The organism is Hydrocarboniphaga daqingensis (genome assembly GCF_900129825.1).
Taxonomy (GTDB): Bacteria; Pseudomonadota; Gammaproteobacteria; order Nevskiales; family Nevskiaceae; genus Hydrocarboniphaga; species Hydrocarboniphaga daqingensis.
Genome location: NZ_FQWZ01000006.1, coordinates 198,610 through 255,126 on the forward strand (window position 1 = coordinate 198,610; position 56,517 = coordinate 255,126).

A 56,517-nucleotide genomic window follows, 5' to 3' on the forward strand; every position below is an offset into this window, starting at 1 on the left:
CCAGAACGAAGACTATCGCGACCCCGAAACCGGCGAGTCCTTCGACCGCGCCTCGCTGAATACCGAGCTGGAGAAGATCGAAAAGCCGGCCGGTATCGCCAATCCGAAGGACTTCCGCAACGAGATCGTCAACTTCGTGCTGCGCGCGCGTAGCCAGCACGGCGGCAAGAATCCGAAGTGGACCAGCTACGAAAAGCTGCGTGAGGTGATCGAGAAGAAGATGTTCTCGTCCACCGAAGAACTGCTGCCGGTGATCTCGTTCAACGCCAAGGCCTCGGCCGAGGACAAGAAGAAGCACGAAAGCTTTGTCACGCGGATGGTGACCAAGGGCTATACCGAAAAGCAGGTGCGACTGCTCAGCGAGTGGTATCTGCGGGTGCGCAAGTCGGCGTAGTCGTCATCACCACCGGGTCGTAGCGTCAGGAGAACACGATGTCGATCGTCATCGATCGTCGCTTGAATGATCGCAACAAGAGCGCCGTCAACCGCGAGCGTTTTCTGCGCCGCTACAAGGAGCAGATCCGCAAATCGGTCGGCGACCTGATATCGAAGCGTTCGATCACCGACATGGATCGCGGCGGCGACGTCAACATCCCGTCCAAGGACATCAGCGAGCCGACGTTCCACCATGGCAACGGCGGCGACCGCGAGATGGTGTTGCCGGGCAACCGCAAGTTCAATCGCGGTGACAAGCTCAAGCGGCCCGACGGCGGGGGTGGTGGCGGCAACGGCAGTGGCGACGGTGAAGGCGGCGGCGACGATTCCAGTGACGACTTCGTGTTTTCGCTGTCACGCGAAGAGTTCATGAATCTGTTCTTCGACGACCTGGAACTGCCGCACCTAATCCGCAATGCAATCGGCGATGTCCGCGAGTTCAAGATGCAGCGCGCCGGCTATACGCCCAGCGGCGTACCGGCCAACCTGTCGGTGACACGCTCGCTGCGCCAGGCGATGGCGCGGCGCATTGCAATCGGCGCCCCGCTGCGCCGCCAGATGCGCGAGCTGCAGGCGGCCGAGGTGCCGGCCGACGAGGAGATTGCCGAGCTACAGCGTCGGCTCGACCGGATTCCGTTCCTCGACGACTTCGATCTGCGCTACCGCCATCGCGTCAAGGTGCCGATGCCGATTTCGCGTGCGGTGATGTTCTGCTTGATGGACGTGTCGGCGTCGATGACCGAGCAGAAGAAGGATCTGGCCAAACGCTTCTTCACGCTGCTGTATCTGTTCCTGTCGCGCAAATACCAGCGGGTCGAGCTGGTGTTCATCCGCCACACCGACAACGCGCAGGAAGTCGACGAACAGGGCTTCTTCCACGACCAGCAGAGCGGCGGCACCGTCGTGCTGTCGGCGCTCAAGCTGATGCACGAGATCGCCGTAGCGCGTTATCCGTCCGACGCCTGGAACATCTACGGCGCGCAGGTTTCCGACGGCGATGCGTTCGGCGCCGACCCGGAAAAGAGCCGCGCGTTTCTGAACGAGCAGTTGCTGCCGCTGTCGCGTTACTTCGCCTACATCGAAGTACCCGACGACCCGATGCGTACCAGTCCTTTGTCCTACGCCTACCAGCGGATCGACAGCGACAAGTTCGCGATGTCGACCGTGGCCGGCAAGGGCGAGGTTTATCCGGTTCTTCGCGAGCTGTTCAAGAGAGAGGCCGCGTGAACGCACTGCAACCCACCAGCGGCCCGCTGTCGACCGGCGCCGAATGGAACTTTGAACTGCTGGAAACCTACGACCACGCGATCGCCGACATCGCATTGAATGAGTACCACCTCGACATCTATCCCAACCAGATCGAGGTGATTGCCTCCGAGCAGATGCTCGACGCCTATGCCTCGCTTGGCTTGCCGATCGGCTATCCGCACTGGAGTTACGGCAAGGAGTTCATCCGCAACGAACAGATGTATCGCAAGGGTCAGCGCGGGCTGGCCTACGAGATCGTCATCAACTCCAACCCCTGCATCGCCTATCTGATGGAGGAGAACAGCCTGCCGATGCAGGCGCTGGTGATCGCGCATGCCTGCTACGGGCATAACTCGTTCTTCAAGGGCAATTACCTGTTCAAGCAGTGGACCAACGCCGACGCGATCATCGACTACATGGTGTTTGCGCGTAACTTCGTGATGAAGTGCGAGGAGCGCTATGGTCATGGCGCAGTCGAGGACGTGCTCGATTCCTGCCATGCGCTGATGAGTCACGGTGTCGACCGCTACCGCCAGCCCACACCGCTGTCGGCCGACGAAGAACGGCTGCGCCAGCGCGAACGTGAGGACTACGCCTGGAAGCAATACGACGAGATCTGGCGCACGCTGCCCAGCCGTAACGCCGGCGCCGGCGACAAGCGCGGCAATGAACCGAACTATCCACCGGAGCCGCAGGAAAACCTGCTGTACTTCGTCGAGAAGCACGCACCCAAGCTCGAGCCCTGGCAGCGCGAGATCGTGCGCATCGTTCGCAAGATGGCGCAGTACTTTTATCCGCAGGGCCTGACCAAGGTCATGAACGAAGGCTGGGCCACGTTCTGGCACTACACCCTGCTGAATCGGCTCTACGACAAGGGCCAGGTCGACGACGGCTTCATGCTCGAAGTGCTGACGTCGCATACCAATGTCGTCACCCAGCGCGGCTTCGACCAGCGCGGCTACGGTGGCATCAATCCGTATGCGCTCGGCTTTGCGATGATGACCGACATCCGCCGTATCTGCGAAAACCCGACCGACGAAGACCGCGACTGGTTTCCGGACATCGCCGGCGGTGATTGGCTCAAGGTGCTCGACTTTGCGATGCGCAACTACAAGGACGAGTCCTTCATTGGCCAGTTCCTGTCGCCACGGCTGATTCGCGAATTCCACCTGTTCGCGATCGCCGATCACGCGCGCGACGAGCATTTGCTGGTCGACTCGATCCACAACGAGCAGGGTTATCGACGCGTGCGGCAACTGCTGTCGCAGCAGTACAACCGCGACGGCTTGGTGCCCGACATCCAGGTTACCCGCTACGACCATCGCGGCGACCGCTCGCTGACGCTGACGCACCGGCGTCATCGCGGGCGCCCACTCGACGACAGCGCCAGTGAGGTGATGAAGCATCTGGCGCGGCTGTGGGGCTTCACGGTCAGGCTGCAGACCCAGGACGACAGCGGCAAGGTCGTTGACCAGCAGGAGACCCGGGCTTGATTGGCCTGATTCAGCTCCATCGGGCCATCAATCGGGGGCATCCGAGGCTCTGACGACGCCGTCAGCTAGGTTCCGGCTCGAATATTGGTTACCGTTTGGCGTCGCGAGGCCGGGTGGGCCCGCATTCCACGTACATCAGGGAGAACCAATATGAAGATCCGTTCGATCGGCCGCGCCAGCGCGGTCGCCGCATGGCTCGTCGTCAGCATGGCCGCTGCACAGGATTCAGAGTCCAGCCTTAGCCGCCGCTGCATGACCGTCGAGCCCAACGCCACCCAGCGTCTGGACATCGACCGCAAGCTCGGTGACTTCCTGCAGGCGCGCGCGCAGCGTGGCGCCAGCCCCTATCGCGCAGCGGGCTCGGTGCTGGTTCCGGTCTATGTGCACGTGATCAACAACGGCAGCACGCTGGAGCAGGGCAACATTCCGCAGTCGCAGATCGATTCGCAGCTCAGCGTGCTGAACTCGGCCTATGCCGGCACGCCGTTCCAGTTCACGCTGGCGGCGGTCGACCGTACGACCAACGCCGACTGGTACACGATGTCGCCGGGTAGCGCGGCCGAGAAGGCGGCCAAGACGGCACTACGCAAAGGCGGCGCTGGTGCGCTGAACCTGTACACCGCCAATCCGGGCGGCGGCTTGCTTGGTTGGGCCACGTTCCCGAGCAGCTACAAGGCACAGCCTTCGCTCGACGGCGTGGTCGTGCTGTACAGCAGCGTGCCGGGTGGCGCGGCCGCGCCTTACGACGAAGGCGACACCGGCACTCACGAAGTGGGTCACTGGCTGGGTCTGTATCACACGTTCCAGGGCGGCTGCGGCCTCCAGGGCGACAGCGTCAGCGACACGCCTGCCGAACGTAGCCCTGCGTATGGCTGCCCGACCAGCCGCAACAGCTGCCCGTTCAAGGCCGGCGACGACCCCATCACCAACTTCATGGATTACGTCGACGATTCCTGCATGTTCCAGTTCACGCCGGCTCAGTCGACGCGGATGGACCAGATGCACCAGCAGTACCGCAGCTAAGCTCGCGTCCGCTGGATTAGCCAATAAAAAGCCGGCCCGAGGGCCGGCTTTTTATTGGGCGCTGGCTTATGCGTAACGCCAGCGGGTGCCTTGGGCGCTGTCTTCGATGATCACGCCCTGCGCGGCGAGTTCGTCGCGAATCCGGTCGGACTCGGCCCATTGCCGCGCCTTGCGGGCGGCGCTGCGAGCCTCCAGCTGCTGCTCGATCTGCTCGGCACTGAGCGCCGAGCCGGCCGGCTGCTGCGAGAACCAGGCGATCGGGTCCTGCTGCAGGATGCCGAGCAGCGCGCCGGCATCGAGCAGCTGTGCCTTGAGCCGTGCCTTGTCGTCGACGCTCTGCGCCTTGTTGGCGCTGCGCACCAACTCAAACAGCTCGGCCAGCGCCATCGGCGTGTTCAGGTCGTCTTCGAGCGCGGCGACGAAGGCATCGGGCGCCGTGACGCCCGTCGCCGGCACGACGTCGGCCAGATCACGCAGCGCACCGTACAGGCGATCGAGCTTCTTGCGCGCATCGCTGGCCACTTCGTCGGTCCAGTCCAGCGGCTGACGGTAATGGCCGGTCAGCAGTACCAGGCGGATCACTTCGCCCGGCAGCGTCTTGAGCAGGTCGCGCACCAGCAGCACGTTGCCCAGCGACTTGCTCATCTTTTCGTGGTTGACGTTGACGAAGCCGTTGTGCAGCCAATAACGGGCGTACGTCGCGCCGCCATGCGCGCAGACGCTCTGCGCGATCTCGTTCTCGTGATGCGGAAAGATCAGATCGTGTCCGCCACCATGGATGTCGATGCTGTCGCCGAGCACGGCTTCGGACATCGCCGAGCACTCGATATGCCAGCCCGGCCGGCCGCGGCCCCAGGGCGAAGCCCAGCCCGGCTGATCGTCACTGGACGGCTTCCACAGCACGAAGTCGCCCGCGTGACGCTTGTACGGCGCCACTTCGACGCGAGCGCCGGCCATCAGCGACTGCTCGTCACGCTTCGAAAGCCGGCCGTAGTCGGCAAAGCTCAGCGTGTGAAACAGCACATGGCCTTCGGCTGCATAAGCGTGACCGCTGCCGATCAGCCGCTCGATCATCGAAATGATCTGCGGTATGTGCTCGGTGACCTTGGGCTCGGCGTCGGTCGGCGCCACGCCCAGCGACGCCAGGTCTTCGTGATACGCAGCGGCATAGCGGCTGGTGATCACGCCGATGTCGACGCCTTCGCGCGCGGCGGCGGCGTTGATCTTGTCGTCGATGTCGGTGATGTTGCGGGCGTAGACCACGCTCGGATACCGCCGCCGCAGCACCCGCGCCAGCGTGTCGAACACCACCGGCGGGCGGTAGTTGCCGATGTGGGCGAACGAATAGACGGTCGGCCCGCAGACGTACATCGTCACCCGGTTCGGGTCCAGCGGAACAAAAGCTTCCTTCTGCCCGGTCAGCGTGTTGTGGAATTGCATGGAAGGCGGCGGTACCCGAAAGAGGGCGCAAGGATAGCCGGCAAGCCCGAACGCCGGTAGCGGCGCTATGCTGCGGCTCCGTCGCCTGCGCCGGAGCGCGCCATGCCGATCCGTGTCCTGTTGCGGGATTTGTCATCGCGCTGCGCGAGGCCGCTGAGCGGGCTGATCTGCTTGCTGCTCGCCGGCTGTGCCGGCATGCCGAGCAGTCAGCCGCTGACCCGCGCCGAACGGGATTGGGTGCTGCAAGGCGCAGGCTTGATCGAACCCCGCCGCGTTGACGACCTGCCGACACCGGCCTCGCTGCTGGCCGTCAGCGAGCCGATGCGCGCGTTTGCACAGCGCAGCGTCGCCGGCATCAGCGGCACCAGCGCGCGGCTCGACGCGCTGACCCGCGCCATGAACGGCGACGACGGCCTGGGGCTGCGCTACGACGCGCTGGCAACGCTGAGCGCCGAGCAGGCTTTCATCCAGCGTCGTGCCAACTGCCTGAGCTACACGATGCTGCTGGTCGCACTCGGCCGCGAAGTCGGTATCGATGTCCGCTTCAACGAAGTCGACGTGCCGCCGATCTGGGATCTGCGCGATGAAACCCGCGACGGCTTCCTGATGTATCGGCACATCAATGCCCGCGTCGAATCGTCGGTAACGCGCTTCTTGATCGTCGACGTCACGCCGCAGGAATACGACGGTAACTTCCCGCAGCGCGTGATCAGCGACCGTCAGGCGCTGGCCCAGTACTACAACAACCGCGCGATCGAACGTCTCGGCGACGGCAGTCCGGAGGCGGCGCTGCCCTATGCGTTGCGCGGGCTGTCGCTGGACGAGGAGCCGGCCTACCTGTGGACCAACCTCGCCCACTTGTATCTGCGCCTGGGACAGCCGGCTGCGGCCGAAGCCGCCGTGCGCCGCGGGCTGCAACTGGATCCCGCCGACAGCAGCGCCTACGGCACCGTGGCCAGCGTCTACGATGCGCTGAAGCAGCCGAGTGCGGCAGCGCGATTCCGGCGTGCCGCCGAGCGGGCACAGCAGCGGAATCCGTACTACCACTACCAGCTGGCACGGCAATCACTGGAGCGTGGCGACGACTTGCTTGCGTATCAGCAGATGCGCCGCGCGATGAAGCTCGACGCGCACGACCACCGCTTCTTCTTCCTGATGGGCGTGATCCTGGCGCGGCTCGACCAGATGGACCTGGCACGCAGCAGCATCGAAGTCGCGATCCAGCTCAGCAGCGATCCGCAGCAGCAATCGCGCTATCGCAACAAGCTGCAGCGGCTGCGACCCTTGAGCTAGCGGTCGCAGCTGACGGCGCGCTTATTCGCCGCCGTCGGTCACGGCGCCGCGATCGGCACCGCTGACCAGCCGCGCGAACTTGCCGAGCACGCCGCGGGTGTAGCGCGGCGCCGGCTGCTTCCACGCGGCGCGGCGAGTCGCCAACACATCGTCGCTGACATTGATCTGGATCAGCTGCTGATGCGCATCGATCGTGATCGAATCGCCTTCCTCGACCAGCGCGATCGGACCGCCGACATAGGCTTCGGGCGCGACATGGCCAACGACCATGCCCCAGGTGCCGCCGGAGAACCGACCGTCGGTGATGAAGCCGGTGCTCTCGCCCAAGCCGCGACCGATGATCGCCGAAGTCGGCGCCAGCATTTCCGGCATGCCGGGGCCGCCCTTGGGGCCGATGTAGCGGATCACCAGCACGTCGCCGGGACGGATCTTGTCGGCCATGATCGCGTCCATCGCTTCCTGCTCGGAATTGAACACGCGTGCCGGGCCGGTGATGCTCGGATTCTTCAGGCCCGTGATCTTGGCGACGGCGCCATTGGGCGCCAGGTTGCCCTTCAGGATCGCCAGATGGCCCTTGGCGTACAGCGGCTTGTCGAACGGACGGATCACGTCCTGATCGGCGCGCGGCTCAGCCGGCACGTTTTCCAGCTCCTGCGCCATCGTCTTGCCGGTGATGGTCATGCAGCTGCCATCGATCAAGCCGTGAACCAGCAACATCTTCAGCACCTGCGGCACGCCGCCGGCCTTGTGGAAGTCGACCGCCACGTACTGGCCTGACGGCTTGAGATTGCACAGCACCGGCGTGCGCAGACGCACGCGCTCAAAGTCTTCGAGCTTCCACTCGACGCCGGCAGCGTGGGCGATCGCCAGGAAGTGCAGCACTGCATTGGTGCTGCCGCCGGTGGCCATCACCAGCGCCACGGCGTTTTCGATGCTGGCGCGCGTGATGATGTCGCGCGGGCGCAGGTTGTTGCGGATCGCGTCGACCAGCACGCGCGCCGAATGCGCGACCGAATCGGCTTTCTCCGGGTCCGGATTGGCCATCTGCGAGCTGCCCATCAGGCTCATGCCCAAGGCTTCGAACGCGCTCGACATCGTATTGGCGGTGTACATGCCGCCACAGGCGCCGAAACTCGGGCAGGCGTTCTTTTCGATGCCTTCGAAGTCTTCCTGGCTCATGTTGCCGGCAGCGAACGCGCCGACCGCCTCGAACGAGGAAACGATGGTCAGATCCTGGCCCTTCCACTTGCCCGGCTTGATCGTGCCGCCGTAGCAGAACAAGCCCGGCACGTTCATCCGCGCCAGCGAAATCATCACGCCCGGCATGTTCTTGTCGCAGCCGCCGATTGCCAGCACGCCGTCGAGGAACTGGCTCTGGGTCGACACTTCGATCGAGTCGGCGATGACCTCGCGCGACACCAGCGAGTACTTCATGCCCTCGGTGCCCATCGAGATACCGTCGGTGACGGTCGGGAAGCCGAACGTCTGCGGCATCGCGCCGGCGGCCTTGAGCGCCGCCGAGGCCCGGTTCGCCAGCGGATCGAGGCCGGCGTTGCACGGGTTCATCGTCGAATGGCCGTTGGCGACGCCGACGATCGGCTTATCGAAATCGCCATCACCGAATCCGACGGCGCGCAGCATCGCGCGGTTGGGACTGCGGGCGACGCCGGCGGTGATCGTGTGGCTGCGGCGGTTCGGACGGGGGTCGACGGGCTCGGACATGGCAATTCCTTAGCTGATAGGCCTGCGGGACGGCGCGGAGAATACACCAAGCCCGGCGCTGATCCGCGGCAAGGGCGCGCTGCGCTTAATGCGCCAGATGCAGTCCGCACTCCCGGTGCTCGTCGACCTTGGTCGGGTCGAAATAGTCGAAGTTGTTCGGCAAGTCGTGACGCTTCAGGTATTCGTGCAGCTGACGGGCAGTCCAGCCCAGCAGCGGCGCCACCTTGATCAAGCCATCGGCGCTACGCGACACCGGCTGCATCCGCGCACGCTCGGCCGTTTCCTCGGCACGAATCCCGGTAATCCAGACCTTGGGCGCCATTTCGGCCAGCGCGCGTTCGAACGGCTCGATCTTCACTTCGCGACTGAACGCCTCATGTCGAGGATCGCCGGGCTCGGGCACCGGCCCTTCAACCGCCTCGCGGTGCGCTCGCGAGCGGCGCGGATGGACGATCTGCAGATTCAGCGCCAGTCGCAGCGCCAGGGCCTCGGCGTAGCGATAGGTTTCGGGCGTGTTGTAGCCGGTATCCATCCACAGCACCGGCATGTCCGGGCGCCGCTGCGTGACCATGTGCAGCAGCACGCCCGAAAACGGGCTGAAGCTGGTGGTCACCAACGCCGGGCCGGGCTGCGACACGGCCCATTCGATCAGACCGGCGGCGTCCTGCCCCGGATGCGGATCGGTCGCGTCGGTTATCGTCGGTTGCGCATCATCGCGTGTCACGGGGCTTCCTTTCGCCAGCCGTCAGGGCTGCGGATAATGCATACAACATGGGCACGCTCCCCTTCCGTTCAATGTCATTGCCGAAGCCGGCCGGTTTGCACCGGCCATGCTGAGCGCCCGCTGGCTGCGCTGGCACCTGCTGGCCGCCATCTTGATGAGCTTGGCCTGGGCCGGCGCACTGCTGTTGCAGCAGCAGCACCGCGAGCAGCAGGGAATCGATCAGGATCAGCAAGCACTCGATCGCGCCGAGAGCCAGCTGCTCGATCGCTTTGCCGACATGGTCAACGACCTTCGATTCGTCGCCAGCGCGCACGAACTGCACCGCGTGCTGACCGACCGCTCCGACTCCGCGGTCGACGGCGTGACCGCGCTTTTCGAGGCCTTGCTGCGCGACAAGCCCGGCTATATCAGCGCGCGCCTGTTCGACGACGAGGGACGGATGCTGGCGCGTGTCGACCGGCGTGGCGATCAACTGCGACGCCTGCCACCCGCGACCTTGGCGCGAAGCGACGGCCAAGACCTGTTCGACGCGGCCAGAGTGCTGCAGCCGCGCATGGTCTATCTGGCACGACTGGCGCTGGAAGTGGACAACGGCACGCTGGCGCTGCCGCACCGCCCGCTGCTGCGTGCGGCCGTGCCGCTGCGAATTCCCGGCCGGCCCGCGATGGTGCTGGTACTGGATCGGGATGCCGCGCCGCTGCTGGACGGCGTGGTGCGACAGATGAACTCGCCAGGGGCCCAGGCGATGATCGTCGACGACCTCGGCTACTGGCTGCATCACCCCGAAGCCAGTCAGCGCTGGGGCGCGCAACTGGGCGCTGGCACCAGCCTGGCGCGCCGATACCCGGAGACCTGGGTGGCCATTCAGGGCGCGCGCGGTGAACGTCGCGACGACAGCGGGACATGGTCGTACCGGCCACTGCGGCCAGCGCCAACCATCAGCGGCATCGCCGGTCCGATCGCGGCTCATGGACTATGGCTGCTGGTTCACCGACCCAAGCAAGTCCTGTGGCTGCCGCAACGCGTGGTCGATGATCCGAGGTTTTGGATCGTCCAATTGCTGATGCTGATCTTCAGCGGCCTGCTGGCACAGCAGCGCAGCCGACACCACCACTGGCGCCGCCAGCAGCAGCAGGCGCTGCAACAGGTCGAAGCCGGTGCGCAGGCGCAGCGCGACATGCGCGAACGGGTCTACCGGCTCGGGCTGAGCCTGCAGACCGCTACGACGCTACATCGCTTCGGCGAAGTGCTGCTTAGCGAACTGGCACGGGTGCTCCCGCTATCGGTCGGCGCGCTGTATCTGAGCGACGGGCGCTGGCTGCGCGCAATCGCCGGCTATGGCTTGCCCGATGACGTGACGCTGCGCCAGTTCAAGTCCGGCGAAGGCCTGCTCAGCGAGGCGCTGGCGAGCCAGCAACGCATCACGCTCGCCAAGCTGCCACCGGACTATCTGGAAGTGCGCAGCGCGCTGGGCCAAGCGCCGCCCAGCCAGCTGTTGCTGGTGCCGCTATGGCTGCGCGCCGACAAGCTCGGCGTGCTCGAACTCGGCTTGACCCAGCCGCTGAGCGTGATCGCCGAGCAGACGCTGCGCCAATGCCTGCCGCTGATCGCGCTGCATCTGGCCAATCTGCGCCAGCGCCCCGACACCGACGAGACGCCATCGGACAAGACGCCGACGGCGGCGGTTCAGGCTTGATGCGGCCGGCCGGTCTAGCATCGGGCTCGTGGCGCGACCGCGCCGACCCCGACCGACACGACCCACGATGCCTCTGAAACGCTGGCTGCTGCCGGCCCTGCTGCTGCCCAGCGTGGTGCTGTACTACGCGCTGGACCTGCATCACGTGCTGACGCTGGAGACGATGAAGGCGCACCAAGCGGCGATCGAAGCGTTCCGCGACGCGCATCCGGTGCTGACGGTCGGCGCCTTTCTGATGGGCTTCATCGGCATCGGCCTGCTGCCGTTGCCGGTGGCCGCGCTGCTGTCGGCGATGGCTGGCGCGCTGTACGGCACGGCGCTTGGCTTCGTCGTTGTCACGTTCACATCGACGCTCGGCGCCGCTGCCGGTTTCATGATCGCGCGCTATGGCCTGCGCGAGCCGCTGGCGCGCCGATACGCCGATCAGGCGCAGCTGATCGACGCCGGCATTGCCCGCGACGGCGCGCTGTACCTGCTGACGATGCGCTTGGTGCCCGTGCTGCCGTTCTCGCTGATCAACCTGGCGTTCGGCCTGTCGGCGATGCGGCTGCTCACGTTCACGCTGGTCAGCCAGCTCGGCATGGCGCCGTCGGCGCTGCTGTTTGCCAATGCAGGTCGCGAGCTGTCCAAGCTCGACAGTCTCGACGACTTGATGTCCCCCGGCGTCATCGCCAGCCTGACGCTGGTCGCGGCCTTGCCTTGGCTGGGCCGCGCACTGGTGACGCTGGTTCAGCGCCGCCGCTACCACGAGGAATCCCGATGATCCGCTGGCCCTTCGTTGTGTTGCTGCATCGGTACCGCCGTCTGGCGGGTGCCTTGCTGATCGGCTGGCCTGCACTGGCGCTGGCCGCCGGCGGCAGCGCCACACTGCAGACCTTCGACCCCGACGGCGAAGCGGTCACGGTGTCGATCGAGACCCTCGACGGGCAGCGGCTGCGCCTGGCCAGCCCCGACCACCCGGAGGCCTACCTGCTGATGCTGGGTTCGCGCACCTACAACGTGATGCAGTTCGGCGGCATGCCGCTGGTGATGGACGCGGCCGACATGCTGACGCAGATGGGGGCACCGATGCCGGCCGCGCCGGCACCGACCGACGACATCCGCAAGCTCGTGTCGCTGGAGCCGACCGGACAGCCCGAAACCGTCGCCGGCATCGTCGGACAACGCCAGCGGCTGCGCTATCTCGACAGCCAGAACCAGATGCGCGAAGAAGAGGTCGTGACCGCGCGTGATCCGCTGCTGCACGAGCTGAGCATGGGCATGTACCGGGCTGGCGTCGTGATGAGCGCCGCCGCAGGCGTGACTGCGCCCGACGGCAGCGATCAGTTGGCGCGGCAACTCGATGCCAAGGGCCTGGGCCTGCTGCGGATGGGGACGCGGATGCGCGTGATCGCCGTCGATCGGCGTGCGCCCCCGGTTGCCCGCTTCGAGCTACCCGCCGAGCCGATGCAAGGCTTCCCGCCGCTGCTGGAGTAGCCGTCACAAGCATCGTCACGAAAGCTTCACCCGCCTGAAATCCACGCGTCGCGGCCGGTCAGCAGACTGGCCGCATGGCCAAGGATCAAACCAAGACCCGTCGCTACCGCACGTTGTGGATCTCCGACGTGCATCTGGGCACCAGCGGCTGCAAGGCCGAGCACCTGATCGACTTTCTGCAGCACAACGACTGCGACACGCTGTACTTGGTCGGCGACATCATCGACGGCTGGAAGCTCAAGAACGGCTGGTTCTGGCCGCAAGAGCACACCAACGTGATCCGCAAAATCCTGACCAAGGCCAAACGCGGCACGCAGGTGATCTACGTCACCGGCAACCACGACGAGTTCCTTCGCAAGTTCGTCGAATACCGGATCGAGATCGGCAACATCCGCGTCGTCAACGAAGCGATCCACCGCACCGCTGATGGTCGCCGGCTGCTGGTCATGCATGGCGATCTGTTCGACGTGATCACGCGCTATCACCGCTGGCTGGCACTGGCTGGCGACTTCGCCTACGAAGCGACGATGCGCGCCAACGAGGTGATCAACCGTACGCGCGCGCTGCTCGGCATGCGCTACTGGTCGTTGTCGGCTTTCGCCAAGAAGAGCGTCAAGAACGCGGTGGCGATCATTTCGGAATACGAAGACAGCGTGGCGCGCGAGTGCAAGCGCCGCGAGCTGGACGGCGTGGTCTGCGGCCACATCCATCACGCCGAGATTCGCCAGTTGCATGACGTCACGTATCACAACTGCGGTGACTGGGTGGAATCCTGCACCGCCCTCGGCGAGACGCCCGACGGCCGCATCGAAGTGATCCGCTGGGTCGAGCTGGACCATCTGAACCAGCGCGCCAACGTCACGCCGCTGCGTCGCCGTCGCAAAACCGCATCTGCTGAAACCGAGTCGGTAGCCGAAGCCGACGTCGCCAGCGCGTAAGCCGACCGCTCGCCGCGCCACAACAGCCGGGCAAGCGCTGATTCAGCACGTCGTCAGTCGCACCGGCTAGCCTTGCCTCCACCGCAGCACGGGGATCGCCCCCGTGCACCGGGTCCCAGGAGGGGTGAATGAACCCTAGTTTCGATCGATTCTGGCGGATCGCCAGCATGGCGCTGCTCGCAGGATTCGTAGCGGCTTGCGGCGGCGGTGGTGGTGGCGGAGATGAGGATGGCAGCGGAAGCACGCCGCCCGATCTGCGTCCGGTCACCGACGTCTTTGCCAACCCAGCGACGGCCGGCGCCAATGTCGGTTGGGTCGCGCCCAACGCCGGCACGCCCACCGGCTACAGCATCAGTGCCTCCGCCGACGGCATGCCGACGATCACGCAGCAGGTCGCGGCCGGCAGCACGAGCACGTCGCTGACCGGCCTGATGCCCGATATGACGTACTCGATCCGGGTCGCCGCTCAATACGGCAGCGACTCGGTATCGAGCGCGCAGCCCGCCGTCGTGCATGTGCCGAGTCTGACGAACACGCCGGCCCAGATCGCGGCCTACGAACGAGCCGCGGCCTACTCGGCAAGCCTCGACGGCGATGCCGTGCTGGTGATGCGCGACGGCCAGGTCGTGTTCGAGCGTTACGCCGACGATTACGTATCGACCGACCCCCACGCGCTGGCCAGCGGCACCAAGAGCTTTTCGTGCGCGCTGATGCTGGCCGCCGAACAGGATGGCTTGATCAACCGCGAGCAGCGCGTTGCCGACGTGATCACCGAATGGGCCGGCGACCCGAACAAGTCGCGCACCACGGTGCGCCAGCTGCTGAGCCTGCAGGGTGGCCTGAGCACCAACCCGGACTACTCGGCGCTCGACGTACAGAATCAGGACACCTACCAGTTGGCGATCGACGATCCCGCGGCGTACGCGCCCGGCGATGCGTTCATCTACGACCCGCTTGCGTTCCAGGCGTTCGCGCTGATGTTCGAGCGACGCAGCAGCAATACCGACCCGGTCATGTACTTGCGGCGCAAGGTGTTCACGCCGATCGGACTGACCGGCGACCTGTGGCAGCGCGATGCCCAGATGCATCCGCAGATGGCCGGTGGCGCCATGATGACGGCAGCGGCCTGGGCGCGGTACGGCCAGCTGATGCTGCAGCAGGGCACCTGGGGCGGCAGCCGTCTGCTGCCGGCCAGCGGCGTCCAGGATTGCTTGCGTTACGACAACCCGGCCTATCGCGGCTATGGCATCACGTGGTGGCTCAACCGCAATGTCGGCAGCAGCTACGACCCGAGCATCGACCAGATCCCGCCCGACGGCCGGGCCGGCAGCAGCGGTCAGATCGCGCCGCGCGCGCCGGAGGACATGGTGATGGCGGCCGGCACCGGCCGGCAGCGGCTGTATCTGCTGCCGAGCCAACGCCTGGTCGTCGTGCGTTTGGCGCCGCTGGCGACGCAGTTCGACGACTGGTCCGACGACGAATTCCTGGCCCGCCTGCTCGGCAACGGCTGAGCGCACGGCGGCCGCAAGCCGTCGTCGGTGACGGCAGCGCGGCAGCAGGCTGCGCCTTGGTATGCTGCCGGCCGTTTTGATGCGATGCCCGCCATGTCCGCTGCCAGCCTGAAGTGCGAAATCATCCCTGTCACCGCGTTTCAGCAGAACTGCTCGCTGATCTGGGATGCATCGACGATGCGCGGCGCGCTGGTCGACGCCGGCGGTGACATCGAGCGCTTGCTCGAACGCGTGCGCCACCACGGCGTAACGCTGGAAAAGTTGCTGGTGACGCATGGCCATCTTGACCATGCCGGCGGCATCGCCGATCTGGTCGATCAGCTGAAGCTGCCGGTCGAAGGGCCGCATCGCGACGATCAGTTCTGGATCGACGGCATGCCCGAAGCCGGCCAGCGCTACGGCTTTCCGCCGCTGCGCAGCTTCGTACCGGACCGCTGGCTGTCGCATGGCGATACGGTCACCGTCGGCAGCCTGACGCTCGACGTGATCCACTGCCCCGGCCACACACCAGGGCACGTGGTGTTTCATCACGCAGCGTCCAAGGCGGCCTTCGTCGGCGACGTGATCTTTCAGAATTCGATCGGCCGTACCGACTTTCCGCGCGGCAACCACGGCGACCTGATCCGCTCGATCCGCGAGCGCCTGTTTCCGCTGGGCGACGACATCACGTTCGTGCCGGGCCATGGTCCGCTGTCCACGTTCGGCCGCGAACGCCAAGCCAACCCTTACGTCGCCGATCGCGTCGCCGGCTGAGCGGCCGCCTGATGCGCTTGGCGCTGCTGTCCGACATCCACGGCAATCACGTGGCACTCGACGCCGTGCTCGACGACGTCACGCGCTGCGCGCCTGTCGATGCCGTGGTCAATCTGGGCGACAGCTACTACGGCCCGTTGTGGCCGCGTGAAACCCGCCAGCGGCTCGATACGCTCGGCGCGTGGACGATACGCGGCAATCAGGATCGCGAGCTGATCGATCCACCCGCCGCCGCATGGAACGCCAATGCCACGCTGCGCTACGACGTCGAACAGCTCGGCGCCGATGCGATCGACGCGCTGCGCACGCTGCCGGCCGCTGCCTGGCTCAGCGACGAGGTCTACGCCTGCCACGGCACACCGGACAGCGACACCGAGTATCTGCTCGACGACGTGGCCGGCGGCGAGCCGCGACAGCGCTCGCCGGCCGCAATCGCCGCGCAACTGGCCGGCATCAACGCCATGCTGATCGTCTGCGGCCACAGCCACATTCCGCGCGCAGTGCCGCTCGACGACGGGCGGCTGATCGTCAATCCCGGCAGCGTCGGCCTGCCCGCCTATGACGACCGGCTGCCGCTGCCGCACCGGATGCAAACCGGCACGCCGCAAGCGCGGTGGGCGCTGGTCGAGCGCGACGCAGCAAGCAGCTGCTGGCAGGCGCAACTGCGCGCGGTCGACTACGACCACGAGCGCGCCGCAAGGCAGGCGATGTCGCAGCAGCGCCCGGATTGGGCCGCATGGCTGCGCAGCGGCAGGGCCGGCTGATGGACTACGACGTGGTGATCATCGGCGGTGGTGCCGCTGGCCTGTTCTGCGCATTCATGGCCGGGCGGCGCGGCCGGCGCGTGCTGGTCATCGAGCACGCCAACCGCGTCGGCAAAAAGATCCTGATGTCCGGCGGCGGGCGCTGCAATTTCACCAATCTCGACGTGCGTCCCGATCGCTACCTGGGCGCCAACCCGCATTTCTGCAAATCCGCGCTGGCGCGCTACAAGCCCGAAGCGTTCATCGCGCTGGTCGACGCCCACGGCATCGCCTGGCACGAAAAGGAACTCGGGCAGCTGTTCTGCGACGACTCGTCCAAGCAGATCGTGCAGATGCTGCTGACCGAATGCGCCGAGGCCGGCGTTCGCATCGAAACCTCATGCAGCGTGCAGCGCGTGCAGCCGCGCGAGCCGGGCTTTGCGCTGAACACCTCGCTGGGCCCGGTCAATGCGGCCAAGCTGGTCGTCGCCAGCGGCGGGCTGTCGATTCCGTCGATGGGAGCCACCGGCTACGGCTACGAACTGGCGCGGCAGTTCGGCCACTCGATACGGCCGACGCGCGCCGGCTTGGTGCCGCTGACGCTGTCCGGCAAGCCGCTGGAGCAATGGCAGGATCTGAGCGGCCTGTCGCTGCCGGTGGAAGCCGAATGCGAGGGCACGTCATTCCGCAACGCGATGCTGGTCACGCACCGCGGCTTGTCCGGGCCGGCCATGCTGCAGATCTCGTCGTACTGGCAGCCGGGTCAGCGGCTGCGGATCAACCTGATGCCCGACGAGGATGCGCTGGCCTGGCTGCAAGCCGCTCGTCGCGATCGGCCGCAAGCCGAGCTCAAGACGGTACTGACGCCCGCGCTGCCGAAACGCTTTGCGCAGCGCTTTTGCGAAACCCAGAACCTCGATGCCCGGCCGCTGAAGCAGTACCGCGACGCCGACCTACAAGCGATCGCGGCGGCACTGCATCAATGGCCGGTCGTGCCCAACGGCACCGAAGGCTACCGCACCGCCGAAGTCACGCTCGGCGGCGTCGATACCGACGAGCTGTCGTCGTCGACGATGGAATCCAAACGCATGCCCGGCCTGCATTTCATCGGCGAAGTCATGGACGTGACCGGCTGGCTCGGCGGCTACAACTTCCACTGGGCCTGGGCCTCGGCCAAGGCCGCTGCCGACGCCTGCTGACCGGTCGGGACAGCCTCGGCGGCGCGGCGCACAATCGCGGCTCAATCCAACGGGGGAGCCTGCGCCGATGAAAGACTTCAAGAACCGTGTCGCTGCGATCACCGGCGCCAGCTCCGGCATCGGCCGTGCATTGGCGCTCGACCTGGCCAAGCGCGGCTGTCACCTGGCGCTGGCCAGCAACAGCAATCTGAAAGCGCTGGCCGAGACCGCGGCAATGGCCACCGAACTCGGCGTGACGGTGACGTCGCAGCGCGTCGATGTCGCGCAGCGCAGCGCGGTCGAAGCCTGGGCACGCAAAGTGGTGGCTGACCATGGGCGCGTGAACCTGATCGTCAACAATGCGGGCGTCGCTCACGCCGGCACCGTGCTCGGCAGCGAAATCGCCGATTACGAATGGGTGATGGGCGTCAACTACTGGGGCGTCGTCTACGGCACCAAGGCGTTTCTGCCGCTGCTGATCGACAGCGGCGAAGGCCACGTGGTCAACGTATCGAGCGTGTTCGGGCTGTTCGCACAGCCGGCGATGAGCGCCTATAACTCCAGCAAGTTTGCAGTGCGCGGTTTCACCGAATCGCTGCGGCAGGAGCTGGATCTGGCGCGCAACGGCGTCAGCGCCACCTGCGTGCATCCCGGTGGCGTCAAGACCAACATCGCCGTCAACGGCCGCTTCTCGGCCAGCGTCAGCGACGTCACCGGCAGCAATGGCAACAAGAGCCGCGACGCGTTCGAGATGCTGCTGCGGACCACGCCCGAAACCGCGGCCAAGGCGATCGTCGCCGGCATTCGTCGCGATGCGCGGCGCGTGCTGATCGGCATCGACGCGCGCGCGGGTGACGGCATGCAGCGGCTGCTGCCGTCGCGTTACCAAGACTTGGTCACCGGCGCGATGCGCTTGATCAAGCGATAAGATGGCGTCATGCCCAGCCCGCTGATCGACACCGTCGCCACCTTGCTCGCCGGCATCGCCGCCGACGTGGTGATGCCCCGCTTCCGCCAGCTTGCCGCCAGCGACGTCAGCGAGAAATCACCGGGCGAAATCGTCACTGTCGTCGATCGCGCCGTCGAAGCCGCGCTGATTCCCGCGTTGACGGCGCTGCGCAGTGGATCGCGCGTGGTCGGCGAAGAAGGCGTGTCCGAAAACCCCGATCTGCTGCACGGGCTCGACCGCGGCGAGGTCTGGGTCGTCGATCCGATCGACGGCACCACCAACTTCGTCCACGGCCGCGAGGACTTCGGGATCATGGTGGCGCTGCTGCGCGACGGCGAGGCGCTGATGTCGTGGATTCAGTTTCCGGTCAACGGGGGGATCGCCGTCGCCGAGCACGGTAGCGGCGCGTACTGGAACGGCGCGCGTCTGCAACTGAGTGAGCGCGATGCCGCGCGGCCGCAAGCGCTGCGCGGTGTCGTCAAGACCGGCTTCATGCCCGAGCCGATGCGCAGCCGCATCGACGCCCGCGCGCAGCGCCATGTCGCCGACCGGATTCCCGGCACACAGAGCGCGTGCGGCGATTACCTGTCGTATGCGCGCGGCGAATCCGACTTAGGGCTGTACTGGCGGATGCTGCCCTGGGATCACGCGCCCGGCAGCCTGCTGCTGACCGAAGCCGGCGGCCACGTTGCCCGTCACGACGGCAGCCCGTATCAAGTTGCGATGCCGGGCACCGGCCTGCTGGTCGCGCGCAGCCACGCCGTGTGGCAGCAAGCGCAGCGCGAACTGCTGCAGCCCTAGCGGCAGCGCCCGCGCACCACGATCACGGGCGGTTGCGACCGTATTGGTCGTGGCTCGACACCCAGTCGCCGGCCAGCACCGCGCTCGACAACGACGTCTCACCGGCCAGCACGGTCGCCGCGCAAATCTCGGCAAATCGATCGGCCTTGCCGCTGCCATAGCAGCCGAGCAGCTCCAGGCATTCGCGCTGCGTCGCAAGCCCGGTGCCGCCGCCGTACGTGGCCACGATCAGCGACGGCAGCGTGACCGACCAGTAGTAATCGCCATTGGGCAGCAGTTGCGTGTAGACCAGCGAGGAATGCGATTCGGACACGTTGGCCACGTCCTGGCCAGTGGCGATGAACAACGCAGTCAAGCCATTGGCGGCGTGCGCGCCGTTGCTGGCGCTGCCGGCCATGAACGCGCCGGTCATCGACACCTGGCGCGCTTCAAACAACTGCTGCGCCGACACTTTCATGATGCGGCGCAGCGCCTCGTCGGTGAACGTGGCCTCGGCGATCACGCGGCGGCCGCGCGTCAGCAGCGTGTTCAGCTGCGAGTGCTTCTTGTCGGTGTCGATGTTGCCCGACAGCATGAAGCGCGGATGATCCGGATGCGTGTCGCGTATCCACTCGCAAGCCGCCAGCGTCGCCTTGCCGGCCATGTTCTGACCGGCGGCATCGCCGGTGTGATAGTTGAAGCGCAAGTAACGCAGGTTGCCGACGGCAAACTGCAGCACTTCGATCAGCTTGCCGAAGCGTGTCGTGGCTTCGGCCGCCGCACGAATGCCGTCGAGATGGTCTTCGATCCAGTGACCGAAGTCGCGCGACGCTCGCGCATCACTGAAGAAGAACACCGGTGAGCGCTGCATATGCTGCTCGACGACGGTCGTGCGCACGCCACCGCATTCGGCGATCAGCCGCATGCCGCGGTTGTAGCTGGCCACCAGCGTGCCTTCGGTGGTCGCCATCGGCACGTAGAAATCGCCTTGCGCATGCTCGCCGTTGATCCGCAGCGGACCGGCGACGCCGATCGGCACCTGCGCCACGCCGGCGAACAACTCGACGTTGCCGCGCAGCGACGATGGCGGCAGCGAATAGTGGCCGATATGGTCGGTACGGCTGCCAGGCCGTTGCTGCAGCAGAAAGTCGCGACGCGACTGCGCAGCGGCCTCGGTGTAATCGTCATTGCGGTCGCGCGGCACCGGCACGCGCGGCGGCGGTTGCTGGCTCATGGTCTGCTCCGGTCGAAGTCCTCAGGCGCGCACGCTAGCAACACCGCGGCTGCAAGCCGCTGGCACGCGCGCCATCATGTCGACTCCGCGCAGCCAAGCGCCCCACCCGATCCGCAAGTGTCCTGATGAGCATCCTGCGATGAGTCATGTCCACAGCTTTGCGCCGGTCATCGACGAGCAAGCCCGCGTGCTGGTGCTGGGCTCGATGCCCGGCCGCATCTCGCTGGAGATGCAGCAGTACTACGCACACCCGCGCAACGCATTTTGGACGCTGATGGAGTCGCTGTTCGGCATTGCACGCAGCCGGCCTTACGCCGAGCGCCTGCAGGCCCTGCAAGCGCAGCAGGTCGCGCTGTGGGACGTGCTGAAGCTGTGCACGCGCGAAGGCAGCCTGGACTCGGCGATCGTCGAATCGTCGATCGTCTGCAATGATTTTGCGGGGCTGTTCACGCGCTACCCGCAGGTGCGCGACGTCTTCCTCAACGGCAGCAAGGCCGCTGCCAGCTTCGAGCGTTACGTCGTGCCGACGCTCGGCGATCACCGCATCCGGCTGCACCGGATGCCATCGACGAGCCCGGCGCATGCGGCGCTGAGCGCGCAAGCCAAGCTCGCGGCCTGGCAAGTCGTGCGCAGCGTGCTGGCGGCTAGCTGAGCGCAGGCGTCACACCGGACGCCAGATGCGATAAAGCCGCCTTTCGGCGGCTTTATCGTTGCAGCGCGGCCGCCGACATCGCGGCCGATATCCAGGCTTAGAACAACGCGGCTTCCAGGCCCATGACGACGTCCGAACCGGCACGCGCCTGACGGATGTAGCCGGCCGTTTCCGGCAGCAGCTTGGCGAAGTAGAAGCGGGCCGTCGCCAGCTTGGCGGTGTAGAAACCATCGCCGCTGGACTGCTTGGCCAGCGCCACCTTGGCCATCTTCGCCCAGAAGTACGCGTAGACCATGTGGCCGACGACGCGCTGATACGGCACGGCCGCGGCGGTGGCTTCTTCGGGGTTCTTCATCGCCTTCATGCCGATTTCGCCGGTCAGCTTGGTGACCTTGTCGCCGATATCCATCAGCGGCTCGATGAATTCCTTCATCGACTCGTCACCGGCGTTTTCAGCGATGAACTGCTGCATCAGCTTGCCGAACTTCTTGAGCTTGGCGCCGCCGTCGGACAGCACCTTGCGCGCCAGCAGGTCCAGCGCCTGGATCGAGTTGGTGCCCTCGTAGATCATGTTGATGCGGGCATCGCGGACGAACTGCTCCATGCCCCATTCCTTGATGAAGCCATGACCACCGAAGCACTGCAGCGCCAGGTTGGTGGTTTCGAACGTGTTGTCCGAAACGAAGGCCTTGACGATCGGCGTCAGCAGCGCGACCAGGTCGGCCGAGTCCTTGCGGACCTTCTCGTCCGGGTGGCTCAGTTCGCGGTCGATCTGCAGCGCCAGCCAGTAGCTGAACGCACGACCCGCTTCGGTGTAAGCCTTCTGCGTCAGCAGCATGCGGCGCACGTCAGCGTGAACGATGATCGGATCGGCCGGCTTGTCCTTGTTGACCGGGCCCTTGGCGGCGCGGAACTGGGTGCGGTCCTTGGCGTAGGCCAGCGAGTTCTGCAGCGCCACCTCGGCCAGGCCGAGCGACTGCATGCCGACGCCCAGACGCGCGCCGTTCATCATCACGAACATCGCGTTCAGGCCGCGGTTCGGCTCGCCGACCAGCCAGCCGTAGGCGCCGTCGAGGTTCATCACGCAGGTGGCGTTGCCGTGGATGCCCATCTTGTGTTCGATCGAGCCGCACTTGATCGCATTGCGCTCGCCGATGCCGCCGTCGGCATTCGGGACAAACTTGGGCACGATGAACAGCGAGATGCCCTTGGTGCCTTCCGGCGCGCCCGGCAGGCGGGCCAGCACGAGGTGGATGATGTTCTCGGCCAGATCGTGCTCACCGGAGCTGATGAAGATCTTGGTGCCCGAGATCTGGTAGCGACCGTCGCCGACCGGCTCGGCCTTGGTCCGCAGCAGGCCCAGGTCAGAGCCGCAGTGCGGCTCGGTCAGGCACATCGTGCCGGTCCACTGGCCCGAGGTCAGCTTGGGCAGGTAGACCTTCTTCTGCTCCGGCGTGCCGTGGGCATGCAGCGCCTCGTAGGCGCCGTGGGTCAGGCCCGGATACATCGTCCAGGCCTGGTTGGCCGAGTTCAGCATTTCGTAGAACGCGTTGTTGACGAAATGCGGCAGGCCCTGGCCGCCGTACTCCGGGTCGGCCGACAGCGCCGGCCAGCCGGCGTCGACGTACTGTGCAAACGCTTCCTTGAAGCCCTTGGGCGCGGTCACGACGCCATCGCCGACGTAGGTGCAGCCTTCTTCGTCGCCGCTCTGGTTCAGCGGGGCGATCACCGTGGCAGCGAACTTGCCGCCTTCTTCGAGGATCGAGTTGATCGTGTCGACATCGACGTCAGCATGAGCCGGCAGGCTCTTGAGCTCCTGTTCGACATTCAGCAGTTCGTGCAGAACGAACTGGATATCGCGCATAGGGGCGGTATAGCTGGGCATGGTCAAACTCCGGAAAGAGGTTGGAGGAAAAGGGGTAATGTGATTACGGTTAGCCTATCCGATACGGATGCGTATGGGGACTGGCCGGAGGGACAGTGGACGCCTGATTTCGCCCGCCGGTCCGGCGGTCCGGCCACCACGGGACCGACCCGGTGGCGGCACCGGACCGAGGGGGGCCGTAACTACCATCGCCCTCGCCGGTCGATGCTGCCGACAATGGCTGCAATCGATATCCGAACCAAGGTGTCTTTGATGACCACGCGCAGCGTCGACGACTGGCTGAACGAATATTCGGCCTCGCATCTGAACCCGTTCAACAAGGCGATGCACTGGGTCTGCGTCCCCAGCATCGTGTTTTCGCTGTTCATGGCGCTCAAGTGCGTGCCGGTCGGCACGCCGCTGTTCAATCTCGCGACGCTGGCGCTGGCCTTGTCGCTGGGCTACTACCTGCGGCTGTCGTGGCGGCTGGCGATCGGCCTGGCGCTGGTGATGTTGCCGATGTACGGCTTGATCCTGGCGATCGAGCAAGCGGCTGGCGCGTACACGATCGCGGTGGCGACCGGCATCTTCGTCGTGGCCTGGATCGGGCAGTTCATCGGCCACCACGTCGAGGGCGCGCGGCCGTCGTTCCTGAAGGACGTGCAGTTCCTGATGATCGGCCCGATGTGGCTGATGGCTTTCGCCTACCGCAAGTGGCAGATCCCGCTGCGGGCCGGCACCGCTTGATTCGCGCCGCGATCGTCGGCGGCCGATGACGGTCAAAGTCGCCGTCGTCGGCGCCGGCAACATCGGCTGTGCGATCGGCGTGCAACTACTGCACGCCGGGCTCGACGCGACGCTGATCGCGCGCCCCCAGATCGCGGCCGACATCGCCGCCAACGGGCTGCGCCTCAGCGACTACCGCGGGCAGCAATGGCACCGGACCGGCTCGCAGGTGCCGGTCAGCACGACACTGGATGCGGCGCGCGAAGCGACGCTGGTGCTGCTTGCCGTCAAATGCGCCGACGTTCACGCCACTGCCGACGCACTGGCGCCGCAGCTGCGGCGCGATGCGCTGGTGGTCTGCCTGCAGAACGGTATCGGCAGCGCCGAGCGCGCCCGCGCACGGCTGCCGGGCCAGCCGGTGGTGTCGGCGATCGTGCCGTACAACGTCGCGCGGCTCGGGCCCGGGGCGTACCACATCGGCACCGAAGGCCAGTTGCTGTTCGAAGCCCACCCGCAGCTGCGGCCGCTGGTTGAGGCGCTGGCGAATCGCGGCATCGGCACCGAGCTGCGCGACGACTTTGTCGCGGTGCAATGGGGCAAGCTGCTGCTGAACCTCAACAACGCCGTCAACGCGCTGTCGGGCCTGCCGCTGAAGGCCGAGTTGTCGCAGCGTGATTTCCGCCGCTGCCTGGCGCTGGCGCAACGCGAAGCGCTGGCAACGCTGCAAGCGGCGGCGATCCAGCCGGCCAAGCTGACGCCGATCGCGCCGCGCTGGCTGCCGACGCTGCTGAGCGTGCCCGACGCGGTGTTTCGTGTGGCGGCGCGCAAGATGTTGGCGATCGACCCGTTGGCACGCTCGTCGATGGCCGACGATCTGCAGCGCGGCCGTGCAACCGAAGTCGATTACCTGAACGGCGCTGTCGTCGAACTCGCCCGCCGCCTCGGCCGCGAGGCGCCGGTCAACCAGCGGCTGCAGGCGCTGGTACATGCCGCCGAACAAGGCGGCTCGCATCATTGGAGCGCCGCAGCGCTGCTCGCGCAGCTCAGCGCGTCGCCGAGCCCGCACACGCCGATCGCCTAGGCGATCGGCTCCATCGCGATCTGCTGCCGCGCTTGCTGCAGCCGATCGAACAGCGGATGGGCCGCATCGAGCCGATGGCCGTCGATCGCGGCGACCGGCGTTGCCGCGTGCGTCGCATTGCACAGAAACGCGGCTGCGAACGAGCCCAGTTCATCAGCGTGCACCAGACGCTGCTGCTGCTCGACGCCCATCCGATCCAGCGCGGCGACCAGCACCTGCTGCGTCACGCCGGCCAGCATCGGCGCTTGCGGCCAGACGATGCGCTGACCGTCGAACAAGCCGATGTTCCAGGTCGGACCTTCGCTGACGGCGCCGTCGTCGCCGACGAACAGCGCATCGTCACAACCCGCCTGCTGCGCCAGGCGACGCTGCCACAGCGCGCCGAACGTGGCCTCGTGCTTGATCTGCGGCAGTTCGCGCGCATAGCGCTGCACGCACAGCCGTTGCGGCAGCGGCGCCGCCGCCGGGGCCGGCGCCGCGACGCTGATCATCACGTTGAGCGAATCGCTACGGCCCGGACGGCTGCGGTCGAAGCGCGACGCATGTACGGCGATCCGCACCGAGCTGGCGTGGATCGCATCGCGCCCCGCGTGTTCCAGCGCCTGATGCAGCCAGCGCCAGACCTGAGGCAGATTCAGCTCGGCATCGAACAACAGCCGCGTCGCCGCCTGCAGCCGCTGGCCGTGTAATGCGAGGCCGGCGACGGCCGCGTCGCGCACCTGCATCGATGTGAAATGCCCGAAGTTCGGCAACGCGGCCTGCAGCGTTTCGACGCGGGCCGGCTGCCCGTTGATCTCGATCCAGGTATCGCGGCTGATCGTCGTCGTCATCGTCGGGCAAAGCGCGGCAGCACCCAGCGGCGCTACAGCGACTCCAGCTGTTCCATGCCGGCCAGCCACTGCGCTTCGATATCGTCGAGCCGCGCGCGCAACTGGCGCTGCTCGTCGGTGAGCTTGTCGAGCTCCTTCTTGCGTGCCGCTTCGTACAGCGTGGCATCGCCCATGCGGCTGTCGATTTCGGCCAGTCGCGCCTGGGTCTTGCTCATCTGCGATTCGAGCTTGCCGACGGTGTCGCGCAGCGCCCGCTGCTGCGCCTTGGCAGCAGCGTCGAGCACCTTGGCCGGGCTCTTGTCGCCGGTGGTATTGCCGCGCTGCGACAGCCAGCGAGCGTAATCGTCGAGGTCTCCGTCAAACGGCTCGCAGCGGCCGGCGTCGACGCGCCACAGCGCGTCGCAGGTGCTCGATACCAGGTGGCGGTCGTGCGACACCAGCAACATCGCGCCCTTGAACTCCTGCAGCGCCATTTCGAGCGCCTGGCGCATGTCGAGGTCGAGATGGTTGGTCGGCTCGTCGAGCAGCAGCAGATTCGGCTGCGGATAGACCACCAGCGCCAGCGCCAGCCGCGCCTTCTCGCCGCCGGAGAACGGTTCGATCGCCTCGTAGACGCGGTCGCCCTTGAAGTTGAAGCCGCCCAGATAGTCGCGGATCGATTGCTCGGTTGCGTCCGGGTCGAGCCGGCGCAGATGCAGCATCGGCGAGGCTTGCGCGTCGAGGCTTTCGAGCTGGTGCTGGGCGAAGTAGCCGATCTTCAGATCCGGCGCGCGCTTGACCTCGCCCGACAGCGCGGCCAGGTCGCCGGCGATCAGCTTGATCAGCGTCGACTTGCCGGCGCCGTTGGGCCCGAGCAGGCCGATGCGATCGCCCGGCTCGATACCGAGCTTGACGCCACTGAGCTGCGGCTTGTCGCCGTAGCCGATCGCGACGCGGTCGAGTCGCAGCATCGGGCTCGGCAGCTTTAGCGGCGGACGGAAGCTGAAGCTGAATTCGGAATCGGCATGCGCAGCGGCGCCGATCTGGATGCGCTCGATCATCTTCAGCCGCGACTGCGCCTGACGCGCCTTGGTCGCCTGTGCGCGGAAGCGGTCAACAAAGGCCTGCAGATGCGCCAGCTGCCGCACTTGCTGCTCGCGCACCGCAGCGGCCTGGCTCATGCGCTCGGCACGCAAGCGCTCGAACTGCGAATAGCCGCCGGAATACAGCGTTGCGGTTTCGCTGTGCAGATGCAGCGTATGCGTTGTCACCGCGTCGAGAAACTCACGGTCGTGGCTGATCACGAACAGCGTGCCGTCGTAGTTGCGCAGCCATTCCTGCAGCCAGAACACCGCGTCCAGATCCAAATGGTTGGTCGGCTCGTCGAGCAGCAGCAGGTCCGATCGGCACATCAGCGCGCGCGCCAGATTCAAGCGCATGCGCCAGCCGCCGCTGAAGCTGGCGACGGTGCGCTGCTGCGCTTCGTTGCTGAACCCCAGGCCGTCGAGCAGCTTGGCCGCGCGGGACCGCGCTGCGTAGCCGCCGATCGCATTGAGCCGGTCATGCAGCTTGGCGATCCGTGCGACGTCGTGCTTGGCCTCGGCGATTTCCAGCTCGGCCTCGCAGCGGCGCAGCTCGGTGTCGCCGTCGAGCGCGAACTCGAGCGCGACGCGCTCCAGCGCCGGGGTTTCCTGCGCAACCCAGGCGATCTCGATCTGCTTGGGCAGCTGCACTTCGCCGGAGTCTGGCGACAGCTCGCCGAGCACCATCGCGAACAGGCTGGATTTGCCGGTGCCGTTGCGTCCGACCAAGCCGACGCGCCAGCCGGGGTGGACCGTGAACGAGGCGCGCTCGAGCAGTTTGCGTGCGCCGCGGCGCAGCGTGACGTTGGAGAAGGTCAGCATGGGCGCGCAGTTTAGCGGCTGGCTGGCCCGACAGTGGTCGCTGTCGAGCAGGGCAGCTGCCGGGCAGGCCGCGCCACCTACACTCGGCCGCAGGCCGCCATGGAGAGCGGTCATCACCGGTGCAGGAGCAGCCCATCGTGACGATCCGACCCATTGCCCGCGTTGCGGCGTTCATCGCCGCCACGATGTCTTTATGCAGCGCCACGATGGCCGCTGCAGCCACCACCTGCAGCGCCTTCGGCAATCCGCCCCGACCGATGTCCAGCGGACTGACGGCGATCAGCCAGAGCTTGACCCGCTGCCAGGGCGGCGCGCTGCTGACCGGCTATCAAGACGAGTACGGCACGCCACGCGCGGCCTGCTTCTGGGACAACGCGGCCGCGACGCCAGACCAACCGCTGCCGCTGGTGATCTACCTGCAAGCCTCGTTTGCGCCGCTGGATTCGCAGATCGGCAAGACCGGCCTGCTGACGGCACGGACCGGCGCCGACCTGAGCGGCGATACCGACCGCCCCGGGTTTCTGCTGCTGGCGCCGCTGCCACGCTACACCCGTCACTACTACCCGCTGCCGAACGGCTTTTCGCTGGGATTCGATGTCTGGTATCGACAGTTCGGCAGCAGCACGGCCCGCGTCGACGGCATCGACTATCCGGTCAACGTCGACTTCGCGACGATCGATCACTACATCGCGCAGACCGTCAGCAGCCGGCGTGTCGACCCTCAACGCATCTTTCTGGTTGGCTACTCCAACGGCGGCTCGACGGCGATCGCGTACGCACAACACCGCCGCAACATCGCCGCCGCCGCGCTGTATTCGGCACCCGATCCGTATGCCTTCCTCAACGACGCCTGTCCGCAGCAGCCGGTCACCGCTGCGCCGGCCAGCATCGCCGAGCTGCAAGTGACGCGCCGCGACGCGCCGATCTTCCACGTGCATCGCGACTGCGACGCCTACGGCAGCTGCCCCAATGCGCAGCGTTTGGGCGATCGCATCGCCGGTAGTGCCAGCGCCAACTGGCTCGGGCAGATCATCGACCGCGACCAACAGCCGACGTCCAGCTGCGACGCGGCCTGCGGCAGCAATGCCGACGGATCGCCGTGGAATCTGAAAGCGCGCACCACGGGCACGCGCAACCACAACCAATGGCCCGACACCTGGGACGCGCGCCTGCTGGCCTGGCTGCGCGAACACCCGCTGCCACCGGCTACGCCTTGACGCATCAGCAGGCGCGGCACCGATATCGAGGACGATTCCGCTGCTGAGCGGCGCAAGCACCGGTTATGCTCCGGCCACTGCCCGACTGGAACCCTCATGCGCGTCTCAGCCAAGCTGCTTGCCCCTTTGTTTGGCGCTGTTTTACCGGCCCTCGCCGGCTGCGCCGCGACCAGCCAGGACGTGATCGACGCCTTGGGCCAGATCGGCAACGTGGTGCAGGGAACCGGCCTGAGTCAGGGCGAAATCCTCGCCGGCCTGCGCGACGCGCTGCGCCAGGGCACGACCAGCGCGATCAACCAACTCGGCCACGACGACGGTTTCTGGCGTGATCCGCAGGTGCGCGTCCCGCTGCCGTCATTCATCGCCCGCTACGAAAGCGGCGTCCGTGCGATGGGCTTTGGCGGCACGCTCGACCAGTTTCAGCTGACGCTGAACCGCGCCGCCGAGCAGGCCATGCCACAGGCGGCGCACATCATCGGCGGCGCGATCACCCGGATGACGCTGGACGACGCCAAACGGATCCTCGACGGCCCGTCCAATGCGGCCACCGAGTACTTCCGACGCTCCGCTTCGGCCGAGCTGTATGAAAGCCTGCTGCCGATCGTCGCGGCCACCACGGAGCAAGCCGGCGTCGCGCAGCAGTACAAGAAGCTGGCGAACAAAGCGGGCCCGCTGCTGCGCTTGTCGGGTGCCAGCGAACCGGCCGATCTCGACGGCTACGTGACGCAAAAAGCGCTGGATGGCGTGTTCCTGAAGATCGCCGCCGAAGAAGCCCGCATCCGCGCCGACCCAGCGGCGCGCGGTACCGAGTTGATGCGGCGCGTGTTCGCCCGGCAGGCGCACTGACACCAAGCCGATGGCGCCGCGCGCGCCGTCGTGGCACCCGGTGGCAGCGAGTTGGCAGCCCTGGCAGCGGACGTTAGGCTCGTGTCGGGTGACGCAGGACGTCGCCGTGACGGAATGCTTATGCCCACCGCTGCGGGTTCAGTACAGGCCCTGATTTCCTACCTGGAACACGATGCGACGCCGATGATCGTGCTCGACGTCGAGTACAACATCCTCGCCGCTAATACGGCCTACCAACGGCAGTTTGCGACCCCGCGCCAGCAGGTTCAGGGGCAGAAGTGCTTCCGGGTGTCGCATCAGTACAGCGTTCCCTGCGATCAGGCCGGTGAGCACTGCCCGATGAAGCAAGCACTGGCGACGCGCGCACCCGACCGGGTGCTGCATATCCATCACACGCCGCGCGGACCCGAACACGTCGATGTCGAATTGCGGCCGATCCTCGACGAGGGCGGCCAGGTAATCGCCTACGTCGAGCGGCTCAGCCGCGTGGTGACGGCGTCCGCACAGCCGCGCGAAAGCGGCCTGGTCGGGCGCTCGGAATCGTTCAACGCCGCGTTGTCGGCGCTGCAACGCGCTGCGCCTTCACAGATCCCAGTGCTGTTGCAAGGCGAATCCGGCACCGGCAAAGAGCTGTTTGCTCGTGCGCTGCACACTGCCAGCCCGCGCGCAGGCGGGCCGCTGGTCGTCGTCGACTGCACCGGCCTTTCCGAGACGCTGTTCGAAAGCGAGTTGTTCGGGCATGAGCGCGGCGCATTCACCGGCGCCATGCAACGGAAGATCGGCCTGGCCGAGACCGCGCACGGCGGCACGCTGTTTCTGGACGAAATCGGCGACGTGCCGTTGCCGATGCAGGTCAAGCTGCTGCGCTTGATCGAGTCCGGCACGTTCCGCCGCGTCGGCGGCGTCGACACCTTGCACGCCGACTTCCGGATCGTCGCCGCCACCCACAAGCCGCTGAAGCGGATGGTCGAGGACGGGACGTTCCGCCAGGACCTGTACTACCGGATCAGCGCGTTTCCGGTTCACCTGCCGCCGCTGCGCGAACGCGTCGACGACATTGCGCTGCTCGCCGACAGCCTGCTGCAACGGATGGCAGGCAATGACCGGCTGCGAGTCGACGACGAGGCACTGGCAGCGCTCAAGCGCTACGCGTTTCCAGGCAACGTGCGCGAACTGCGTAACCTGCTAGAGCGCGCGCGACTGTTCGCCGACGAAGGCGTGATCCGGCTTCGCGATCTGCCCGAGGACGTGCTCGGCACCCAAGCCGCGGCAGCGCTGCCGCGCGCCAAGGGCCAGGACGCCGACAAGGCCCGGCTGTCGCACGCGCTGGCGACGTTCCAGGGCACGCGCGAAGAATTGGCCCGGCACCTCGGACTCAGCGAGCGGACGCTGTACCGACGCCTGAAGGACTACGGGCTGGAATAACCGCAGCACGGCCGCTGCCAGATGACTGCCGCCAACCAGGTGCGGCAGTGCTGGTGGCGTAAACCCGTGGCAGTCGAGCCCGACACGGCCCACTAACTCGTTGATCGATAAGGCTTCAAGGTCTGCGCCGCGCTGGCACGCGCTTTGAGACTCACATGGCAGACTCACGGAGACCGCCATGTCAGACCCCTTGATGCTCGCCCGCATACAGTTTGCGGCCAACATCAGCTTTCACATCTTGTTCCCGACGCTGTCGATCGCATTGGGCTGGTTTCTGCTGTTCTTCAAAGTGCAGCTCGGACGGACCGGCGATCCGCGCTGGATGGCGCTGTACCGCTTCTGGGTCAAAGTCTTTGCGTTGTGTTTTGCGCTGGGCGTGGTCAGCGGCATCACGATGAGCTTCCAGTTCGGCACCAACTGGCCTGGCTTCATGCTCAAGGTCGGCAATATCGCCGGACCGCTGCTGGCGTACGAGGTGCTCACCGCGTTCTTCATGGAAGCCACGTTTCTGTCGATCATGCTGTTTGGCATGAACCGGGTCAGCGAACGTATCCACACGCTGGCGACCGCACTGGTCTGCATCGGTACCACGCTGTCGGCGTTCTGGATTCTGGTGCTGAACAGCTGGATGCATACGCCCGCCGGCTTCGAAATGCGCGACGGTGTGGCCCACGCAACCGACTGGCTGGCCATCGTCTTCAACCCGTCGCTTCCGTATCGCTTGACGCACATGCTGCTGGCCAGCGGCCTGACCGCATCCTTCCTGATTGCCGGCCTTTCGGCCTATCGACTGCGCCGGGGAGATACCGCGCCCGAGGTCCATCTCGGCCTCAAGGTCGGGGTCTGGACGGCGGCCGTGTTGATCCCACTGCAAATCCTCGCCGGCGACCTTCACGGCCTGAACACGCTCCACCACCAACCGGCAAAGGTCGCCGCCATGGAGGGGCTGTGGGAAACACAGGCCGGTGCGCCGGCCGTGCTGTTCGCGGTTCCCGACGATGCGATGAAGCGCAATCACTACGAAGTCGCCGTGCCCAAGTTGGCGTCGCTGTACCTCACGCACGATGCCGAGGGCGTCGTCGAGGGGCTGCGCGATTTTCCCGACGGACCGCGCATGGCACCGGTGTTCTTCTCCTTCCGGGTCATGGTCGGCATGGGCCTGATGATGCTGATGGTGTCCTGGATCGCCGCCGGCATGCTGCAGCGGCGAGCATCGCTGCCCGGCTGGTTGCTGCGCAGCTTGGTCGCAATGAGTTTTTCGGGGTGGATCGCCGTGATCGCCGGCTGGTATGTCACCGAGATCGGTCGGCAACCTTGGCTGGTGGCCGGTGTGCTGACCGCCGCCGACGCAGCGTCCACGGTGCCGTCGTCGATGATCGCCAGCACCTTGGCGATGTACCTGGCGCTCTACGCAGCGCTACTGGTCGCCTTCATCTCGGTGTTGTTCCACCTGGCAAGAAAAGGCACGCCGCCGGCCCATGCGCCCGCGATCGCCACCACGCTCGGAGTCGCCTGATGACCACGCTCGACATGCTGCCAGCGGCACTGAACGGGTCGGCCTTCTGGCTGCCGCTGATCTTCGTCGGCCTGATGGGCCTGTCGATGTTGCTCTACGTGATTCTCGACGGCTACGACCTGGGCGTCGGCATCTGGCTGCAGCGCGCAACGCCGAATCAGCGCGACGCGATGATCGCCTCGATCGGACCGTTCTGGGACGCCAATGAAACCTGGCTGGTCCTTGGCGTCGGCCTGCTGCTGGTGGCGTTTCCATTAGCGCACGGAGTGATCCTCGGCGCGCTTTATCTACCGGTGGCATTGATGCTGATGGGCCTGATCCTGCGCGGCGTCGCGTTCGACTTCCGCGCCAAGGTCAAAGCGGCGCACAAGCCGCTGTGGGACGGCGCGTTCTTCGCGGGATCGCTGCTGGCGTCGCTGGCTCAGGGTGTGATGCTGGGGCAATTGATCGTCGGCTTCTCGGACAGCGCCATCGCCTGGATGTTTTCAACGTTCATCGGCGTCGGGCTGACAGCCGGCTATGCGCTGATGGGCGCGACCTGGCTGATTCTGAAAACAGAGGGCGACTTGCAAGCACGCGCCGTGTCCTGGGCACGAATCGCCGCCTGGGGGACCGGCGCCGGCATCGCGGCCGTGTCACTGGCAACCCCGATGGTGAGTCCGGCGATCTTCGCCAAATGGTTTACGTTGCCGCAGTTCATTGCGCTGCTGCCGATCCCGCTGATGTCCGTGGCGCTGTTCGTGCTGCTGCAGATTTTCCTGGCGCGCCTGACGAGCGATCTGGCTCGCGGCAATGCTAGGGGCTTGCAGCGTTGGGCTTGGGCGCCGTTTGCCTGCAGCGTCAGTTTGTTCGCGCTGGCCTTCTTCGGCCTTGCCTACAGTTTGTTCCCGTATCTGGTGCCGGATCGGATCACGATCTGGGGCGCTGCAGCAGCGCCCGAATCGCTGATGATCATGCTCTACGGCGTGATCCTGGTGCTGCCTGCGATCCTCGGATACACCGCGTTCGCGTATCGGGTGTTCCGGGGCAAGGCATCTGAACTTCGCTACGAGTGACCGACACCGTCGACCGGGTTGCGGTCGGCCCGAAACCGATCGCGCGTAGCGGCGCGCCAGCGCGTTGAGCCGACCGCGCCGATCAGGCCGTCGCACCGTCGCGGCCGAAGCGGCCGGTTCGGAAATCGTCGAGCGCTTGTTCGATCTGCTCGCGCGTGTTCATCACGAACGGTCCGTATTGCACGACCGGCTCATGCAGCGGCCGACCGCCAATCACCAGCAGCCTTGCGCCATCGGCGCCGGTCGCCGTGACGCTCAGCTGATCGCCGTCGGAGAGCAAGCCAGCAGCGCGCAACGGCAACGGCCGGGCGTCGTCGCCGATCTGCGCCGCGCCTTCGTACAGGTAGACGAACACGTTGTGCCCGGCCGGTAGCGTCAGCGTCGCCGACGTAGCGGCCGGCAGGTGCAGATCCCAGTACAGCGGCGCGGTCGTCGCACCGGTGACCGCACCGGGGGTCGTGCCGTCGTGGCCCGGCTGCGCCAACTCACCGGCAATCACGCGGGCGCTGCCGCCACCGGCCAGCGCCACGGTCGGTATCGTCGCTGCGGCGATGTCGCGGTAGGCAGCCGGTTTCATTTTTTCGGCGGCCGGCAGGTTCAGCCACAGCTGAAAACCGCGCATGCGGCCTTCGGTCTGCTGCGGCATTTCGGAATGGATGATGCCGCGCGCCGCCGTCATCCACTGCACGTCGCCGGGGCGCAGATCGCCGGTGTTGCCCAGGTGATCCTGATGCTGCATGTGGCCGTCGAGCATGTAGGTCACGGTTTCGAAGCCGCGATGCGGATGCGACGGAAAGCCGGCCAGGTAATCGCCGGGACGGTCGCTGTAGAACTCGTCCAGCATCAGGAACGGATCGAAGCGCAGCCCGGGCTGCGCGCCGATCGACCGCGACAGCTTGACGCCGGCGCCGTCCGAGGTCGGCATGCCGGGAATCACTTGTCTGAGATGGCGAGAGGTCATTGGATGCTCCTGCAATCAGCGAAAGGGTGCGCGACGCTCAGGCGGCCAACTGGTCGATTTCGCCGTGGGCGCGGGCGATCGCCTCGTCCTTGAGCTGGGCGTTGATGTTCAAGCCTTCGGCATAGACGAACTCGATGCTGCGGATACCGATGAAGTTGAAGAAGGTTTGCACGAACGCGGTCTGGCTGTCGCTGGGCTGGCCGCGATGCAGGCCACCGCGCGTCGCCAGCACGGTCAGCTTGCGGTCGCCGATCAGACCTTCGGGGCCGTTGGCGGTGTAGCGGAACGTCACGCCGGCGCGCGCCAGATGGTCCAGATACGCCTTGAGCTGCGAGGGCACACCGAAGTTGTACATCGGCAGGCCGAGCACGATCGCGTCGGCCGATTTCAGCTCGTCGATCAGCGCATCGGACTCGGCGACGATCGCCGCCTGCTCGGCGGTGCGGCTCGCGGCCGGCGTCGACAGCGCGGTGATGCGGGCTGCGTCCAGATGCGGCACCGGCTGAGCGGCCAGATCGCGGACGACGACGCGGCCGCCCGGGTGGCGGGCCTTCCAGGCGGCGACGAAATGATCCGCCAGCTGGCTGGACTGGCCGTTGCCCGAAAACAGGCTGGTATTGATCTGCAGCAGCGTCGGAGCGGAAGTAGCGAGCGTGTTCATGGTCATCATCCTGATCGGTTGAAGGCGACGCAAAGGCGTCGGATGACCGCTATTAGAAGGCCGGAAAGCCGCCGAAAAAAGCAAAAAATCCTGACGCTGGCTTTCGAAACCGTTGACGGACCTTGCCGTCGCCGCGCGCGCCACCGCGCCGTAGACTGCCGCACCATGGACTGTCGCCCGCATTGCGGTGCCTGCTGCACCGCGCCCTCGATCACCTCGCCGATCCCCGGCATGCCGCATGGCAAGCCGGCCGGTGTGCGCTGCGTGCAGCTGGGCGCCGACGACCGCTGCCTGCTGTTCGGCGACCCGCGGCGTCCGGCGTTCTGCGGCTCGCTGCAGCCGAGCGCCGAGATGTGCGGTGCCACGCGCGAGCAGGCGCTGCGGTACCTGACCGACTTAGAGCGCCAGACGCGGCCGGACTGACCGCCGGCATCCCGCGCGGCCCGACACCGCCGCAAGCGGACGCGAGACTCGCTCAGTCCGGCGTCGACGCAGGCTGCTCGATCAGCACCGCCAAGCCCTGGAACAGCATCGACGTCGACGCCACCATCGTCGCGCGGCTGGCGCGGTAGTCGCTCAGCAGCCAGTGCAGCGCGGCCTGGCTGATTGCACCGACCAGCGCGATGTTCAGCACCTCGCCGCGTTCGTCGTCGATGCGCCACTGCGGAAACAAGCCGCGCGACAGCTGCAGCAGCAAGCCGGCAAAGTCGCCGACATTGGCCGTGTACAGCCGATCGATCCGCGGGCTGACGCCGAGCACTTCCAGCCAGCAGACGCGGGCCAGACGCGCGTCCTCGAACGCGGCAAAGAAGCCGTCGAGCGCCGCGTCGATGATCTGGCGCGGCGTGCCGCCGTTGCCGCGCTCGGCAATCGCCTGCAGCACGGCGGCGCGCAGTTGGTCCATGCCGTCGCGGTACACCGCTTCGAGCAGATCTTCGGTGCTGGCGAAGTTGTTGTAGAAGTAGCGGTCGGTCAGGCCGGCCTGCTTGCACAGGCTGCGCACCGTGGTCGCGCGGTAGCCGACGCTGCCGAACAGCGCCCGGCCGGCATCGAGAAACTGCCGGCGCTGCCGCGCCTGCCGCGCGTCAGCACTTTCACCGCCATAAGTGCGTCCGGAGTTCATCTTCCGATTTTGACGACGCTTGTCGTCAGACGTAAAGTGACGACAGTCATCGTCACATTGCCCGAGCGGCAAACCATGAAAGATTTCAGACACAAAGTGGTGGTCGTCACTGGCGCGGGGTCGGGCATGGGCCGCGCCTATGCGCTGGAATTCGGACGCCTGGGTGCGCATCTGGCGCTGAACGACTACGACGTCGAAGGGCTCGCCGAAACGCGCCGGCTGCTCGACACCCAGCAGGCCGGCAAGGTGTACGCACAGGCGTTCGACGTCGCCGACAAAGCGCTGATGCAGGCCTTTGCCGCCGGTGTCGAAGCCGAGCTGGGCAAGGCACACGTGGTGATCAACAACGCCGGCGTCGAAGGCGCCGCAGCACCGGTCTGGGCGATGCCCGACAGCGCGCTGGATCGCGTGATGCGGATCAATTTCCACGGCGTGGTCAACGGCACGCGCGCGTTTCTGCCGCAGCTGCTGGCCCAGCCCGAAGGCGCACTCGTGAATGTGTCGAGCATCTTCGGGCTGGTCGGCACGCCGAATCACGCCGACTACTGCGCCAGCAAATTCGCCGTGCGTGGCTACACCGAAGCGCTGATGGTCGAGCTGCTGCACACGCCGGTCAGCGTGCATCTGGTGCATCCGGGCGGCATCGCCACGCGCATCGCGCGCTCGTCGGCGTCGCAAAAGTTTTCGCACAAATACCTGTCGACGCCGCCCGAGGACATCGTGCGGCGCGTGATCCGCGGCATCCAGCGCCGCGAGCCGAAAATCGTCTACGGCAAGGATTCGTTCAAGACCTGGCTGGGCGCCAACCTGGTGCCGCTCAAGCTGCTGAACCGGATCATCTGGCGCGACATGAAAGACGCGATCGACCTTCAACACTACCCCGCAACCGATACGAGGAATCACCAGCAGTGAAACGCGCCACGCTGATCAGTCTGGGCCTGCTGGCCGCCGCCGCCATCGGCGCCGCCGCTTGGCTGTCCACGCCGTCGAACGGCTTTGCCGCCTACCGTAGCGGCGCCGCGCTCGAAGCAGGTCTGTACGGCTTCGACACGATCAATGTCGACATCGGCGAGATGCGCATCGCCGCCTACGACAGCGGCGCTGCGCCGGGCCGCGACACGCTGGTGCTGCTGCACGGCTACAGCGCCGACCGCCAAGTGTGGCCGCGCTTTGCCCGTCACTTGCTGGATCAGTACCGCGTCATCATTCCCGACCTCGCCGGTCACGGCGACACCGGCTTTGATCCGGCCTGGGATTACAGCGCGCCAGCGCAGGCGCGGCGTGTCGCCGCCCTGCTCGACCGGCTCGGCATCGAGCGCGCGCACATCGCCGGCAACTCGATGGGCGGCTTCATCACGGCGCACTTCGCGCTGGCCTATCCGCAACGCAGCCTGTCGGCCACGCTGATCGACCCGGCGGGCGTCGAGTCACCGAAGGCCAGCGACGCCGACAGCGAACGCGCTGCCGGCCGCAATCCGTTTCTGATTCACGATCGCGCCGAGTTCGATGCGTTCTACGCGATGACGATGCAGCAGCCGCCGCTGATGCCCGGCTTCATGCTCGCCGGCATTGCCGAGCAGTACCAGCAGCACCGCGATGCGCTGGCGACGATCTTCAGCGGCTTCTACCAGCACGACATGCTCGACGCGCAACTGGCGCAGATCACGGTGCCGACGCTGCTGATCTGGGGCAGCGGCGACTGCATCATCGACGTCAGCGCCGCGCAGGTCTGGCAGCAAGGCCTGCCGAAGGCCGAGCTGAGCGTGTTCGACGGCATCGGCCACATGCCGATGGTCGAAGTGCCCAAGGCCACCGCCGAACGCGTCCGCGCGTTTTTGTCGGCGCTGCCGCAGACCTAGTGCGGTAAGCAGCGGCGTTGCACGACGCCGCTGGGACCGAGCTGCATCGCGTCCGAGGCGCTGATGCAGCCGTCCGATTCCATCTGCCGTCGATGCCGAGCATTGCGTCGGCATCGACGCGAATGGAGAACCGAGTCACATCGATATCGATATACGACTCGGTATGCGTTGACCGGCGCAAAGCCGGGCTTCTAAGGTCGCCGCCACGGCTGGCGTGGCGCGGTGTCGAGTGCACGGCGCTGCCGCCGTGGCCGCCCGATCTGATCCGCAAGGACTCTCATGTTCCGCACCCTCGTCGCCCTTCTGGTCAGCTTCTGCCTTATTGGCTGCACGTCGATGCAAGCGGTCGCAGTTCCGTCGCCGGGTATGCCGCCGTCGTTCTCGGTCGGTGATACGGTTCAGATCACGACCAAGGCCGGCGCGTCACACACGCTGGAAGTGACCGAGGTGTTGCGCAACGCCGTCGTCGGGACCGACGAATCCAACAAGCGGATCAAAGTCGCGTTCGACCAAATAACGGCGGTAGAAGTGAAGAAGATCAACACCGGCAAAACCGTCGGCGCCGGCACCGGCATCAGCCTGCTGGTCGTCGCGGTGTTGTTCGTCGTCGGCGTGTTCGCGTTCGGGCAAGCGTTCAAGTCGTCGGGCGACTGAACGCCTGCGGCGTTGATCCGCGGCCTCAGCCCGGCTCCTTCAGCAGCCGCGCGACGCTCTGCTGTGCGATTGGGTGGTAGCCGGCGCGGGCTTTGGCGAACACCTGCTCGGCGTAGCGACGGCCATCCGGCGTGCGCTTCAGCGCGCGGTAGACCGGTGACAGCAAGCGCATACGGCCGACGCTCTGCAGATAGCGCTCCGCATCCGGCCACACGCGGCGATCGCCGCGACCGATTGCCAGCGACAGCCAGCTGCTGGCCAGGATCTGGTTCGACGTGCGTGTCAGCGCGTAGCGCTGGTCGAGTGCCTGCAACTGCGCGAGGCTGACGCTGTCGGGCATCGTGTCGAGAAAGTACTGCCATTGCTGCACGGCCCAGGTGTCGGCGGGCAGCGCGCCCGTGTCGAGCGTACCGGCCAGCCATTGCGCGCGTACCGCGTCGACCTGCGTGAACGCATCGGAATGCGGCATCAGCGCGTAGGCCGGCAGATCGGGCGCGTTGATCCAGGCGTCGATCTGCGCCTCGGTGACCTTGCCGGGCTGTTGCGCCAGCAACTGCGTGCTCAGGTAAGCGCGAAACTGCGCGGTGCTCGCACTTTGGAATACATGCGTGTCGAACCAGCCGCGCACGAACGCATCGAAGCGCTCGCGGCCGAACTGGGCTTCGAGCCAGCTCAGGAACAGCGCGCCACGCTCGTACGGAATCGAGCTGAACACTTCGTCCGGATCAGCGGCCGGCGTGGCGCGGACCAAGGCGTGGTCGGCGCGGTCGGCATGCGCCACGGCATCCCGCAGATCTTCGACGCCCAGCACCCGCTCCATGTCGGCGAACTCGACACCGAACTGCGCTTCGTTGAGTCGGTTGGTCAGGTACGTGGTGTAGCCCTCGTTGAGCCAGAAGTCGCTCCAGGTGGCGTTGGTCACCAGATTGCCCGACCAGCTGTGCGACAGCTCGTGCGTGATCAACGACACCAGCTTGCGATCACCGGTGATCACCGACGGCGTCAGGAACGTCAGTCGCGGGTTTTCCATGCCGCCGTAAGGAAAGCTCGGCGGCAGCACCAGCATGTCGTAACGGCCCCAGCGATACGGTCCATAAAGCTGCTCGGCCAGCGCCATCGTGCGCTCGGTTTCGGCGAATTCATAAGCGGCGCGATCCAGCATCGCCGGCTCGGCATAAACGCCACTGCGCTCGCCGGTGCTGCGAAACGCGATGTCGCCGACAGCCAATGCCACCAGATACGACGGAATCGGCTGCGGCATCTCGAACTGCCAGCGCCCATCGGCGGCCGGGCGCTCCGACATCTGCGCGCTCATCACGGCGCGCAGCGCCTTGGGCGCCTGGATACGCGCGCGATACGGCATCCGCACCGACGGCGTGTCCTGCAGCGGAATCCAGCTGCGTGCGTGGATCGCCTGCGACTGCGTGAACAGGTACGGGTGCCGCTTGCCGGTGGTCTGCGCCGGCGTCAGCCATTGCAGGCCGGAGGCATCGGCCGCGGTGCGGTAATGCACGCGCACCTGCTGCGCTTGCAGCGGCAGCGTGATCGTCAGCGCCGAGCCGAGCACGGCGTCGCGCGCGGCGAGCCGGAACGCGGTCGCTTGCCAGGGCGCGCCATCGGCGTTGCGCGTCTCGACGCGGCTGATGCTGAGGTCACGCGTATCGAGGACCAGTTCGGTGGCCTTCGGGTCGACATGCTCGATTTGCAGTTCGGCCGTGCCCGCCAGCTGGCGACGCGCAAAGTCGACGTTCAAGTCGAGCGCCAGATGCTGCACGCGCAGCTGATCGGGATTGGCGTAGCTGTGCGGATCGACGGCACCGAAGGCAGCCGTCGATACCCAACACAGCAGCAGCGCCGACAGCTGGCGCAGACGCGATGCGCGTGTGGATCGCAGCGCGCTCACTTGCCCGGCTCCGCCGGCGCGGTCCAGCGCGCCATGCCTTCCTGCGCGGTGCTGGCCACCAGACGGCCGTCGCGCGTGTAGATGTGGCCGAACGAAAAGCCACGGCCGCTCTGACTCGATGGCGAGTCGATCGTGTACAGCAGCCAGTCGTCGACGCGCGCGTCGCGATGGAACCAGATCGCGTGGTCGATCGACGCCATCCGCATGCTCGGGTTCAGCGGGCCCTTGCCGTGCGGCAGCAGCGATGTCGCCAGCGGGCCGAAGTCGCTGGCGTACGCGAGCACGCAGCGGTGCACGGTCGGGTCGTCCGGCAAGCGATCGACGGTGCGCAGCCAGAACGCGCTGTGCGGCGGCTTGGGCGCGTGGTCGAACAGCGTCTGCGGCTCGACGTAGCGCATGTCGAACAGCGTGTCCTGCGACAGGAACTGGCGCAGACGCGGGCTCGGGTCGCTGAGCTGGTCGAGCAGCTTCAGGCGGATGTCGCGATCGCTGGGCAGCGCTTCGGGCGGCGGCACCACCGGCATCACCGACTGATGCTCGGCGCCGGCCTCGGGCCGCTGGAACGAGGCGATCAGCGTCAGAATCACTTGCCCGTGCTGCACGGCCTGCACGCGGCGCGTCGTGAAGCTGCGCCCGTCACGCACCGGGTCCACCTCGTAGATGATCGGGTGACTCATGTCGCCGGGCCGCAAGAAGTACGCGTGCAGCGAATGCACCACGCCCTCGGCCACCGTGCGCTGGCCGGCGACCAAAGCCTGGCTGACGACTTGTCCGCCGTAGACGCTGCGCCCGCCCAGATCGCGCGACAAGCCGCGAAACAGATGGTCGTCGATCACTTCGAGGTCGAGCAGATCGACCAGTTCCTGCACGCGGCTCATCGCTCGCTCTCCAGCAAAACCCAAGGTTAGAACGCAACTTTAACAAGACCTCGCAGGCTCGGCCCCGCACCCGGTGCGGCGCGGCCGCCGTCTGCATCGGCTGCGACGGCTTGTCGTATCCTGCCGGCGCCGACGCGGTCGGCACTCAGGAGACCTGCATTGCTCTGGCTGTCGCTACTCGTCACCGTTGGCATCGCCCTGGCATGGCATCGCGCCGGGCTGCGCACGACGACCGCGTCGATCGCGCTGTGGCTGCTGCTATACGGCGTGTTCGGTGAATCGCTCGCGCTGTTCGCACTGCTTCTGTTGCTGTTCGTGGCCGTGCTGGTGCCGCTGAGCCTGCCGACGCTGCGCCAGGAATGGCTGACGCGGCCGCTGCTCGACCACGTGCTGCGCCGCCGCTTGCCACCGCGCCGCGCCGCCTTGGCCGCCTTCGATCCGCAGGCGGCCAGCCAGGCCCAGCAGCAGGCGCTGCACGCATTGCTCGGCGAGCGCGCAGCCGTGCTGTCGCCGCCGGCAGCCGACGACGGCGCCGCGGTGCCCGACAGCGCAGCGGCCGCGGTGATCGCCGCGCATGGCAGCGACGAACAGCGGCAGCATTGGCTGCCGGCGCTGGCGCGGCGCGAAGCGCGCATCGCGCTGGCCTTTGACGCACGCTGGGGGAATGGCGAACACAGCGCCGACCGCGCCCAACTGACGCGCGGCATCTGGAAAGGCCATGACACGCTGGGACTGCGACTGAGCTTCGACAAGTTCGGTGTCGACGCTGGCGATGCTGGCAATGACCACCCCGGCGAGATCAGCGACTACCTGGTGCGCGTCGACGTGCACGACACAGCCTTGCTGCCGAGCGTCGCGCCGCGTCGCGGCAGCACGCTGGTGCTGGTGCCGGCGACGCTATCCGGGCTGCGCGGCCATGGCAGCGGCTCGATCCAGGCACACGATGTGTTCGTTCCGCTAAGCCGGCTGGTCGGCGGTGCCGATGGCATCGGCGACGGCGAGCGCCAGATCGCCACCGCGATCGCCGCCGATCAATATGCGCGGCTGCAACGCGCGCATCGCGTCACCGCGCAAGCGCTGCGGCGCGACGCTTTGCTCGATCGCATCGATGCGTTCTTCGACCGCCCGGCGGCGACGACGCGGGCGCAGCGACGCGAGCAGCAGGTCGCGGCGGCACTCGACGTTTACGGCATCGGCGCGCTGACGGCGCTGCTGCGGTCGTTGCACGCGCAGCAGCGCCTGCATCCAGCGCTGAACCCCGTGGTCGCCAGCGCCGCTGCCGCGCTGGGCGTCGCCGTGCCTCGCGGCGACGCGGCGATCGAGCCACTGCTGTGGACGCTGTACCCGACGCAGCACGCCATGCTGGCCGCTGCGGCGACGACGCCGTATGGCGCGGCGCTGCCGGCGTTCGACGCTGCGTTGTTCGGCGACGGTCTGCGCGAAATGCTGGCGCATTCGGCACACGCCGGTCTGCTGGCGTTGCTTGATGGCCGAATGCTCGGCGGCGACGGCGACCGCAATACGCAGCGACTGGCGCGCTACCGCGCAGCGCTGGCGCTGGCGGCCGACGCGTGGCTGACGACGCGCGACCCGCTGCTGGCCGACGGTGCCGACCACAGCGCATTGATCGATGCGTTTGCGCAGACACTAACGCTGGTCGCGGCGCTGCAAGCGCATCGCGACGGCGGCGCCTTGCGTGACGAACAAGCCTTGATCGACACATTCTGCGAGCGCTGCTGTCGGCGCATCGACGCGGCGCTGGACCGCTTCGTCGCCAGCCAGGCGCAGCGCCGCCGCCGAGTGATGCTGCGCGCGCTGCTGCTGCCGACCGGCGCACTGCTCGCCGGTGCCGGCGCGCGTCAACGTGAGCGTGCGCTCGCGGCCCGGCTGCAGGCCCCGGGTGCGATTCGTGATCGTCTGCTGCAGGTGCTGCCGGCCGACGCCACCGGCACGCGTCTGGAAATTGCGCTCGACGCGGCCACCAGCGCACAGCGTCGCGTGATCGCTGCCGTGCGCGCGGGCCAGCTGACACCCGCACCACCGGTGGATCTGATCGCCGCCGCAACCGCGCAATCGGTGATCGACCCAAGCGACGCCGAGCGACTGCGCAGCGCCTACAACCTTGCCGACGACCTGCTCCAGGCACGATTCAACGCGGCATAGATCCGGTGCCCAAAGGCACCCGTCGCGACCTTAGACGAGCGGGTCGAGGAACTGGCGCGCTGCGCGCAGATCGACGGTGTCGTGACCTTCGACAAAGCCGTCATAGATCGTCTTCACCAGCGGGTGCGCGGCGTCGTTGCGTCCCTGCCCACGCCACAGGCGACCCAGGCTCAAGGCAGCGCGCAGTTGCAGCAACGGCGCTTGGCGCGCGCTCGCCAGCTGCAAGGCCTGCGTCATACAGTCTTCGGCGGCGCGCTCCGCCGTGCGATCGTGGCGCGCACTGCCGGCCAGCCGCAGTTCGCCTTCCAGCCGCAGTGCCTCGGACTTGAAGGCCACAGCATCGCAAAGGCTCATCACGGTGTTGGCTTCATCCAGAGCCAACCGCGCCCGGTCCACGTCACCCAGCTGCAGGCAGCATTCGGCGCCGAGCAGATAATCGAGCGGAACGCCGAAGTGATTACCCTGTTCCCGCATCTCGGCCAACGCCTGCCACAGCAGCGACAGGCCGCGCTCGTGCTCACCCAGCATCGCCAGCGCCAAGGCTTGGTAGCGCCGCGACCACAGACGAGACTCCCGATGGCCGTACTGCTCGGCGCGCTGCAGCGCGATCTCGGCTTCGACCAGCAAATGCGACCAGTCGCGGCGGTACATCAGCACCGCGCACACACTGGAGACATGGACGATGCAGTGCGCATACGGATTGCCGCTGGACTTCACCTTGGCGTACACGGTCCGGGCCGTTTCGAGCGCACGGTCGGGATAGCCGAGCAGCCATTGCAGCAAGGCGCGGCCGGTATAGGCCGTGCCTCGCACATCGCTCAGATTCTGAAACCAGCGATCACCCGCTTGATCCAGCAAGCCGATCGCGCGTTCGTTGCGGTCCATCGCGTCGACGAAGCGACCATGCAGGTGCAGGCTCAGCGATGCGAGCGTATCGCCACTGGCCTGGATCAACGGGCTGCCGATCTTCAGCCCGAGCTGCTGAAAGCGGTTAGCTGACTCGACCGCCTCGGAAAAGCGACAGCCGAAATGCAGGCGCATCCAGATGCAGTAGTGCGCCAACTCCAACAGCTCGGGATTGCGACACCGCGTGGTCAAGTCGATGAGGCGATCAATGTGATCACTGGTGCGCGGCGAGGCGTAGCCGAACTCGCTCTGCAGCCCCGTCACGGCCAGCACGCGCAGCGCCAGCTCGGACTCGTCGCGCTCCGGTCCCGGCGGCAAGGCGTCGAGCAGCGCCAAGCCCATCTCGATTTCGCGCGCCAGCGCGTCGTAGGCGACCCGTACCAGCGCGTTGCGTGCGGTCTGAATCCGGTACGGCAGTGCACGGCTGCGCCATCCACCGCGCTCGAAATGCAGCGCCAGCTCGCCGGCAATCTCCGCAGTGCGCGTGCCGTAGGCCGCTTCGCAGCGTTCGGCGATCTGCCGGTGCATGCGGGCGCGCTGCGAATCCAGTAGTTGGCGACGCAGCACTTGTGAATACATCTCGTGGCGGAATCGGTAGACGCCGCTGGTGGTGCCGTCGGGCCAGATCGACAAGCCGTTGGGCTCGATGAAACGCCGATGCCGCGCCAGTTGTTCCAGCACGGGCTCGACCGCGTCGAGTTCGCGGCCCGCCGCCGCGGCGGCAGCAGCAGCAGAAAAATCGGCGCCGGCAACGCTGGCGCCCTCCAGCAGCAGCCGCTGTTCAGGGCTCAGATCATCGAGCTGCAGGCTGATCAGATCGTTCAGCGCTTCGGGAATCACATCGTTCAGCTGCGCTCCGCGAAGGTCCGACGGGTCGGGGTGGCGCTGCAGGTAGTCGGTGATCTGCACCATGAACAGCGGCAGACCGCCGCTGCGTTCGAGCACTCGCTGCGGCAGATCGTCGCTGTAGGCGGTCAAGTCGAGTCTGGCGCTGAGGTAGCGGCGCACAGCATCCACCGACAGGCCGGATATCGGCAGCTCGCTGGCCTGCTGCCGGGCCTTGAGTGCCAGCATCAGCTTGCTCACCGGGTGCGCCGCAATGATCGCGTCCGTCGGACGCAAGCTGGCCAGCACCATCATCCGCGCCGAGCCGGAGCGCTGCGCCAGAAAGCCGATCCAGTCGAGCGTGGCGCGATCGGCCCAGTGCAGGTCTTCGATGGTCAGCAGCACGCCGTGCGGCAGGCTCAGCTGTTCGAGCAGTTCAGCCAGCTCGCGCAGCATCCGCTCGGGACGCACGCCGGCATTCTGCTGCCGCAGCAACGCGACATCAGCGGCATCGATCAGATCAGGCATCAGCAGCAGCCAGCTCGGCGCCAGGTGCCGGGCCAGTTCCATCGGCCGGCTGTCCGGCGCGTCGCGCAGCAGCGTTCGCAGCGCTTCGATCACCGGCAAGTACGGCTCGCTGATGCCACGACCTTCCAGGCAGTGTCCGCTCAGTTGAACAGCCTGCGGCTGCTGCAGGCGGACGCGCTGCTGGAACGCCCGAAGCGTTGCGCTTTTGCCGACGCCCGTCTCGCCGCTGACGAAGACCACGTCGGTCCGGCCCGTCAGCGCCCGCTCCCAGGCCAGATTCAACTGCAGCAGTTCGGCGTCACGGCCGACCAGCGATTCGTCGTCTTCAGCGGAGGCGGCATCACCATCGGCTTGAGGTTCGGCGTCGGGCGCGGCGTCTGCCAGCGCATCCGGGCGGATCACCGGCACGCCGAAACGGAATCCGACGCGATGCGCCGTCAACACATAGCGCGGAGCGCGCGTGTCGTCGCCAAGCGCCTTACGCAGCGCCTGCACCTGAAAGCTCAGCGCATTGTCGCTGACCGCCTGGCGCGGCCACACGGCATCGAGCACCTGGGCTTTGGTGACAACCTCGCCGGGGCGGCTGGCCAGCGCCCACAGCAAGGCCATCGTGCGCGGCTGCAGCTTGACCTCCTGGTCACCGTGCAGCAGCGGCCCATTGCGGCCGTGCAGGCGAAATGGACCAAACGACAGCGTGTCAGCCACGGCCATCAGCAGAGCCGCAAAGCGTGCGTGTCCGTGATGCGGCCGGCAGCGAATCGCGGCCGCGATATGAAACCCCTGTGCATCGAATGACGTTCCCCCCGCCCCGTCACCGATCCTTGGTGGTTATCGTTATCGCGATGTCGTGTCGCGGGCGCACAACCGACATCGACCGGCCGTCAGGCCGCCGCGATGATACACAGCGCGATAGCGCCGCCGTATCGGCGGCCGGCATTACCGCAGCGGCAAGCTAAGCTAGCGCCCCCGACTATGCCGGCTCAGACGCCCATCGACCATGAAGATCGCCACCTGGAACGTCAATTCGCTAAAGGTGCGCTTGCCGCATCTGCTCGACTGGCTGAGCGCCAATCCCGATCTCGACGTGCTGGGTCTGCAGGAACTCAAGCTCGAAGACGACAAGTTTCCGCATGCCGAACTGGCAGCGGCGGGCTGGCATGCGGTCGTCAACGGCCAGAAGACCTACAACGGCGTTGCGATCCTGGCGCGCACGCCGCCGCAGGATGTGGTGCGCGACATTCCGGGCTTTGATGATCCGCAGCGGCGCGTGATCGCGGCCACCGTCGGCGGCGTGCGCGTGATCGACGTGTACGTGGTCAACGGCCAGGCGGTGGGCAGCGAAAAGTACGAGTACAAGCTGCGCTGGCTGGCCGCGCTGCGCGATTACCTGGCGGCCGAGTTGCAGCGCCATCCGCTGCTGGCCGTGGTCGGTGACTACAACATCGCGCCGACCGATGCCGACGTCTACGACCCGGTGGCCTGGGGCAACGACGTGCTGTGTTCGCCGCCGGAGCGCGAGGCGCTGGCCGCACTGCTCGGCCTGGGCCTGACCGACTGCTTCGCCGCGCGCCCGCCCGAAGGCAACCGCTTTACCTGGTGGGATTACCGCCAAGCTGGCTTCCGCCGCAATCTCGGCCTTCGTATCGACCATGTGCTGGCGTCGGCCGCGCTGGCCGACACGCTGGTCGCCACCCGCATCGACACCGCGCCGCGCAAGCTGGAGCGGCCGTCGGACCACGCACCGGTGATCGCCGAGTTCGCGCGCTAGCCCGCGCATCCGGCAGGTGCCGCGCCGGATCAGCGCAAGCGCGGCGGATCGACTTCGACCGGCACCGTGAAGCGGCGCGGACGGCCGTCCGGCGGTGCCGGCAGCGGCGTTGCACGCTGCAACATCGCCAGTGCTTCGGCATCGAGCGCGGCGATGCCCGATGGCTGGCTCAAAGCCACGTCGTAACTGCGTCCGCGCGCATCGACGCTGAAGCTGACTTCGGCGCGCGCCGTCGTACCGAGCACACCCGGCAAGCGGCGCCGATAGCGGCTCAAGTGCGCGCGTACCTCGGCTGCATAGCCGCCGCGCCCGCCACCCGCACTGCCACTGCCGGCCAACGGTGATGATGGCGCCGCTGCGATACCGGACGTCGTCTTGCCGGCGGATGCGCCGGCCGAGGCGTCGGCCCGCGGCGTCGTGGGCACGTCACGAACCGGTCGCGGCGGCGTCGTGGGCGTGGGCGTGGGAGCAGGCACCGGCGTTGGTGACGGCGCCGATGGCGCGGGCGGGCGAGCTGCCGGGCGCGAGCGTGGCGGCGGTGGCGGCGGCGCCCAGGTGATCGGCCGCGATGCCAGCGCCAGCACGTCGTCGGCGCGCGGCGCGGCATCGCGCGGCACCGCGTCGCGTGTCGCGGCATCGTCACGACGCCCGGTGTTGCCAATCGCATCAGCGCCGGCCAGCGCCGCAGGCGCTTCACCGCCACCCAAGCCCTGACCGCTGCCGGCGACGAGTTGCGGTGGCGACGTGCGCGGATTCCAGCCCGATGCCAATGTCACCAGCAAGATCAGCAGCAGATGGGCCGCGACGGCGACGTATAGCGACAGCGCCGCCTTGTAGCGGCTCATCGGCCGCGCTGCACCGTCATCAGGCTGGCGCGCGCGACACCGGCCGCGCGCAGCACTTCGAGCACGACGACGACGCGCTGCGCATCGGCGCCCGCATCGGCTTTGACGATCAGCGCGCGGTCGCCAGCGGTGCTGGCCCAGACCTGCGCGCGGCGCAGCAGTTCGTCGGGCTCGATCACCGCGCCGTCGAACGCGATGCGGCCGCTGGCATCGACGACCACGGTGTCCGGCGTCGGATCGAGCGCGGCTTGCGCGGCCGAGCGCGGCGGCTGCACCGGCAGCAGATCGGGCGCCGCGATCACGCCCGACAGAATCACGAAGATCAGCAACAGGAACGCGAAGTTGATCATCGGCACCATGTCGATGTCGCGCGCCGCGCGTGCGCCGGATGCAGGCCGGATCTTCATCGCGATGCGCCGCCCGCTGCGGCCGGCTCGTCGGCGGCGCGGCCCAGCGTCAGTGCCGCGCCCGTGGGCTTGAAGCGGTCGAGCATGTCGATCAGCGCTTGCAGGCTGACGCCGCTGCCGGCGACCAACACCGCGCGCGCGCCGGGCTGACGCAAGCGCTGCTCGACCTGCGCCGCATCGCTGGCGCGGCCGTCGAGCCTCAATCCACCGTCGGCCTGCACTTCGACGATCGCCGCGCCGCTGTCGGCATCGTCGCCCACGCCGCCGAGATTCATCGACCAGCTGCGCCAGTCGGCGAACGTGGTCACCAGCATGAAGAAGAACAGCAGCACGAACAGCACGTCGACCAGCGAGGTCAGCACGATAGTGTTGCGTCGGCGGGGCTTGCGCGCGAGCTGCATCGACAAGCGCCGGTTAGCGGCGCGGGCCGCTGGTCAGCAGCGCGGTCAGCGCCGATTCCATCCGCTGCTGCAGACGCTCGACGCGGCGATCCAGATAGTTGAACGCGACCAGCGCGACGATCGCCACGGCCAAGCCGCCAGCCGTGGTCAGCAGCGCTTCCCACAAGCCGCCGGACAACACCGCCGGGCTGACGCGATCGCCGGCCGCCTGCAGTTGGCGGAACGCCTGGATCATGCCCATCACGGTGCCGAGCAAGCCGATCAGCGGCGCCAGCTGCGAGATCACTTCGAGTGGGCGCATCAGGTTGCGCAAGGTGTCGAGCCGCTCGGCGGCAACGGCCTGGATGTATTCGCGCACCTGCTCGTCGCTGCGCGATGCATCGCTGCTGGCGCGGATCGTTTCGCGCATCACATCGGCCAGCGGGCTCGGCGATGCGGCCAGCGCGGTCAGCGCCTGGTCGGGCGCGCCGGACTGCCAAGCGTTGACCGCGAGCGCGACGAAGCGCGTGTCGCCGATGCGCTGATCCCAGAACTCCCAGATCTTGACCAGCACGATCGTCACGGTGGCCACCGACAGCGCCACCAGCAGCAACATCGTCGGGCCGCCCAAGCGGATCCATTCAAAAGCCTGCGACATCCTCTACCCCTGTTTGATGCGTGATCGCGATGGCCGCGCGCGTGGTCGAGCGCGTGACGATTGCGGTGAAAGTGCGTTGCGTTGCGGCGCTGTCAGCGCGCCGGGCGCACGACGCGCGCCTCGCCGACGCCGCGCGGGTCCGACGCCGCGTCCACAACGCCGGTGCGCGGATTCCAGCTGACCGCCTGCAGATTGCCGTAGGCGCGGTTGACCGGCTTGAGCACGTGGCCCATCGCCGCCAGCGCCTCACGCTGTTCGGCGCTGAACGCATTGGCCTCGTATTCGACCACGTCGGGCAGATACTGGTGATGGAAGCGCGGCAGCGCGACCACGTGCGCCACATCGCCGCCCTGCATCCAGTCGAGCAGGCCGAGCAGCACCATCGTCACGATGCGGCTGCCGCCGGGCGTGCCGAGCACCAGCAAGCCGCGCGGGCCTTCGACGAACGTCGGCGTCATCGTCGACAGCGGACGCTTGTTCGGCGCCACCAGGTTGGCCTTGCTGCCGATCAGGCCGTAGGCATTGCTGGCAGTTTCGGACGCGGCAAAGTCGTCCATCTCGTCGTTCAAGAACACGCCGGTCCCGGCCGGCATGTAGCCGGAGCCGAACGGCAGGTTGATCGACAGCGTTGCGGCGACGCGGTTGCCGTCGGCGTCGAGCACCGACAGATGCGTCGTGTGCGTGCCTTCCGGGAATGCAGGCGCGGGCGGCAGCGACGCGCTGGGCGTGGCGCGCGCCGGGTTGATGCTGGCGACCAAGCCGCGCGCGTAGTCGGCCGACAGCAGCGACGCGGTCGGCACCGGCACGAAATCCGGATCGCCCAGATACGCAGCGCGATCGCGGAACGCGCGGCGCATCGCCTCGATCAGCTGATGCGTGGCCGTGATGCCCTGGCCGTTGAAGCCGAGCAGGCCGAGCTGGTTCAGCACTTCGCCGATGGTCACGCCACCGGCCGACGGTGGCGGCGCCGTGACGATGCGGTAGTCGCCAAAGCGCAGCGTGATCGGCGCGCGCTCGATGACGCGATAGCCGCGCAAGTCGTCAGCGGCCCAGATGCCGCCGTCCTGCTGCACGCCCGCAAGCAGCCGCTGCGCGGTGTCGCCTTGGTAGAAGCCGTCGCGGCCCTGCGTGGCGAGGCGTTCGATCGTCGTCGCCAGATCGGGCTGGCGCAGCAGCGCACCGGCTGGTGGCGGCCCGCCCGCGACCGCGAACGTGGCTTGTGCGGCCGGCGACAAGCGGCGCCAGTGTTGTGCGAAGGCCTCGGCGAGCTTGGCGTCGCAAGCAAAGCCGTCGCGGGCATAGCGGATTGCCGGCGCCAGCGAACGCGCCAGCGGCAACCGGCCATAGGTGCGGGCGATATGGTCCAGCGCGGCCGGTTCGCCGGGAATGGCAGCGGCCAGCGCGCCGTCGCGCGAACGCTTGTCGACGGCCTTGCCGTCGGCGCCGAGATACATCGTGGCGCTGGCCTTGCCGGGCGCGGTTTCGCGGCCGTCAACGAAGGTTTGCATGCCGTCGCGCTGACGGTGCAGCAGCCAAAAGCCACCACCGCCGATGCCCGAGCCGGTCGGCTCGACGACGGCAATCGCCGCACTGACGGCGACGGCGGCGTCGAACGCATTGCCGCCCGCAGCCAGCACCTCGAGCCCGGCTTGCGTTGCCAGCGGGTGGGCACTGGCAACGGCGTGGGCGCCGGGTTTGTCGCTCGCGGCGGCCGTTGCGACGGCCGGTGCCAGCACCGCCATCGGCGCGCACAGCGCCAGCAGCAACAACAACCGCATCGCGCGGGCTCGCATCGCGCCGGCTTGGCGGTGGGGCGTCATCATTGGGCTCCGGTCAGGCGCTGGTATTTTTCCAGCAGCTGCTGCTGGGTTTCTTCGTGGTCCGGGTCCAGCGGAATGCAGGCCACCGGGCAGACGATCTGGCACTGCGGCTTGTCGAAGTGACCGACGCATTCGGTGCAGCGCGACGGGTCGATCTCGTAGATGTCCACGCCCTGGTAGATCGCCTGGTTCGGGCACACCGGCTCGCAGACGTCGCAGTTGATGCAGTCGTGGGTGATCTTCAGCGCCATCGGCGGCTCAGGCAGCGGCCACGTCGCGCGCCGCGTAGCGCTGGGCCATCAGCGTGCAGACGAACAGCTGCAGCTGGTGGTAGATCATGATCGGCAACACGATCATGCCCAGCGGCACGTTGCCGAGCAGCAGGTGCGCCATCGGCACGCCGACCGCCAGGCTCTTCTTCGACCCGCAGAACACGCCGGCGATCTCGTCTTCGACGCTGAAGCCAGCGCGGCGCGCAGCCAGCGTCGTCAGCAGCAGCGCCAGCGCCAGCAGCGCGGCCGTCAGCAGCATCGTCTGCAGCAACGTGATCCAGCCGAACTGCTGCCAGACACCGGCGGCGGTCGAGTCCGAAAACGCGTTGAGCACGATCAGCAGAATCACCGTGCGGTCGGAATACATGACCCAGCGCTTGTTGCGCGTGACCCAGCCGCCGATCCAGCGCCGCGCGATCTGCCCCAGCACCAGCGGCAGAAACAGCTGCTGCGCGATCTTGGTGAATTGCGCCAGCAGCGACCCGCCACCCGCCGCATCCGACGGCGCACCGGCCTGCAGATACAGGTTGACCAGCAGCGGCGTGATGACCATGCCGAGCAGGCTCGACAGCGTGGCGTTGAAGATGGCCCCGGCCACGTTGCCGCGCGCCATCTGCGTCATCGCGATGCTGGTCGAGATCGTCGACGGCAGCGCGCACAGGAAGAAGAAGCCGACCAGCAGGTCGCGCGGCAACCACGGCGTACCCGCCAGCACCAGGCCGACGCCGATCACCGGAAATAATGCGAACGTCGACAACTGCACCAGCAAATGCAGCCGCCAGTTGGTGACGCCGGCCTTCAGGTTGGCAAAGCTGAGCCCGGCACCCGCAAAGAAAAACACCAGGCTGACGCCGAGCGACGTGACCACGTCCAAGTGCAGCCAGCCGCCGCTGGCGCCGAGCGACGGCACCAGCGCGGCGACGATGACGGCGACGATCATCGCCGCCAAAAAGCCATCCATCAGCTTCATGCCTGCGGCAGCTCGGTCACGCCGCAGGGCGGCCGAAGCGCGCCAGCAGCGGGCCGATCACGGCCTTGGGCACCAGCTTTTCGACCGGCGCACCGAGCCCGGCCAGCTCACGCGCCAAGCTCGACGACAGGTGCGCAAACTCCGGCGACGGCGCCAGCATCACAGTATCGAGTTGCGGGTACAGGTCGCGGTTCATCACCGCCATCTGCTTTTCGTAATCGACATCGACCACGGTGCGCACGCCGCGCACCAGCACGTTGACCTGATGGTCGCGCGCAAAGTCGACGATCAGCCCCGAAAAGCCGATCACCTCCACGTTGTCGAGGTCGGCCGTGACCTGACGGATCAGGTCGACCCGCTCGTCGAGCGAGAAGCGCGGGTTTTTGGCGACGTTGGAGCCGACCGCGACGATCAGCCGCGGGAACATCCGTGCCGCGCGGTGAATGATGTCGTTGTGGCCCAGCGTCACCGGGTCGAAGGTGCCGCTGTATGCCGCGATGATCTGGGGCGCTGCGCTCATGCCGGGTCCGTGGATGTGCTGCCGATGCGGGACCCGGAGTTTACGACGCCGCGCCCTCGGCGTAGGTGGCGAGCCCAAAGTGCACCAGCCCGGCCTGCTTGTCGCGGCGCAGCGTCCAGCCGGGCGGCAGCACCAACGGCCGCGTCTTCGGCCATTCCAGATAGACCTGACTGTGCGGCTTGAGCAGACGCGGCAGCGCCGCCAGCGCCCGCCCGAGCAGCGGGCTGTCGTAAGGCGGGTCGAGCAGCACGATGTCGTACTGCGCATCCACCGCCGCCAAAAACGCCAGCGCGTCACGAGCCAGCACCTGCGCATTGCTGTCGTCCGCACCCAGACGCATCAGCGCCGCACGGATGCCACGCACTTGGGCGGCGCCGGATTCAATAAACGTCACCGACGCCGCCCCCCGCGACAGCGCCTCCAGCCCCAGCGCCCCGCTACCCGCAAACAAGTCGAGCACGCTGGCCCCATGAATCTGCGGCGCCAGCCAGTCGAACAGCGTCTGCCGCACCCGATCCGGCGTCGGCCGCACGCCGTCGTCGGCATCAAAGTCGACAACGCGACTGCGCCATTGCCCGCCGATGATGCGCAGGCGGCCGAGGGGTCGTTTCATTGAGCAGGTTCAGGCTGCAGGGGTTGGGTGCGGATAGTATTTGAAATGTGGTGGAATCGTTGCAAAGTGCAGGAGTATTCCTGTTGCAACTGCCAGTTAATTCACATTAAGTGCAAGACTTCCCCGATTGCTTCCGAGAGCAAGGGAGGTACGGCATTTCCGACCTGAGTGTATCGAGGGCAGGACTTTTTTCGTTGCCCACCTCCGCTTGTGTACGGGCCCTTGAATGCAAACCAGTCTGGGAAAGACTGCAATCTGGCGTGCTCTCGAACCGTCAGTATTCTCGGCTCTGAGAAATGAATTATGTCATCTGGCAGCGTCGTAATCGTTGGAGAAGGCAGCACACCCGACATTGGAGTAGTTGTTCTTTTCTTTAGACCCAGCTTTTCCCGATTTTCCTCCGATAACACCCTGCCTTTCGGATAAGTGGCGAGTATTTTTTTAAATCTCTTTTTGACTTTTGGCGTATGCCGAGGCAAACGCATGTCTGAAGGCTGGCCATCGCATCCTTCATTAACCCATCTACAATAAGAAGATGCAGAGGCGGGGCGTTTATAAATTATCGATTGAAATCCAAGGTGACCATATTCAGCATCCGCCTGCAAAGCGTTATTGGAGACAATCAAATCAGATAACGCTTCTTCAGCAGTCACTGGTCGATCGGTCGGAAGCCCTCTATCTAATAGAAACTGAGTTCTCCGCTTGGAAAGAATATCAAAAGGATTAGGCGCTTCGTTATCAGCATCCTTGATCGCAATTACGATAAATCTTGGTCTACGTTGGGGCACCCCCCAGTCGGATGCAGTAACCAATTTCGACCAAACTCTGTAACCTAATTGCGTTAAAGACGAAGCAATAAAATCGGCGTATGTCCCACCATTGCGGTGACGCATGGAAGTTATTCCACGAACATTTTCCATCATTAAAAGCCGAGGTTGAACAATAGAAATAAGCTCGATATAACTTGCAACCATTTGGTTTCGAGGGTCATCTGGCCGCCTACTTCCGTTAGTGGAAAATCCTTGGCAAGGAGGCCCTCCGACAACCAAGTCGACTTTTCCGCTTAACATAATTAGCGGATTTCTGTAATCAGCGAGCAAGCTGTTTATATTATGCGACTGTTGTGGCAGCCAATTGGGCCAGCAAACATTTTCCGGCTTTCTGTCAATTATATTTGTTTTGTAGGTCGAAAAGGCATCAGGGTGAGCTTCAATCGCGAATTGGAGTTGCCAATTCGACTTTTGCAAGCCGAGAGACAGGCCGCCGCACCCTGCAAACAAATCAATAAAAGTCTTCATTCTCTTAGTTTGTAGCGTGACGTGCTGTATGTCCAGGTGCACAAGGCAGCGCGACGAGTCTTTTTTACAACGCTACCATGACTGCAAACCAGCCGACGACTTGGGAGAGTCGGCGGAATCCAATGGGGTGGAAAGCTGTGTCTGGAACACTGTTCACACAATGGAATCAGAGGCTTCTCGAGACCTATTTCGATGGGTCCATGAGGGAAGAAGAAGTTTGGCTGACGATTGACGCCTTAGAACTTGATTCGGTTGGTGCGGATCTGGGCGGTGACGCTGGGTTGATAAAGGCTGTCCGTGGTGGCCCTGAATGGACGGCGACGAATCTTCCCTCCGGTGACCGTAGCTGGCTGTCTACGACGGTTCGGGAACTGATTCGACATCGCACTCTCGTGCAGAGCCGCCCACGCGATTACGTTTGCCCATCGAAGCTAAACGCGAACTACATCGGCTCACGCCCTCCGACCTATCTGCCGATTGTGGCTGCTCTGATTCGAACAGCGGCGGCAGGTGACGAAGAAGGGTTCTACGAGCCAGTCCGTGCACAGTTGGGCTTGGAAGCAGGTTGGTACAGCACTCAACTTAGCGAAGTGCTTAGCGCACTTAGTGACCTTCAACGCTGGACCGAAGAAACTGCGGGAGCGTATGGCAGATTCACAATGACTCGATTGGGCGGGCACCGCTACGTCGGGGTACTCAAGGCACAGTGCTTGGTCGGAAACCGTGACGCGGCGCAGCTGCCAAGAGCGTTCGCGAAGGCAAATCTGGTGCCGG

At 66.4% G+C, this 56,517-nt stretch carries 53 protein-coding genes (2 of these 53 cut by a window edge); 30 read left to right on the forward strand and 23 right to left on the reverse strand.

The genetic code is table 11. The features are described from left to right. The 4 genes from BUB09_RS13085 to BUB09_RS13100 all read left to right on the forward strand — a co-directional run. On the forward strand, nt 1-394 hold the end of the coding sequence (locus tag BUB09_RS13085; RefSeq protein WP_072898176.1) for a PrkA family serine protein kinase. The gene continues 1,529 nt to the left of window position 1, outside the view; only the last 394 of its 1,923 coding nucleotides appear in the window; its start codon lies off the left edge, out of view; it ends in the stop codon at nt 392-394. A gap of 38 nt (nt 395-432) precedes the next feature. Further along, nucleotides 433-1,662: a YeaH/YhbH family protein gene (locus tag BUB09_RS13090; protein ID WP_072898177.1), complete on the forward strand. Its 1,230-nt coding sequence runs from the start codon at nt 433-435 to the stop codon at nt 1,660-1,662. Further along, nucleotides 1,659-3,176: a SpoVR family protein gene (locus BUB09_RS13095; protein ID WP_072898178.1), complete on the forward strand. Its 1,518-nt coding sequence runs from the start codon at nt 1,659-1,661 to the stop codon at nt 3,174-3,176. Before BUB09_RS13090 ends, BUB09_RS13095 begins: the two co-directional genes overlap by 4 nt. 150 nt (nt 3,177-3,326) lie before the next feature. Further along, nucleotides 3,327-4,199 carry a zinc metalloprotease gene (locus BUB09_RS13100; protein WP_084083422.1) on the forward strand — a complete coding sequence of 291 codons (873 nt, stop codon included), beginning with the start codon at nt 3,327-3,329 and terminating at the stop codon, nt 4,197-4,199. Nucleotides 4,200-4,265: 66 nt separating this feature from the next. Here the strand turns inward: BUB09_RS13100 and cysS are convergent, their stop codons facing one another. After that, the gene (gene cysS, locus BUB09_RS13105; protein ID WP_072898179.1) at nt 4,266-5,639 is read right to left on the reverse strand and encodes a cysteine--tRNA ligase; all 1,374 of its coding nucleotides are present in this window, start codon (nt 5,637-5,639) and stop codon (nt 4,266-4,268) included. A 102-nt stretch (nt 5,640-5,741) separates the two neighbouring features. Here cysS and BUB09_RS13110 point away from each other — a divergent pair, with 102 nt between their 5' ends. Further along, nucleotides 5,742-6,932, forward strand: a complete 1,191-nt coding sequence (locus tag BUB09_RS13110) for a tetratricopeptide repeat protein (protein WP_072898180.1) — start codon at nt 5,742-5,744, stop codon at nt 6,930-6,932. A 21-nt stretch (nt 6,933-6,953) separates the two neighbouring features. Here the strand turns inward: BUB09_RS13110 and ilvD are convergent, their stop codons facing one another. Beyond that, nucleotides 6,954-8,654 carry a dihydroxy-acid dehydratase gene (gene ilvD / locus BUB09_RS13115; protein ID WP_072898181.1) on the reverse strand — a complete coding sequence of 567 codons (1,701 nt, stop codon included), beginning with the start codon at nt 8,652-8,654 and terminating at the stop codon, nt 6,954-6,956. A gap of 85 nt (nt 8,655-8,739) precedes the next feature. After that, on the reverse strand, nt 8,740-9,351 hold the full coding sequence (locus BUB09_RS13120) for a phosphoadenosine phosphosulfate reductase domain-containing protein (RefSeq protein ID WP_072898317.1): 612 nt from the start codon (nt 9,349-9,351) through the stop codon (nt 8,740-8,742). 133 nt (nt 9,352-9,484) lie between these two features. Here BUB09_RS13120 and BUB09_RS13125 point away from each other — a divergent pair, with 133 nt between their 5' ends. From BUB09_RS13125 to BUB09_RS13170, 10 genes are all read left to right on the forward strand, one after another. Then, complete coding sequence (locus BUB09_RS13125) at nt 9,485-11,074, forward strand: GAF domain-containing protein (RefSeq protein ID WP_072898182.1); 1,590 nt, start codon at nt 9,485-9,487, stop codon at nt 11,072-11,074. Nucleotides 11,075-11,141: 67 nt separating this feature from the next. Continuing rightward, entirely contained in the window at nt 11,142-11,837 is a 696-nt protein-coding gene (locus tag BUB09_RS13130) for a TVP38/TMEM64 family protein (RefSeq protein WP_072898183.1), read from the forward strand. After that, the gene (locus tag BUB09_RS13135; protein ID WP_072898184.1) at nt 11,834-12,550 is read left to right on the forward strand and encodes a hypothetical protein; all 717 of its coding nucleotides are present in this window, start codon (nt 11,834-11,836) and stop codon (nt 12,548-12,550) included. The genes BUB09_RS13130 and BUB09_RS13135 overlap by 4 nt, the downstream gene beginning before the upstream one ends. 74 nt (nt 12,551-12,624) lie before the next feature. Further along, entirely contained in the window at nt 12,625-13,488 is an 864-nt protein-coding gene (locus tag BUB09_RS13140) for a UDP-2,3-diacylglucosamine diphosphatase (protein ID WP_072898185.1), read from the forward strand. 128 nt (nt 13,489-13,616) lie between these two features. Then, a complete protein-coding gene (locus BUB09_RS13145) occupies nt 13,617-14,999 on the forward strand; it encodes a serine hydrolase (protein ID WP_084083424.1) in 1,383 nt (460 codons plus the stop codon). Nucleotides 15,000-15,092: 93 nt separating this feature from the next. Continuing rightward, nucleotides 15,093-15,752 (forward strand): MBL fold metallo-hydrolase, encoded by a 660-nt coding sequence (locus tag BUB09_RS13150; protein WP_072898187.1) that lies wholly within the window; start codon nt 15,093-15,095, stop codon nt 15,750-15,752. An 11-nt stretch (nt 15,753-15,763) separates the two neighbouring features. Continuing rightward, the gene (locus tag BUB09_RS13155; RefSeq protein ID WP_072898188.1) at nt 15,764-16,516 is read left to right on the forward strand and encodes a metallophosphoesterase family protein; all 753 of its coding nucleotides are present in this window, start codon (nt 15,764-15,766) and stop codon (nt 16,514-16,516) included. Next, on the forward strand, nt 16,489-17,694 hold the full coding sequence (locus BUB09_RS13160) for a BaiN/RdsA family NAD(P)/FAD-dependent oxidoreductase (protein WP_245793285.1): 1,206 nt from the start codon (nt 16,489-16,491) through the stop codon (nt 17,692-17,694). Before BUB09_RS13155 ends, BUB09_RS13160 begins: the two co-directional genes overlap by 28 nt. A gap of 67 nt (nt 17,695-17,761) precedes the next feature. Further along, nucleotides 17,762-18,601, forward strand: a complete 840-nt coding sequence (locus BUB09_RS13165) for an SDR family NAD(P)-dependent oxidoreductase (RefSeq protein ID WP_072898189.1) — start codon at nt 17,762-17,764, stop codon at nt 18,599-18,601. 9 nt (nt 18,602-18,610) lie between these two features. Further along, complete coding sequence (locus BUB09_RS13170; RefSeq protein ID WP_072898190.1) at nt 18,611-19,423, forward strand: inositol monophosphatase family protein; 813 nt, start codon at nt 18,611-18,613, stop codon at nt 19,421-19,423. 22 nt (nt 19,424-19,445) lie between these two features. On the opposite strand, the gene BUB09_RS13175 is transcribed toward BUB09_RS13170, so the two are convergent. Continuing rightward, nucleotides 19,446-20,636: a hydroxymethylglutaryl-CoA reductase gene (locus BUB09_RS13175; protein WP_072898191.1), complete on the reverse strand. Its 1,191-nt coding sequence runs from the start codon at nt 20,634-20,636 to the stop codon at nt 19,446-19,448. Between the two features lie 139 nt (nt 20,637-20,775). On the opposite strand from BUB09_RS13175, the gene BUB09_RS13180 reads away from it, so the two are divergent. Next, the gene (locus tag BUB09_RS13180; protein WP_072898192.1) at nt 20,776-21,288 is read left to right on the forward strand and encodes a DNA-deoxyinosine glycosylase; all 513 of its coding nucleotides are present in this window, start codon (nt 20,776-20,778) and stop codon (nt 21,286-21,288) included. Between the two features lie 97 nt (nt 21,289-21,385). Here the strand turns inward: BUB09_RS13180 and BUB09_RS13185 are convergent, their stop codons facing one another. Beyond that, nucleotides 21,386-23,173 carry an acyl-CoA dehydrogenase C-terminal domain-containing protein gene (locus tag BUB09_RS13185; RefSeq protein WP_072898193.1) on the reverse strand — a complete coding sequence of 596 codons (1,788 nt, stop codon included), beginning with the start codon at nt 23,171-23,173 and terminating at the stop codon, nt 21,386-21,388. Between the two features lie 252 nt (nt 23,174-23,425). On the opposite strand from BUB09_RS13185, the gene BUB09_RS13190 reads away from it, so the two are divergent. Together BUB09_RS13190 and BUB09_RS13195 are read left to right on the forward strand one after the other, a co-directional pair. Continuing rightward, on the forward strand, nt 23,426-23,899 hold the full coding sequence (locus BUB09_RS13190; RefSeq protein ID WP_072898326.1) for an Mpo1 family 2-hydroxy fatty acid dioxygenase: 474 nt from the start codon (nt 23,426-23,428) through the stop codon (nt 23,897-23,899). Between the two features lie 25 nt (nt 23,900-23,924). Then, on the forward strand, nt 23,925-24,959 hold the full coding sequence (locus tag BUB09_RS13195) for a 2-dehydropantoate 2-reductase (protein WP_072898194.1): 1,035 nt from the start codon (nt 23,925-23,927) through the stop codon (nt 24,957-24,959). On the opposite strand, the gene BUB09_RS13200 is transcribed toward BUB09_RS13195, so the two are convergent. Both BUB09_RS13200 and BUB09_RS13205 read right to left on the reverse strand, forming a co-directional pair. After that, a complete protein-coding gene (locus tag BUB09_RS13200) occupies nt 24,956-25,789 on the reverse strand; it encodes an aminotransferase class IV (RefSeq protein ID WP_072898195.1) in 834 nt (277 codons plus the stop codon). The genes BUB09_RS13195 and BUB09_RS13200 overlap by 4 nt on opposite strands. A gap of 32 nt (nt 25,790-25,821) precedes the next feature. Further along, the gene (locus BUB09_RS13205) at nt 25,822-27,672 is read right to left on the reverse strand and encodes an ATP-binding cassette domain-containing protein (protein ID WP_072898196.1); all 1,851 of its coding nucleotides are present in this window, start codon (nt 27,670-27,672) and stop codon (nt 25,822-25,824) included. Nucleotides 27,673-27,809: 137 nt separating this feature from the next. Here BUB09_RS13205 and BUB09_RS13210 point away from each other — a divergent pair, with 137 nt between their 5' ends. From BUB09_RS13210 to BUB09_RS13230, 5 genes are all read left to right on the forward strand, one after another. Next, nucleotides 27,810-28,889 carry an alpha/beta hydrolase gene (locus tag BUB09_RS13210; protein WP_139250281.1) on the forward strand — a complete coding sequence of 360 codons (1,080 nt, stop codon included), beginning with the start codon at nt 27,810-27,812 and terminating at the stop codon, nt 28,887-28,889. A 96-nt stretch (nt 28,890-28,985) separates the two neighbouring features. Then, a complete protein-coding gene (locus BUB09_RS13215; RefSeq protein WP_072898198.1) occupies nt 28,986-29,735 on the forward strand; it encodes a DUF4197 domain-containing protein in 750 nt (249 codons plus the stop codon). 120 nt (nt 29,736-29,855) lie between these two features. Beyond that, complete coding sequence (locus BUB09_RS13220; protein WP_072898199.1) at nt 29,856-31,160, forward strand: sigma-54 interaction domain-containing protein; 1,305 nt, start codon at nt 29,856-29,858, stop codon at nt 31,158-31,160. 178 nt (nt 31,161-31,338) lie between these two features. Beyond that, a complete protein-coding gene (locus BUB09_RS13225) occupies nt 31,339-32,676 on the forward strand; it encodes a cytochrome ubiquinol oxidase subunit I (protein WP_072898200.1) in 1,338 nt (445 codons plus the stop codon). Then, the gene (locus tag BUB09_RS13230) at nt 32,676-33,731 is read left to right on the forward strand and encodes a cytochrome d ubiquinol oxidase subunit II (RefSeq protein WP_217650302.1); all 1,056 of its coding nucleotides are present in this window, start codon (nt 32,676-32,678) and stop codon (nt 33,729-33,731) included. Before BUB09_RS13225 ends, BUB09_RS13230 begins: the two co-directional genes overlap by 1 nt. An 82-nt stretch (nt 33,732-33,813) precedes the next feature. On the opposite strand, the gene BUB09_RS13235 is transcribed toward BUB09_RS13230, so the two are convergent. After that, entirely contained in the window at nt 33,814-34,692 is an 879-nt protein-coding gene (locus tag BUB09_RS13235; RefSeq protein ID WP_072898201.1) for a pirin family protein, read from the reverse strand. A gap of 37 nt (nt 34,693-34,729) precedes the next feature. Then, nucleotides 34,730-35,353 carry an FMN-dependent NADH-azoreductase gene (locus tag BUB09_RS13240; protein ID WP_072898330.1) on the reverse strand — a complete coding sequence of 208 codons (624 nt, stop codon included), beginning with the start codon at nt 35,351-35,353 and terminating at the stop codon, nt 34,730-34,732. Between the two features lie 165 nt (nt 35,354-35,518). Between BUB09_RS13240 and BUB09_RS13245 the strand changes: the two genes are divergently transcribed. Continuing rightward, nucleotides 35,519-35,776 (forward strand): YkgJ family cysteine cluster protein, encoded by a 258-nt coding sequence (locus BUB09_RS13245; protein WP_072898202.1) that lies wholly within the window; start codon nt 35,519-35,521, stop codon nt 35,774-35,776. A 52-nt stretch (nt 35,777-35,828) separates the two neighbouring features. Here BUB09_RS13245 and BUB09_RS13250 read toward each other — a convergent pair whose 3' ends face one another. Further along, nucleotides 35,829-36,476, reverse strand: a complete 648-nt coding sequence (locus tag BUB09_RS13250) for a TetR/AcrR family transcriptional regulator (protein WP_072898203.1) — start codon at nt 36,474-36,476, stop codon at nt 35,829-35,831. A 75-nt stretch (nt 36,477-36,551) separates the two neighbouring features. Between BUB09_RS13250 and BUB09_RS13255 the strand changes: the two genes are divergently transcribed. From BUB09_RS13255 to BUB09_RS13265, 3 genes are all read left to right on the forward strand, one after another. Beyond that, nucleotides 36,552-37,388, forward strand: coding sequence for an SDR family NAD(P)-dependent oxidoreductase (locus BUB09_RS13255; RefSeq protein WP_072898204.1), 837 nt, complete (start codon nt 36,552-36,554; stop codon nt 37,386-37,388). Beyond that, nucleotides 37,385-38,335 (forward strand): alpha/beta fold hydrolase, encoded by a 951-nt coding sequence (locus BUB09_RS13260; protein WP_084083425.1) that lies wholly within the window; start codon nt 37,385-37,387, stop codon nt 38,333-38,335. The genes BUB09_RS13255 and BUB09_RS13260 overlap by 4 nt, the downstream gene beginning before the upstream one ends. Nucleotides 38,336-38,614: 279 nt before the next feature. After that, nucleotides 38,615-38,989, forward strand: a complete 375-nt coding sequence (locus BUB09_RS13265; RefSeq protein ID WP_139250282.1) for a hypothetical protein — start codon at nt 38,615-38,617, stop codon at nt 38,987-38,989. 25 nt (nt 38,990-39,014) lie between these two features. Here the strand turns inward: BUB09_RS13265 and BUB09_RS13270 are convergent, their stop codons facing one another. Together BUB09_RS13270 and BUB09_RS13275 are read right to left on the reverse strand one after the other, a co-directional pair. After that, nucleotides 39,015-40,892 carry a M1 family metallopeptidase gene (locus BUB09_RS13270; protein WP_245793286.1) on the reverse strand — a complete coding sequence of 626 codons (1,878 nt, stop codon included), beginning with the start codon at nt 40,890-40,892 and terminating at the stop codon, nt 39,015-39,017. Then, complete coding sequence (locus BUB09_RS13275) at nt 40,889-41,770, reverse strand: acyl-CoA thioesterase (RefSeq protein ID WP_072898207.1); 882 nt, start codon at nt 41,768-41,770, stop codon at nt 40,889-40,891. Before BUB09_RS13275 ends, BUB09_RS13270 begins: the two co-directional genes overlap by 4 nt. Nucleotides 41,771-41,929: 159 nt before the next feature. Here BUB09_RS13275 and BUB09_RS13280 point away from each other — a divergent pair, with 159 nt between their 5' ends. Continuing rightward, nucleotides 41,930-43,933 (forward strand): acyl-CoA dehydrogenase domain-containing protein, encoded by a 2,004-nt coding sequence (locus BUB09_RS13280; protein ID WP_072898208.1) that lies wholly within the window; start codon nt 41,930-41,932, stop codon nt 43,931-43,933. Nucleotides 43,934-43,963: 30 nt separating this feature from the next. Here the strand turns inward: BUB09_RS13280 and BUB09_RS13285 are convergent, their stop codons facing one another. Beyond that, nucleotides 43,964-46,903 carry an ATP-binding protein gene (locus BUB09_RS13285; RefSeq protein ID WP_072898209.1) on the reverse strand — a complete coding sequence of 980 codons (2,940 nt, stop codon included), beginning with the start codon at nt 46,901-46,903 and terminating at the stop codon, nt 43,964-43,966. Nucleotides 46,904-47,189: 286 nt separating this feature from the next. Here BUB09_RS13285 and xth point away from each other — a divergent pair, with 286 nt between their 5' ends. Then, the gene (xth, locus tag BUB09_RS13290; protein WP_072898210.1) at nt 47,190-47,960 is read left to right on the forward strand and encodes an exodeoxyribonuclease III; all 771 of its coding nucleotides are present in this window, start codon (nt 47,190-47,192) and stop codon (nt 47,958-47,960) included. Between the two features lie 29 nt (nt 47,961-47,989). Here the strand turns inward: xth and BUB09_RS13295 are convergent, their stop codons facing one another. From BUB09_RS13295 to BUB09_RS13340, 10 genes are all read right to left on the reverse strand, one after another. Continuing rightward, nucleotides 47,990-48,805 (reverse strand): energy transducer TonB, encoded by an 816-nt coding sequence (locus BUB09_RS13295; RefSeq protein ID WP_072898211.1) that lies wholly within the window; start codon nt 48,803-48,805, stop codon nt 47,990-47,992. Beyond that, nucleotides 48,802-49,212, reverse strand: a complete 411-nt coding sequence (locus BUB09_RS13300; RefSeq protein ID WP_072898212.1) for an ExbD/TolR family protein — start codon at nt 49,210-49,212, stop codon at nt 48,802-48,804. The genes BUB09_RS13295 and BUB09_RS13300 overlap by 4 nt, the downstream gene beginning before the upstream one ends. Further along, entirely contained in the window at nt 49,209-49,574 is a 366-nt protein-coding gene (locus BUB09_RS13305; RefSeq protein ID WP_217650303.1) for a biopolymer transporter ExbD, read from the reverse strand. The genes BUB09_RS13300 and BUB09_RS13305 overlap by 4 nt, the downstream gene beginning before the upstream one ends. A 52-nt stretch (nt 49,575-49,626) precedes the next feature. Further along, entirely contained in the window at nt 49,627-50,250 is a 624-nt protein-coding gene (locus BUB09_RS13310) for a MotA/TolQ/ExbB proton channel family protein (protein WP_072898214.1), read from the reverse strand. Between the two features lie 92 nt (nt 50,251-50,342). Then, on the reverse strand, nt 50,343-52,070 hold the full coding sequence (gene ggt / locus BUB09_RS13315) for a gamma-glutamyltransferase (protein ID WP_245793287.1): 1,728 nt from the start codon (nt 52,068-52,070) through the stop codon (nt 50,343-50,345). Beyond that, nucleotides 52,070-52,321: a YfhL family 4Fe-4S dicluster ferredoxin gene (locus tag BUB09_RS13320; RefSeq protein ID WP_072898215.1), complete on the reverse strand. Its 252-nt coding sequence runs from the start codon at nt 52,319-52,321 to the stop codon at nt 52,070-52,072. Before BUB09_RS13320 ends, ggt begins: the two co-directional genes overlap by 1 nt. A gap of 7 nt (nt 52,322-52,328) precedes the next feature. Then, entirely contained in the window at nt 52,329-53,312 is a 984-nt protein-coding gene (locus BUB09_RS13325) for a bile acid:sodium symporter family protein (RefSeq protein ID WP_072898216.1), read from the reverse strand. A 16-nt stretch (nt 53,313-53,328) separates the two neighbouring features. Then, nucleotides 53,329-53,832: a pantetheine-phosphate adenylyltransferase gene (coaD, locus tag BUB09_RS13330; RefSeq protein ID WP_072898217.1), complete on the reverse strand. Its 504-nt coding sequence runs from the start codon at nt 53,830-53,832 to the stop codon at nt 53,329-53,331. Between the two features lie 40 nt (nt 53,833-53,872). After that, nucleotides 53,873-54,445 carry a 16S rRNA (guanine(966)-N(2))-methyltransferase RsmD gene (rsmD, locus tag BUB09_RS13335; protein WP_072898218.1) on the reverse strand — a complete coding sequence of 191 codons (573 nt, stop codon included), beginning with the start codon at nt 54,443-54,445 and terminating at the stop codon, nt 53,873-53,875. Between the two features lie 101 nt (nt 54,446-54,546). Continuing rightward, nucleotides 54,547-55,743, reverse strand: coding sequence for a DNA cytosine methyltransferase (locus BUB09_RS13340; RefSeq protein ID WP_072898219.1), 1,197 nt, complete (start codon nt 55,741-55,743; stop codon nt 54,547-54,549). 200 nt (nt 55,744-55,943) lie between these two features. Here BUB09_RS13340 and BUB09_RS17025 point away from each other — a divergent pair, with 200 nt between their 5' ends. Continuing rightward, a protein-coding gene (locus BUB09_RS17025) for a hypothetical protein (RefSeq protein WP_139250283.1) crosses the window boundary here: on the forward strand, nt 55,944-56,517 show its 5' end (the start). 2,516 nt of this gene lie beyond the right edge of the window; the window shows 574 of its 3,090 coding nt (coding positions 1-574); its start codon is at nt 55,944-55,946; its stop codon lies beyond the right edge, outside the window.

Coding starts and splice junctions, on each gene's coding strand:
- BUB09_RS13090 (WP_072898177.1), top strand. CDS start 433: ATGTCGATCGTCATCGATCGTCGCTTGAATGATCGCAACAAGAGCGCC.
- BUB09_RS13100 (WP_084083422.1), top strand. CDS start 3,327: ATGAAGATCCGTTCGATCGGCCGCGCCAGCGCGGTCGCCGCATGGCTC.
- cysS (WP_072898179.1), bottom strand. CDS start 5,639: ATGCAATTCCACAACACGCTGACCGGGCAGAAGGAAGCTTTTGTTCCG.
- BUB09_RS13110 (WP_072898180.1), top strand. CDS start 5,742: ATGCCGATCCGTGTCCTGTTGCGGGATTTGTCATCGCGCTGCGCGAGG.
- ilvD (WP_072898181.1), bottom strand. CDS start 8,654: ATGTCCGAGCCCGTCGACCCCCGTCCGAACCGCCGCAGCCACACGATC.
- BUB09_RS13125 (WP_072898182.1), top strand. CDS start 9,485: ATGCTGAGCGCCCGCTGGCTGCGCTGGCACCTGCTGGCCGCCATCTTG.
- BUB09_RS13130 (WP_072898183.1), top strand. CDS start 11,142: ATGCCTCTGAAACGCTGGCTGCTGCCGGCCCTGCTGCTGCCCAGCGTG.
- BUB09_RS13135 (WP_072898184.1), top strand. CDS start 11,834: ATGATCCGCTGGCCCTTCGTTGTGTTGCTGCATCGGTACCGCCGTCTG.
- BUB09_RS13140 (WP_072898185.1), top strand. CDS start 12,625: ATGGCCAAGGATCAAACCAAGACCCGTCGCTACCGCACGTTGTGGATC.
- BUB09_RS13145 (WP_084083424.1), top strand. CDS start 13,617: ATGAACCCTAGTTTCGATCGATTCTGGCGGATCGCCAGCATGGCGCTG.
- BUB09_RS13150 (WP_072898187.1), top strand. CDS start 15,093: ATGTCCGCTGCCAGCCTGAAGTGCGAAATCATCCCTGTCACCGCGTTT.
- BUB09_RS13155 (WP_072898188.1), top strand. CDS start 15,764: ATGCGCTTGGCGCTGCTGTCCGACATCCACGGCAATCACGTGGCACTC.
- BUB09_RS13160 (WP_245793285.1), top strand. CDS start 16,489: ATGGCTGCGCAGCGGCAGGGCCGGCTGATGGACTACGACGTGGTGATC.
- BUB09_RS13165 (WP_072898189.1), top strand. CDS start 17,762: ATGAAAGACTTCAAGAACCGTGTCGCTGCGATCACCGGCGCCAGCTCC.
- BUB09_RS13170 (WP_072898190.1), top strand. CDS start 18,611: ATGCCCAGCCCGCTGATCGACACCGTCGCCACCTTGCTCGCCGGCATC.
- BUB09_RS13175 (WP_072898191.1), bottom strand. CDS start 20,636: ATGAGCCAGCAACCGCCGCCGCGCGTGCCGGTGCCGCGCGACCGCAAT.
- BUB09_RS13180 (WP_072898192.1), top strand. CDS start 20,776: ATGAGTCATGTCCACAGCTTTGCGCCGGTCATCGACGAGCAAGCCCGC.
- BUB09_RS13185 (WP_072898193.1), bottom strand. CDS start 23,173: ATGCCCAGCTATACCGCCCCTATGCGCGATATCCAGTTCGTTCTGCAC.
- BUB09_RS13190 (WP_072898326.1), top strand. CDS start 23,426: ATGACCACGCGCAGCGTCGACGACTGGCTGAACGAATATTCGGCCTCG.
- BUB09_RS13195 (WP_072898194.1), top strand. CDS start 23,925: ATGACGGTCAAAGTCGCCGTCGTCGGCGCCGGCAACATCGGCTGTGCG.
- BUB09_RS13200 (WP_072898195.1), bottom strand. CDS start 25,789: ATGACGACGACGATCAGCCGCGATACCTGGATCGAGATCAACGGGCAG.
- BUB09_RS13205 (WP_072898196.1), bottom strand. CDS start 27,672: ATGCTGACCTTCTCCAACGTCACGCTGCGCCGCGGCGCACGCAAACTG.
- BUB09_RS13215 (WP_072898198.1), top strand. CDS start 28,986: ATGCGCGTCTCAGCCAAGCTGCTTGCCCCTTTGTTTGGCGCTGTTTTA.
- BUB09_RS13220 (WP_072898199.1), top strand. CDS start 29,856: ATGCCCACCGCTGCGGGTTCAGTACAGGCCCTGATTTCCTACCTGGAA.
- BUB09_RS13225 (WP_072898200.1), top strand. CDS start 31,339: ATGTCAGACCCCTTGATGCTCGCCCGCATACAGTTTGCGGCCAACATC.
- BUB09_RS13230 (WP_217650302.1), top strand. CDS start 32,676: ATGACCACGCTCGACATGCTGCCAGCGGCACTGAACGGGTCGGCCTTC.
- BUB09_RS13235 (WP_072898201.1), bottom strand. CDS start 34,692: ATGACCTCTCGCCATCTCAGACAAGTGATTCCCGGCATGCCGACCTCG.
- BUB09_RS13240 (WP_072898330.1), bottom strand. CDS start 35,353: ATGAACACGCTCGCTACTTCCGCTCCGACGCTGCTGCAGATCAATACC.
- BUB09_RS13245 (WP_072898202.1), top strand. CDS start 35,519: ATGGACTGTCGCCCGCATTGCGGTGCCTGCTGCACCGCGCCCTCGATC.
- BUB09_RS13250 (WP_072898203.1), bottom strand. CDS start 36,476: ATGAACTCCGGACGCACTTATGGCGGTGAAAGTGCTGACGCGCGGCAG.
- BUB09_RS13255 (WP_072898204.1), top strand. CDS start 36,552: ATGAAAGATTTCAGACACAAAGTGGTGGTCGTCACTGGCGCGGGGTCG.
- BUB09_RS13265 (WP_139250282.1), top strand. CDS start 38,615: ATGTTCCGCACCCTCGTCGCCCTTCTGGTCAGCTTCTGCCTTATTGGC.
- BUB09_RS13275 (WP_072898207.1), bottom strand. CDS start 41,770: ATGAGCCGCGTGCAGGAACTGGTCGATCTGCTCGACCTCGAAGTGATC.
- BUB09_RS13285 (WP_072898209.1), bottom strand. CDS start 46,903: ATGGCCGTGGCTGACACGCTGTCGTTTGGTCCATTTCGCCTGCACGGC.
- xth (WP_072898210.1), top strand. CDS start 47,190: ATGAAGATCGCCACCTGGAACGTCAATTCGCTAAAGGTGCGCTTGCCG.
- BUB09_RS13295 (WP_072898211.1), bottom strand. CDS start 48,805: ATGAGCCGCTACAAGGCGGCGCTGTCGCTATACGTCGCCGTCGCGGCC.
- BUB09_RS13300 (WP_072898212.1), bottom strand. CDS start 49,212: ATGAAGATCCGGCCTGCATCCGGCGCACGCGCGGCGCGCGACATCGAC.
- BUB09_RS13310 (WP_072898214.1), bottom strand. CDS start 50,250: ATGTCGCAGGCTTTTGAATGGATCCGCTTGGGCGGCCCGACGATGTTG.
- ggt (WP_245793287.1), bottom strand. CDS start 52,070: ATGACGCCCCACCGCCAAGCCGGCGCGATGCGAGCCCGCGCGATGCGG.
- BUB09_RS13320 (WP_072898215.1), bottom strand. CDS start 52,321: ATGGCGCTGAAGATCACCCACGACTGCATCAACTGCGACGTCTGCGAG.
- BUB09_RS13325 (WP_072898216.1), bottom strand. CDS start 53,312: ATGAAGCTGATGGATGGCTTTTTGGCGGCGATGATCGTCGCCGTCATC.
- coaD (WP_072898217.1), bottom strand. CDS start 53,832: ATGAGCGCAGCGCCCCAGATCATCGCGGCATACAGCGGCACCTTCGAC.
- rsmD (WP_072898218.1), bottom strand. CDS start 54,445: ATGAAACGACCCCTCGGCCGCCTGCGCATCATCGGCGGGCAATGGCGC.
- BUB09_RS13340 (WP_072898219.1), bottom strand. CDS start 55,743: ATGAAGACTTTTATTGATTTGTTTGCAGGGTGCGGCGGCCTGTCTCTC.